The 56,610-nt window shown below is 63.2% G+C and carries 46 protein-coding genes; 28 read left to right on the forward strand and 18 right to left on the reverse strand.

Features of this window, described 5'->3' with window-relative positions:
* Positions 1-948: 948 nt before the first annotated feature.
* From kdpF to QMX88_RS15840, 6 genes are all read left to right on the forward strand, one after another.
* Positions 949-1,044: a K(+)-transporting ATPase subunit F gene (kdpF, locus tag QMX88_RS15815; protein WP_282370920.1), complete on the forward strand. Its 96-nt coding sequence runs from the start codon at positions 949-951 to the stop codon at positions 1,042-1,044.
* Between the two features lie 5 nt (positions 1,045-1,049).
* Positions 1,050-2,744 (forward strand): potassium-transporting ATPase subunit KdpA, encoded by a 1,695-nt coding sequence (gene kdpA, locus QMX88_RS15820; protein WP_282370922.1) that lies wholly within the window; start codon positions 1,050-1,052, stop codon positions 2,742-2,744.
* Positions 2,745-2,754: 10 nt separating this feature from the next.
* Positions 2,755-4,875: a potassium-transporting ATPase subunit KdpB gene (gene kdpB / locus QMX88_RS15825; protein ID WP_442969463.1), complete on the forward strand. Its 2,121-nt coding sequence runs from the start codon at positions 2,755-2,757 to the stop codon at positions 4,873-4,875.
* 64 nt (positions 4,876-4,939) lie between these two features.
* Positions 4,940-5,506, forward strand: coding sequence for a potassium-transporting ATPase subunit KdpC (gene kdpC / locus QMX88_RS15830; RefSeq protein ID WP_282370924.1), 567 nt, complete (start codon positions 4,940-4,942; stop codon positions 5,504-5,506).
* Positions 5,507-5,561: 55 nt separating this feature from the next.
* The gene (locus QMX88_RS15835; protein ID WP_282370926.1) at positions 5,562-8,219 is read left to right on the forward strand and encodes a sensor histidine kinase; all 2,658 of its coding nucleotides are present in this window, start codon (positions 5,562-5,564) and stop codon (positions 8,217-8,219) included.
* A gap of 63 nt (positions 8,220-8,282) precedes the next feature.
* Positions 8,283-8,972 (forward strand): response regulator, encoded by a 690-nt coding sequence (locus QMX88_RS15840; protein WP_282370928.1) that lies wholly within the window; start codon positions 8,283-8,285, stop codon positions 8,970-8,972.
* 322 nt (positions 8,973-9,294) lie between these two features.
* Here QMX88_RS15840 and QMX88_RS15845 read toward each other — a convergent pair whose 3' ends face one another.
* Entirely contained in the window at positions 9,295-10,359 is a 1,065-nt protein-coding gene (locus QMX88_RS15845; RefSeq protein WP_282370930.1) for a patatin-like phospholipase family protein, read from the reverse strand.
* 171 nt (positions 10,360-10,530) lie between these two features.
* Here QMX88_RS15845 and QMX88_RS15850 point away from each other — a divergent pair, with 171 nt between their 5' ends.
* From QMX88_RS15850 to QMX88_RS15875, 6 genes are all read left to right on the forward strand, one after another.
* Positions 10,531-10,809 carry a hypothetical protein gene (locus QMX88_RS15850; RefSeq protein WP_062381160.1) on the forward strand — a complete coding sequence of 93 codons (279 nt, stop codon included), beginning with the start codon at positions 10,531-10,533 and terminating at the stop codon, positions 10,807-10,809.
* 263 nt (positions 10,810-11,072) lie between these two features.
* Positions 11,073-11,990: an AAA family ATPase gene (locus tag QMX88_RS15855; protein WP_282370945.1), complete on the forward strand. Its 918-nt coding sequence runs from the start codon at positions 11,073-11,075 to the stop codon at positions 11,988-11,990.
* The gene (locus tag QMX88_RS15860; RefSeq protein ID WP_282370947.1) at positions 11,960-12,943 is read left to right on the forward strand and encodes a DUF58 domain-containing protein; all 984 of its coding nucleotides are present in this window, start codon (positions 11,960-11,962) and stop codon (positions 12,941-12,943) included. The genes QMX88_RS15855 and QMX88_RS15860 overlap by 31 nt, the downstream gene beginning before the upstream one ends.
* Before the next feature lie 13 nt (positions 12,944-12,956).
* Complete coding sequence (locus QMX88_RS15865; RefSeq protein WP_282370949.1) at positions 12,957-14,957, forward strand: transglutaminase TgpA family protein; 2,001 nt, start codon at positions 12,957-12,959, stop codon at positions 14,955-14,957.
* 48 nt (positions 14,958-15,005) lie between these two features.
* Positions 15,006-15,785: a CHAD domain-containing protein gene (locus tag QMX88_RS15870; RefSeq protein WP_282370951.1), complete on the forward strand. Its 780-nt coding sequence runs from the start codon at positions 15,006-15,008 to the stop codon at positions 15,783-15,785.
* Between the two features lie 97 nt (positions 15,786-15,882).
* Positions 15,883-16,677: an acyl-CoA thioesterase gene (locus QMX88_RS15875; protein WP_282370953.1), complete on the forward strand. Its 795-nt coding sequence runs from the start codon at positions 15,883-15,885 to the stop codon at positions 16,675-16,677.
* A gap of 77 nt (positions 16,678-16,754) precedes the next feature.
* Here QMX88_RS15875 and QMX88_RS15880 read toward each other — a convergent pair whose 3' ends face one another.
* The 3 genes from QMX88_RS15880 to QMX88_RS15890 all read right to left on the reverse strand — a co-directional run bounded on the left by QMX88_RS15880 (position 16,755) and on the right by QMX88_RS15890 (position 19,587).
* The gene (locus QMX88_RS15880; protein ID WP_192172193.1) at positions 16,755-16,976 is read right to left on the reverse strand and encodes a hypothetical protein; all 222 of its coding nucleotides are present in this window, start codon (positions 16,974-16,976) and stop codon (positions 16,755-16,757) included.
* A 142-nt stretch (positions 16,977-17,118) separates the two neighbouring features.
* A complete protein-coding gene (locus QMX88_RS15885; protein ID WP_282370956.1) occupies positions 17,119-18,603 on the reverse strand; it encodes a methyl-accepting chemotaxis protein in 1,485 nt (494 codons plus the stop codon).
* 159 nt (positions 18,604-18,762) lie between these two features.
* Positions 18,763-19,587 carry a TatD family hydrolase gene (locus QMX88_RS15890; protein ID WP_282370958.1) on the reverse strand — a complete coding sequence of 275 codons (825 nt, stop codon included), beginning with the start codon at positions 19,585-19,587 and terminating at the stop codon, positions 18,763-18,765.
* A 197-nt stretch (positions 19,588-19,784) separates the two neighbouring features.
* On the opposite strand from QMX88_RS15890, the gene QMX88_RS15895 reads away from it, so the two are divergent.
* From QMX88_RS15895 to QMX88_RS15905, 3 genes are all read left to right on the forward strand, one after another.
* The gene (locus tag QMX88_RS15895) at positions 19,785-21,188 is read left to right on the forward strand and encodes a transglycosylase SLT domain-containing protein (protein WP_282370960.1); all 1,404 of its coding nucleotides are present in this window, start codon (positions 19,785-19,787) and stop codon (positions 21,186-21,188) included.
* A 102-nt stretch (positions 21,189-21,290) separates the two neighbouring features.
* On the forward strand, positions 21,291-21,728 hold the full coding sequence (locus tag QMX88_RS15900) for a DoxX family protein (protein WP_192172189.1): 438 nt from the start codon (positions 21,291-21,293) through the stop codon (positions 21,726-21,728).
* Between the two features lie 241 nt (positions 21,729-21,969).
* Positions 21,970-22,287, forward strand: a complete 318-nt coding sequence (locus QMX88_RS15905; RefSeq protein WP_282370964.1) for a class I SAM-dependent methyltransferase — start codon at positions 21,970-21,972, stop codon at positions 22,285-22,287.
* On the opposite strand, the gene QMX88_RS15910 is transcribed toward QMX88_RS15905, so the two are convergent.
* From QMX88_RS15910 to QMX88_RS15920, 3 genes are all read right to left on the reverse strand, one after another.
* A complete protein-coding gene (locus QMX88_RS15910; RefSeq protein WP_282370965.1) occupies positions 22,274-23,212 on the reverse strand; it encodes a hypothetical protein in 939 nt (312 codons plus the stop codon). The genes QMX88_RS15905 and QMX88_RS15910 overlap by 14 nt on opposite strands.
* 157 nt (positions 23,213-23,369) lie before the next feature.
* Positions 23,370-24,386 carry a zinc-dependent alcohol dehydrogenase family protein gene (locus QMX88_RS15915; RefSeq protein ID WP_282370967.1) on the reverse strand — a complete coding sequence of 339 codons (1,017 nt, stop codon included), beginning with the start codon at positions 24,384-24,386 and terminating at the stop codon, positions 23,370-23,372.
* Positions 24,387-24,518: 132 nt separating this feature from the next.
* Positions 24,519-25,421, reverse strand: coding sequence for a LysR family transcriptional regulator (locus QMX88_RS15920; RefSeq protein ID WP_282370969.1), 903 nt, complete (start codon positions 25,419-25,421; stop codon positions 24,519-24,521).
* Between the two features lie 99 nt (positions 25,422-25,520).
* Here QMX88_RS15920 and QMX88_RS15925 point away from each other — a divergent pair, with 99 nt between their 5' ends.
* Positions 25,521-26,693, forward strand: coding sequence for an aspartate aminotransferase family protein (locus tag QMX88_RS15925; RefSeq protein WP_282370972.1), 1,173 nt, complete (start codon positions 25,521-25,523; stop codon positions 26,691-26,693).
* A gap of 499 nt (positions 26,694-27,192) precedes the next feature.
* Here the strand turns inward: QMX88_RS15925 and QMX88_RS15930 are convergent, their stop codons facing one another.
* A complete protein-coding gene (locus QMX88_RS15930; protein ID WP_282370973.1) occupies positions 27,193-28,446 on the reverse strand; it encodes a M20/M25/M40 family metallo-hydrolase in 1,254 nt (417 codons plus the stop codon).
* 391 nt (positions 28,447-28,837) lie between these two features.
* On the opposite strand from QMX88_RS15930, the gene QMX88_RS15935 reads away from it, so the two are divergent.
* Positions 28,838-31,207 carry a DNA polymerase II gene (locus QMX88_RS15935; RefSeq protein WP_282370975.1) on the forward strand — a complete coding sequence of 790 codons (2,370 nt, stop codon included), beginning with the start codon at positions 28,838-28,840 and terminating at the stop codon, positions 31,205-31,207.
* A 21-nt stretch (positions 31,208-31,228) separates the two neighbouring features.
* On the opposite strand, the gene QMX88_RS15940 is transcribed toward QMX88_RS15935, so the two are convergent.
* Positions 31,229-32,128, reverse strand: coding sequence for a LysR family transcriptional regulator (locus tag QMX88_RS15940; RefSeq protein WP_282370977.1), 900 nt, complete (start codon positions 32,126-32,128; stop codon positions 31,229-31,231).
* Positions 32,129-32,223: 95 nt separating this feature from the next.
* On the opposite strand from QMX88_RS15940, the gene QMX88_RS15945 reads away from it, so the two are divergent.
* The gene (locus QMX88_RS15945; protein ID WP_282370979.1) at positions 32,224-32,667 is read left to right on the forward strand and encodes a (R)-mandelonitrile lyase; all 444 of its coding nucleotides are present in this window, start codon (positions 32,224-32,226) and stop codon (positions 32,665-32,667) included.
* A gap of 19 nt (positions 32,668-32,686) precedes the next feature.
* On the opposite strand, the gene QMX88_RS15950 is transcribed toward QMX88_RS15945, so the two are convergent.
* Positions 32,687-33,628, reverse strand: a complete 942-nt coding sequence (locus QMX88_RS15950) for an AraC family transcriptional regulator (RefSeq protein ID WP_282370981.1) — start codon at positions 33,626-33,628, stop codon at positions 32,687-32,689.
* A 200-nt stretch (positions 33,629-33,828) separates the two neighbouring features.
* On the opposite strand from QMX88_RS15950, the gene QMX88_RS15955 reads away from it, so the two are divergent.
* Together QMX88_RS15955 and QMX88_RS15960 are read left to right on the forward strand one after the other, a co-directional pair.
* Positions 33,829-34,857, forward strand: coding sequence for an alpha/beta hydrolase (locus QMX88_RS15955; RefSeq protein WP_282370983.1), 1,029 nt, complete (start codon positions 33,829-33,831; stop codon positions 34,855-34,857).
* Between the two features lie 144 nt (positions 34,858-35,001).
* On the forward strand, positions 35,002-36,192 hold the full coding sequence (locus QMX88_RS15960; protein ID WP_282371017.1) for an MFS transporter: 1,191 nt from the start codon (positions 35,002-35,004) through the stop codon (positions 36,190-36,192).
* Between the two features lie 43 nt (positions 36,193-36,235).
* Here the strand turns inward: QMX88_RS15960 and QMX88_RS15965 are convergent, their stop codons facing one another.
* Complete coding sequence (locus QMX88_RS15965) at positions 36,236-37,105, reverse strand: isocitrate lyase/PEP mutase family protein (protein ID WP_065986037.1); 870 nt, start codon at positions 37,103-37,105, stop codon at positions 36,236-36,238.
* 496 nt (positions 37,106-37,601) lie between these two features.
* On the opposite strand from QMX88_RS15965, the gene QMX88_RS15970 reads away from it, so the two are divergent.
* From QMX88_RS15970 to xylB, 7 genes are all read left to right on the forward strand, one after another.
* Positions 37,602-37,967, forward strand: coding sequence for a type II toxin-antitoxin system RelE/ParE family toxin (locus QMX88_RS15970; protein ID WP_282370988.1), 366 nt, complete (start codon positions 37,602-37,604; stop codon positions 37,965-37,967).
* Complete coding sequence (locus tag QMX88_RS15975; RefSeq protein WP_282370990.1) at positions 37,951-38,271, forward strand: helix-turn-helix domain-containing protein; 321 nt, start codon at positions 37,951-37,953, stop codon at positions 38,269-38,271. Before QMX88_RS15970 ends, QMX88_RS15975 begins: the two co-directional genes overlap by 17 nt.
* A 465-nt stretch (positions 38,272-38,736) precedes the next feature.
* Positions 38,737-40,314 (forward strand): sugar ABC transporter ATP-binding protein, encoded by a 1,578-nt coding sequence (locus QMX88_RS15980; RefSeq protein ID WP_282370992.1) that lies wholly within the window; start codon positions 38,737-38,739, stop codon positions 40,312-40,314.
* A gap of 15 nt (positions 40,315-40,329) precedes the next feature.
* Positions 40,330-41,322 carry an ABC transporter permease subunit gene (locus tag QMX88_RS15985; RefSeq protein ID WP_282370994.1) on the forward strand — a complete coding sequence of 331 codons (993 nt, stop codon included), beginning with the start codon at positions 40,330-40,332 and terminating at the stop codon, positions 41,320-41,322.
* A 64-nt stretch (positions 41,323-41,386) separates the two neighbouring features.
* The gene (locus QMX88_RS15990) at positions 41,387-42,328 is read left to right on the forward strand and encodes an ABC transporter substrate-binding protein (protein ID WP_282370996.1); all 942 of its coding nucleotides are present in this window, start codon (positions 41,387-41,389) and stop codon (positions 42,326-42,328) included.
* A gap of 26 nt (positions 42,329-42,354) precedes the next feature.
* Entirely contained in the window at positions 42,355-43,353 is a 999-nt protein-coding gene (locus QMX88_RS15995; protein ID WP_282370998.1) for a LacI family DNA-binding transcriptional regulator, read from the forward strand.
* Between the two features lie 27 nt (positions 43,354-43,380).
* Positions 43,381-44,865 (forward strand): xylulokinase, encoded by a 1,485-nt coding sequence (xylB, locus tag QMX88_RS16000; RefSeq protein ID WP_282371000.1) that lies wholly within the window; start codon positions 43,381-43,383, stop codon positions 44,863-44,865.
* A gap of 200 nt (positions 44,866-45,065) precedes the next feature.
* On the opposite strand, the gene QMX88_RS16005 is transcribed toward xylB, so the two are convergent.
* From QMX88_RS16005 to QMX88_RS16020, 4 genes are all read right to left on the reverse strand, one after another.
* On the reverse strand, positions 45,066-47,297 hold the full coding sequence (locus QMX88_RS16005; RefSeq protein WP_282371002.1) for a xanthine dehydrogenase family protein molybdopterin-binding subunit: 2,232 nt from the start codon (positions 47,295-47,297) through the stop codon (positions 45,066-45,068).
* A gap of 14 nt (positions 47,298-47,311) precedes the next feature.
* On the reverse strand, positions 47,312-48,295 hold the full coding sequence (locus QMX88_RS16010) for an FAD binding domain-containing protein (RefSeq protein ID WP_282371003.1): 984 nt from the start codon (positions 48,293-48,295) through the stop codon (positions 47,312-47,314).
* Positions 48,295-48,966, reverse strand: coding sequence for a (2Fe-2S)-binding protein (locus QMX88_RS16015; protein ID WP_192172169.1), 672 nt, complete (start codon positions 48,964-48,966; stop codon positions 48,295-48,297). Before QMX88_RS16015 ends, QMX88_RS16010 begins: the two co-directional genes overlap by 1 nt.
* 391 nt (positions 48,967-49,357) lie before the next feature.
* Positions 49,358-50,422, reverse strand: coding sequence for an NAD(P)-dependent alcohol dehydrogenase (locus QMX88_RS16020; protein ID WP_282371005.1), 1,065 nt, complete (start codon positions 50,420-50,422; stop codon positions 49,358-49,360).
* A 308-nt stretch (positions 50,423-50,730) separates the two neighbouring features.
* Between QMX88_RS16020 and QMX88_RS16025 the strand changes: the two genes are divergently transcribed.
* Positions 50,731-53,616 carry a sensor domain-containing phosphodiesterase gene (locus QMX88_RS16025; protein ID WP_282371007.1) on the forward strand — a complete coding sequence of 962 codons (2,886 nt, stop codon included), beginning with the start codon at positions 50,731-50,733 and terminating at the stop codon, positions 53,614-53,616.
* A gap of 10 nt (positions 53,617-53,626) precedes the next feature.
* Here the strand turns inward: QMX88_RS16025 and QMX88_RS16030 are convergent, their stop codons facing one another.
* Genes QMX88_RS16030 through QMX88_RS16040 form a run of 3 tightly spaced genes read right to left on the reverse strand, consistent with a single transcriptional unit; the run spans position 53,627 to position 56,481 of the window.
* Positions 53,627-54,571 (reverse strand): alpha/beta hydrolase, encoded by a 945-nt coding sequence (locus tag QMX88_RS16030; RefSeq protein WP_282371009.1) that lies wholly within the window; start codon positions 54,569-54,571, stop codon positions 53,627-53,629.
* Between the two features lie 57 nt (positions 54,572-54,628).
* Positions 54,629-55,636 carry a transketolase family protein gene (locus QMX88_RS16035; RefSeq protein ID WP_192172165.1) on the reverse strand — a complete coding sequence of 336 codons (1,008 nt, stop codon included), beginning with the start codon at positions 55,634-55,636 and terminating at the stop codon, positions 54,629-54,631.
* Positions 55,633-56,481, reverse strand: a complete 849-nt coding sequence (locus tag QMX88_RS16040; RefSeq protein ID WP_282371013.1) for a transketolase — start codon at positions 56,479-56,481, stop codon at positions 55,633-55,635. Before QMX88_RS16040 ends, QMX88_RS16035 begins: the two co-directional genes overlap by 4 nt.
* Positions 56,482-56,610 lie beyond the last annotated feature (129 nt).

The following is a 56,610-nucleotide window of genomic DNA, read 5'->3' on the forward strand; positions in this document are numbered from 1 at the left end:
GCCCAGGCGGCGACAGTTTTGCTGATTGGACACCCCATCTGTGGGAGCGAGCTTGCTCGCGAATGCTTTATCTCAAACACCAGATATCCGGTGGATGTACCGACCCCTTCGTGAGCAAGCTCACTCCCACAAGTCCCTGGCGCTTGACCCACTCCGCGTCGTCTGCGTTCAGCCTGCACCCAAGTCGCGATTGGTGTCGTCTGGACGTCTTGCGTATCAAGATCAAGATCAAGATCAAAAGCAGATCAAGAGTTTCCCGGCTGAAGCCGGTCCTACAAAAGCACCGCGTACGCCCTGTAGGACTGGCTTTAGCCGGGAAGAGGCCAGCCCAGGCGGCGACAGTTTTGCTGATTGGACACCCCATCTGTGGGAGCGAGCTTGCTCGCGAATGCTTTATCTCAAACACCAGATATCCGGTGGATGTACCGACCCCTTCGTGAGCAAGCTCACTCCTACAAGTCCTCAGCGTTTGATCTCCCTTGATCTGCCCATGATCGTGATCTGCTGTTGATCTTGATCTTCATGCACAGAAAGCTCAGACGCCGCTAATCGCGACTTGGGTGCAGGCCGAACGTAGACGACGCGGAGTGGGCCGAGCCGCATGGATGCGGCGAGAGCGCCGTCAGGACATGGATGTCCGTTCGGCGCGGGCCCACGGAGCGTCGTCGGAGTGAGGGAATCCCGACGGAGGAGGGACCTAACCAGGAGCAGGGCCTTTTTGGTTACTTTTTCGGCTCTTGGAAAAAGTGACCCGCCGTAAGGGCGGAACCATAACTACAACCCACATAAATATTGGATATGCCCGCGATCTAAAGCCCGCAAAGCCGCTAAATCAATCACTCTTTACGCTTTCTTTATGCCCCCCGGCCCCCGTCGCTCTCGTTCCTTTACACCCCCGCTGCAGACAATTGCCCCACACGGCAGTCGCCGTATGACGGAGAGTTTTTCATGAGCGTTCTGGATGGGGTGTCAATGCTGCTCGCGGCAGGGTTATTCGTTTACTTGCTGGTTGCGCTCCTGCGCGCCGGCCGGGTCGAGGAGTAACGGCCATGCACGGTTACGACTACCTGCTGATACTGGCGTTTTTCGCCTTGGTGCTGTTGCCCGCGCCGCTGCTGGGACGGTTCTACTACAACGTCATGGAAGGTAAGCGGACCTTTTTGACCCCGGTCATGGGCCCGGTCGAACGGATTTGCTATCGCCTGTCCGGCGTCGACCCCGCGGTCGAACAAAACTGGAAAACCTACACAATCGCCCTGCTGGCCTTCAACCTGGCCGGGTTCGTCGTGCTGTTCGCCATCCTGCTCATGCAAGGCTCGCTGCCGCTTAACCCTCAAGGTCTGCCGGGCATGGAGTGGTCGCTGGCGTTTAACACCGCGATGAGCTTCGTCACCAACACCAACTGGCAGAGCTACAGCGGCGAATCGTCCCTGAGCTACCTCAGCCAGATGGCCGGCCTGACCGTGCAGAACTTCGTCAGCGCCGCCACCGGCATCGCCGTGCTGGTCGCGTTTTGCCGCGGCATCAGCCGTCGCTCGACGCAGCACCTGGGCAACTTCTGGGCCGACATGACCCGCGCGACCCTCTATGGCCTGTTGCCGATGTGCATCATCCTGGCGCTGTTTCTGGTGTGGCAGGGCGTGCCGCAAACCTTCGCCCATTACGTGGACGCCGTGACCCTGCAAGGCACCGACCAGACCATTCCTCTGGGCCCGGCTGCCAGCCAGATTGCGATCAAGCAACTGGGCACCAACGGCGGCGGCTTCTTCGGCGTCAACTCGGCGCATCCGTTCGAGAACCCGACCATCTGGAGCAACCTGTTCGAGCTGGTGTCGATTATCCTGATCCCGGCCGCGCTGGTGTTCACCTTCGGCCACTACGTGAAAGACATGCGCCAGAGCCGCGCGATCATCGCCTGCATGCTGGCGCTGTTCCTGATTGGCGGCGCGACGGCGATGTGGTCCGAGTACCAGCCAAACCCTGCGCTGAACATCGCGTCGGTCGAGCAGACCGCACCGATGGAAGGCAAGGAAACCCGCTTTGGCACAACGGCCACCGTGCTGTGGGCCGCGACCACCACGGCGGCGTCCAACGGTTCGGTCAACGGCATGCACGACAGCCTCAACCCGCTTACCGGGATGATCGCCCTGGCCAACATGATGGTCGGCGAAGTGATCTTCGGCGGCGTCGGCGCGGGCCTCTACGGCATGTTGCTCAACGTGTTGATCGCGGTGTTCCTCGCCGGCCTGATGATTGGCCGCACCCCGGAATACCTCGGCAAGAAACTGCAGGCCCGTGAGGTCAAGTTGCTGGTGGCGACCTTGATCGTGATGCCGGTCGGCGTGCTGGTGTTCGGTGCGCTGGCAGCCTCGTTGCCCGGCCCGGCAGGTGCGATCAGCAACCCCGGCGCCCACGGTTTCAGTCAGCTGCTTTACACCTACACCTCGGCGACCGCCAACAACGGTTCGGCCTTCGGCGGCTTCAGCGCCAACACCCTGTTCCACAACCTGATGCTCAGCCTGTCGATGTTCATTGGTCGCTTCGGCTACATCCTGCCGGTGCTGGCACTGGCTGGGAGTCTGGCCGCGAAGAAGACCTCGCCGCTGGGCCAGAACAGCTTCCCGACCCACGGCCCGCTGTTCGTCACCTTGCTGACCGTGACCATCCTGCTCGTGGGTGGCCTGACGTTCCTGCCGACCCTGGCACTGGGACCGATTGCCGAACACTTGAGCCTGGGCTTCTGAGGACCACACCATGAACATGCAAGCCCCCGTAACAAAAAGCCCGGACAGTAAAAACTCGGACTCTAAAAGCCAGGCCAGCAAGACAGCCGGCCATGGCGCGCAGCCTGCATCGAATGCATCGGCGAAGACCGGGCTCGCCGCGCTGTGGCGCCCGGCGCTGGTCCAGGCGTTCATCAAGCTCGACCCGCGCCAGCTGCACCGTGCGCCGGTGATGCTGGTGGTCGAACTGACCGCGATTCTGACCACCGTTCTGTGCCTGATTCCTGATCCAGCCGTTCCAACGTCCGTCGCCGTGCAGATCGCGATCTGGCTGTGGTTCACCGTCTTGTTCGCCAACTTCGCCGAAGCCTTGGCCGAAGGTCGCGGCAAGGCCCGTGCCGACAGCTTGAAAGCCGGGAGCGAAGGCCTGAAAGCGCGGATCCAGGGCGCCAATGGCAGCTACCAGATGGTCAACGCCGCCACGCTGCGCAAGGGCGATGTGGTCCGCGTCGAAGCCGGCGAGATGATCCCGGGCGACGGCGAGGTGATCGAAGGCATTGCGGCCGTCAACGAAGCGGCGATTACCGGTGAGTCTGCGCCGGTGATCCGCGAGTCCGGCGGTGACCGTTCGGCCGTGACCGGCAACACGCGACTGGTATCCGACTGGCTGCTGGTGCGGATCAGCGCCAACCCCGGCGAATCGACGCTGGACCGCATGATCGCGCTGGTCGAAGGCGCCAAGCGCCAGAAGACCCCCAACGAAGTCGCTCTCGACATTCTGCTGATCGGCCTGACCCTGATCTTCCTGCTGGTGGTCGTGACCCTGCAGCCGTTCGCGCACTTTGCCGGCGGTAACCTGCCGCTGGTGTTCCTCGTGGCGCTGTTGGTGACGCTGATCCCGACCACCATCGGCGGCCTGCTCTCGGCCATCGGCATTGCCGGCATGGACCGTCTGGTACGCCTCAACGTGATCGCCAAATCCGGCCGTGCCGTTGAGGCAGCGGGTGACGTGCATGTGTTGCTGCTGGACAAGACCGGCACCATCACCTTCGGCAACCGTCGTTGCGCGGCGGTGTATGCCGCGCCGGGCGTGTCGGCCAAAGAGCTGAGCGAAGGCACGCTGCTGGCCTCGCTGGCGGATGACACCGCCGAAGGCAAGTCCATCGTCGAGTACCTGCGCGGTCTGCACCCGATGACCGAGCCTGCACCGAGCCAGTTGACGGCGGTGCCGTTCACCGCGGAGACCCGCTTGTCCGGCGTCGACTACGAAGGCCGCGTGTACCGCAAGGGTGCGGTGGATTCGCTGCTGAAATTCCTCGGCCGTGACCGCAGTGATCTGCCGCCGGTACTGGCACGGGAGATCGACAAGATCGCCAAGACCGGTGGTACGCCGTTGCTGGTCTGCGGCGATGGCAAGCTGCTGGGCGCGATTCATCTCAAGGACGTGGTCAAGCCGGGCATTCGCGAGCGCTTCGAGGAACTGCGCAAACTGGGCATTCGCACGGTCATGGTCACGGGCGACAACCCGCTGACGGCGGCAGCGATCGCGGCAGAGGCGGGCGTCGATGACGTGCTGGCCGAAGCCACTCCCGAGAAGAAGCTGGAGCGCATCCGTCAGGAGCAGAACGACGGGCGTCTGGTGGCGATGTGCGGCGACGGTGCCAACGACGCGCCAGCGCTGGCCCAGGCCGACGTCGGCATGGCGATGAACGATGGCACCCAGGCGGCGCGGGAAGCGGCCAACATGGTCGATCTCGACAGCGACCCGACCAAGCTGCTGGACGTGGTGCAGATCGGCAAGGAATTGCTGGTAACCCGCGGCGCCCTGACGACCTTCTCCATCGCCAACGACGTGGCCAAGTATTTCGCCATCCTGCCGGCGCTGTTTGCGGCGATCTATCCGCAACTGGGCGTGCTCAACGTCATGCACCTGGCCAGCCCGCAGAGCGCGATTCTGTCGGCCATCGTGTTCAACGCGCTGATCATCGTCGTGCTGATTCCGCTGGCGCTGCGCGGTGTCCGGGTCCAGGCCGCCAGCGCTGCGCATCTGCTGCGCCGCAACCTGTTGGTCTATGGCCTCGGCGGGCTGGTCGTGCCGTTCGTGGGCATCAAGGTGATCGACCTGCTGTTGACCGCCCTGCACCTGGTTTAACCCGCTGATCGCGCCGCGCGGTGACTGATCCCGCGCGGCGCTTACTTCGAATGAGGAATGAATGATGTCCAGCGTATTGCGTCCGGCCGTGAGCCTGATCGTTTTGATGACCCTGATCACCGGCGTGGCTTACCCGCTGGTGGTTACCGGCGTCGCCCAGGTGGCGTTCCCGGATCAGGCCAATGGCAGCCTGGTCTACGACGACCATGAAAAAGTGCGTGGCTCTGAGCTGATCGCACAGAATTTCACCGGCGAAGAATGGTTTCACCCGCGTCCGTCTGCCGGGGCCTTTGCCACCGTCGCCAGCGGCGCGAGCAACCTGGCGCCGAGCAATCCGGCGCTGGCGACCCGAGTAACCGATGATGCCGCCAAAGAGAAAGTCGACAACCAGGGCCCGGTGCCGCTGAACCTGCTGACCACCTCCGCCAGCGGCCTGGACCCGCACTTGTCACCAGCCGCGGCGCAATACCAGGTGGCCCGCATCGCAGCGGCGCGGAACCTGCCTGCCGAGTCGGTGCAGAAACTGGTGGCGGACAACACCCAGACCTCGCTGATCGGCCCGCCGGTGGTAAACGTGCTGGACTTGAATCTGAGTCTGAATCGGTTACCGTCTGGCAACGTCGTGAACTGACGCCAACGGGCGACGCCACACGTGCACACATCACCCCGCACCAGGACAACTGTTCGTGAATTCAACCACCCGCGCCGACGCTTTGCTGGTCAATCTTCCCCGGGACGATCGCGGGCGGCTAAAGGTGTTTCTCGGTGCCGCGCCGGGCGTGGGCAAGACCTACGCCATGCTTCAGGCCGCGCATACGCAGATGCGCCAGGGCGTTTCGCTGCTGGCCGGGGTCGTCGAGACCCACGGCCGCGCCGAAACCGAAGCGCTACTGGGCGGTTTGCCCCAGCAACCCATGGTCCGTTCCGAATACCGCGGGGTCATGCTCGAAGAGATGGACCTGGACGGTATTCTTGCGGCGAAGCCCAAACTGGTGCTGGTCGATGAACTGGCCCATTCCAATGCACCTGGCAGTCGCCACGCCAAGCGCTGGCAGGACATTCAGGAACTGCTCTCGGCGGGGATCGACGTCTATACCACAGTCAACGTTCAGCACCTGGAAAGCCTCAACGATCAGGTGCGCGGCATCACCGGCGTGCAAGTGCGCGAAACCCTGCCGGACTGGGTGTTGCAGGAAGCCTACGAACTGGTGCTGATCGACCTGCCGCCCCGCGAATTGCTGGAGCGGTTGCGCGACGGCAAGGTCTACGTGCCGGAGCAGGCCCGCGCCGCCATTGATGCGTTTTTCACCCAGACCAACCTCACCGCGCTGCGGGAAATGGCCATGCAGACCGCCGCCGCCCAGGTCGACAACGATCTGGCGCTGGGCTATCGGCAGTTGGGTCAGGCGGCGCCGGCGGTGCGCGGTCGTCTGTTGGTGGGGATCGACGGCGATGCCCAGGCCGAGCGCTTGGTGCGCCACGCCAGCCGCGTCGCGCAACGTCGGCACCTGCCGTGGAGTCTGGTGCATGTCGACAACGGGCGCTTTTTCGATGAGCTGGCCCGCAGCCGTTTGCAGAATGCCCAGCAACTGGCCGAACGCCTCGGCGGGGAAGTGGTGGTGCTGCGCGCGCCGGAAGTGGCGAAGACGCTGATTCAGCACGCCACCGAACGTCGCGCGAGTCTGGTGCTGGTGGGCCAATCGCGGCCTTCGCTGCGGCGTCGGGTGTTGGGCGGCGGTCTGGCGTCGCGTCTGCTGCGCAATGCCCACGGGCTGGAAATCAACGTGCTCGACAGCGAGTCGCGTCCCGATCAGGCGCAGTCCACTTCGCCGCGCAATCTGGTCTGGTTCGATTACGCCCTGGCGCTGTTCGCCACGGTTTGCGCCAGTGCCCTGGCCTGGGGAGTGTCCAGCTGGTTGGCGCTGCCGAATATCTCCCTGGTCTTTCTTGCCGCCGTATTGCTGGTGGCCGTGCGCAGCAGCTTCGGTCCGGCAATGGTCTGTTCGGTGCTGTCGTTTCTTGCGTATGACTTTCTGTTCATCCCGCCGAATTTTTCCCTGAGCATTCAGCGCGAAGAAGACGTGCTGACGCTGCTGTTCTTTCTGTTGATGGCGGCGTTGACCGGCAATCTCGCCGCCCGCCAGCGTCGCCAGTTGCAAGCGCTGCGCGACACCCAGGAGGAGACCAGCGAACTGCTCGACCTGTCCCGTCGGCTGACTGCCGCGACTGATCGCCAGGCGGTGCTCAGCGCCGCCGATCATCACCTGGCCGGCTGGAGCGAGTTGCAGCTGTGCGTGCTGGACAACGATCGCGAGCAGGGCTGGAAGGTTGAAGTGGGCGGGCCGCTGGAGTTTTCCGAATTTGAACGCGCAGCGGCGGACTGGGCCTGGCAGCACGGGCAACCGGCGGGCAAGGGCACTGGCACGCTGCCGTCGGGGAGTTGGTGGTGGTTGCCGCTGTGGGTGGACGACGCGCCGATGGCGTTATTGGGGATTCGTGCGAAGCAGGGCCAGACTTTCAGCCCTCAGCGGCGACGTCTGCTGACTGCGCTGAGTCAGCCATTGGGTCAGGCCCTGGCCCGGGCGCGACTGGCCGAGGATCTCGAGGCCGCGCGTTTGCACGGCGAGACCGAACAGCTGCGCAGCGCGTTGCTGGCGTCGGTCTCTCACGACCTGCGCACGCCGCTGACCGCCATGCGCGGCAGCATTGACAGCCTGCTGGCGCTGGGCGAGGCGATTCCGCTGGAAGACCGTCGCGAATTGCTCGAAGGCACCCGCGACGAGGCCGAGCGTCTGGATCGCTACATTCAGAACCTGCTGGACATGACGCGCCTCGGTCATGGCGCGCTGAAGCTGGCGCGGGACTGGGTCTCACCGGGTGACATCGTCGGCAGCGCGCTCAATCGCCTGCGTGCGGTGCTCGCGCCGCTGCAAGTCATGACCGAATTGCCGGCGGAATTGCCGCTGCTGTATGTCCACGCCGCGCTGATCGAGCAGGCGCTGATCAACGTGATCGAAAACGCCGCGCGCTTCTCGCCGGTCAATGGCCGTCTGCAGATGGCGGTGAGCGTGCAGAACGAGGAGATTATTTTCGCCGTCAGCGATGAAGGGCCGGGGATACCCGAGAACGAACGGGCGAAGATTTTTGATATGTTCTACACCGCCGCGCGGGGAGACCGAGGCGGGCAGGGCACGGGGCTGGGTCTGGCGATCTGTCAGGGCATGGTCGGCGCCCATGGCGGGCGGATCAGCGTGGACGACGGCATCGACGGTCGCGGCACCTGCATCAGCCTGCACTTGCCGTTGCAGGCGCAACCTGAAGCAGAAATAGACCAGGCGGTCTGAACCCGCTTTGCGCTACGCTGACGCCCTCACGCCACCGACCTTTTTATTCATGACAGGACACCCATGAGCCAGACGGCAACCATTCTGGTGATCGATGACGAGCCGCAGATCCGCAAATTCCTGCGCATCAGCCTCGCGTCACAAGGCTACAAAGTGCTGGAAGCCGGCACCGGCACCGACGGCCTGACCCAGGCGGCGCTGAATAAACCTGACCTGCTGGTGCTCGACCTGGGCCTGCCGGACATGGACGGGCAGGACGTGCTCAGCCAGTTTCGCGAGTGGTCGACGGTGCCGGTGCTGGTGCTCTCGGTGCGCGCCAGCGAGGGCGAGAAGGTCCGCGCACTGGACGCCGGCGCCAACGATTACGTGACCAAACCGTTCGGCATTCAGGAGTTTCTGGCGCGCATTCGTTCGCTGTTGCGTCAGGCGCCGGAGACCGGTCAGGCGGAATCGGCGGTGGTCATCGGCCCGCTGAACATTGATCTGGCCTACCGCCGGGTGTCCCTGGGCGATGCCGAAGTCGCCCTGACCCGCAAGGAGTACGCGGTTTTGGCGCAACTGGCGCGGCATCCCGGACGGGTCATTACCCAACAGCAACTGCTCAAGGACATCTGGGGCCCGACCCACGTCGAAGACACCCATTACCTGCGCATCGTGGTGGGCCACCTGCGGCAGAAACTCGGCGACGACCCCGCCGCGCCGCAGTACATCGTGACTGAGGCGGGGGTCGGGTATCGGTTGGTGAATGCGTGAAGGCATTCGCTTGCTTTGGGCCGCATCTGCCCAAGCGCGGTGCGTCAGCCCATGTCTTCATATCAGATCCACCGCAATTCGCGAGCAAGGTGGAGCGCCACCCCGGTCGCTCCCACAGGATCTCGGCAGCGCTGAAAATCTTATGTGAACGCAGCAAGTGTGGGAGTGAGCTTGCTCACGAATGCGGTGTGTCAGCGCACCTCTCCATATCAGACCCACCGCAATTCGCGAGCAAGGTGGAGCGCCACCCCGGTCGCTCCCACAGGATCACCGCAGCGCTGAAAATTTTCGGATAACGCAGCAAGTGTTGGAGTGAGCTTGCTCACGAATGCTCCTGCTCATACCGATCCAGCGTTTCCCTGGCGATCTGCCGCCCGAGCGCGATCAGCTCTGGCGCTTTGTAGAACTCGAAGAACCGGCACACGCGCTTCGGCACGTTGATCAGGATGTCGGGCGGGTAGCCGGCGATTTTGTATTGCGCAAGGGAGGTCTGCATCACCTCGAAACTCTGGTTGATCAGGTCCAGCAGCGACGCGGGGCCGACGTTGTCGATGATGATCGAGCCGCTGGCCGACCTCGGCGCCCCGGCCTGGGTGGGCGCGGCGGAGGGTTGCTGGCCCTGGGGGTCGGCGGATTCGATATCGGCCATCAACCACGGATTGCCCGTCAGCGCGGCGGCGCTGGGCTTGAGCCTTTCCTGCGCCAGACGCAAACCATCCTCGCCGGTCAGGTCCAGCTTGCGGCGGAACGGCAGGTGCGAGCCGATGGAGCTCATCAAACCGTCGATACGCTTCTTCACCGCCGGCGGGCGCTCGATCACCGGCAAGGTGTAATGCTTCTGGGTCGTTGAGTTGAGGTTGACCGCAACGATGAGATCGCAGTGGCTCGACACCACCGGCACGATCGGCAACGGGTTCAGCAGGCCGCCATCCACCAGCGTGCGGTTGCCCTGAACCACCGGGGTAAACAGGCTGGGGATCGCCGCCGAGGCGCGCATCGCCGAATGCAGATTGCCTTCCTGAAACCAGATTTCCTGCTGGTTGGTCAGGTCCGTGGCCACGGCGGTGTAGGGGATCGGCAGGTCCTCGATATTGATCTCGCCGACGATGTCGCGAATCTTGCCAAACACCTTCTCGCCGCGAATCGCCCCCAGCCGGAAACTCACGTCCACCAGCCGCAACACGTCCAGGTAATCCAGGCTTTCGATCCACGCCTTGTACTCGGGCAGCTTGCCTGCCGCGTAGATCCCGCCGATCACCGCGCCCATGGAACACCCGGCGATGCAGGCAATGTCGTAGCCGCGATGTTCGAGCTCTTCGATGACGCCGATGTGCGCGTAACCCCGTGCGCCCCCGGAGCCCAGCACCAGCGCGATGCGTTTATTCATGTGCGTTTCCCACTGTCAGCGTTCAGGCGGCGCGCAAGGCGGCCGATTCATCACACACCAGCGTAACGCCAACGGCCCGAAACGGGTATTGTGCATCGCCCGGGTGTGGCACTTTTACATCGCCGCACCGTCAAAGCCGCATCAATGATTTCCTTAGTTGAGGTAACACCCATGAAAGCCTGGATCTGCCTGCCCCTGTTGGCATTGGTTCTCACCGGTTGCGCCGGTAAAACGGCCTACCGCGACAGCTGTGCCACCAACCTTGACGCAGCCTGGCACGAGCTCGATCTGGCCAAGGCCGAAGGTTTTGCCGGCACGGTCAGCTACTCCAAGGCCCTGTCGCTGCTGACCGGCGCCAAGACCCAGCAGCAGTTCGAAGCGTTCGAGGGCTGCTCCGAGAAAGCCGAGAAAGCCCGTTTCTATATCCGTGAGTCCCGCGCCGGTCGCTGAAATCGTTCCAAAGTCCGCAGCCATCACGCGGTCTCCCTGTAGGAGTGAGCTTGCTCGCGAAGCATGCGGTCAGTCGCCATCAAGCTGACCGGGATAACGCCGATCGCGAGCAAGCTCACTCCTACCGTCCTGTTTCGCTCCACCCTGATGAATCCCTCCATCCCGCTCTGGCGAAAAGGCCTACGCTGACCTTACAGTGGCTGCACGTCTGGCATCGTCTGCAGTCCTATTAGCCATGAGCAGTCGCCTGGGGAGGCCTTCCGATGGGCAGAAAACTGGATGCGTGTCTCAACGCAATCAATGAAGTGGTGCTGGGCAAGGAACCACAGGTGCGCCTGGCGTTGACCTGCCTGCTCGGCGGCGGGCATCTGTTGATTGAAGACTTGCCCGGCATGGGCAAAACCACCCTCAGCCACACCCTCGCGCGGGTGCTCGGCTTAAGCTTTCAGCGCATTCAATTCACCTCCGATCTGCTGCCGGGCGACATCCTCGGCACGTCCGTTTTTGATCGTGACACCGGGCAGTTCACCTTCCACCCCGGACCGATCTTCGCCGAGCTGGTGCTGGCCGACGAAATCAACCGCGCCACGCCCAAGAGCCAGAGCGCGCTGCTCGAAGCCATGGAGGAGGGCCAGGTCACCATCGAGGGCGCCACCCGTTTGCTGCCCGATCCGTTTTTCGTCATCGCCACCCAAAACCCCTTCAGCCAGGGCGGCACCTTCGCCTTGCCGGAATCGCAACTGGACCGCTTCCTGATGCGCCTGTCCCTGGGTTATCCCGCGCGCTCGGCGGAGAAGGCGCTGCTGTTGGGGGAATCCCGTCGCGATCTGCTGCCGCGCATCGAGCCGTTGCTGGATCACGCCGAACTGGCCTTGCTTCAGCAGCAGGCGCGGCAGGTGCGTGCCAGCGATGCCCTGGTCGATTACGTGCTGCGGCTGGTCGATGCCACGCGCAGCCAGCCGCAATTCGCCTACGGCCTGTCGCCCCGTGCGAGCCTGGCGATCCTGTCGGCGGCGCGTGCTTGGGCATTGCTCGCCGGGCGCGATTACGTGATTCCCGAAGACGTGCAGGCTATTCTGCCCGCCGTCATCGGCCACCGCCTGCGCGAGCGCACCGACCCGACCGGGCATGGCGGCGGCGCGCTGGTCCAGTGGCTACTGCGCGAGGTGCCGGTGCTGTGATCGAACGCTTCAAACCGGTCTGGCAGCGCTGGGTGGGACGCCGCATTCCCCCGGCGTCGCGGGTCGAACTGGATCACCGCCGAATCTTCATCCTGCCGACCCGGGTCGGCGGCACCTACGCGCTCATTCTGTTTCTGCTGCTGCTGGTCTCGATCAACTACCAGAACAGCCTCGCCTACGGCCTGACCTTTCTCATGCTGTCGGTGGGCGTGCTGGCCATTCTGCACACCTACCGCAACATCAGCGGGCTGATCCTCAGCGGCGGCCACGCGCGTTCGGTGTTCGTCGGCGAACCGGTGCAACTGCGGCTGCGTCTGGAAAGCACCGGCCATGGCCATCAGGCGATTGCCCTGGGGTGGGACAGCGAACAGCTGGAGCAGACCGACGTTGAAGCCGAGCGTCTGGTCGAAGTCGGCCTGACCCTGCCGGCGCTCAAACGCGGCTGGATGCGGGCCCCGCGTTTGCGCGTGGAGAGCGTGTTCCCGCTGGGGATTTTTCGCGCCTGGAGCTGGCTGGACCTAGAACAGACCGTGCTGATCTACCCGCAACCGCTGGCCGGCACGATGCCGCTGCTGCAAGGCGTGCAACCCCATGCCGAGGACGACGGCCACGCCACGACGGGGCCGGGCGTCGACGATTATCAGGGGCTGCGCCTGTGGCAACCGGGCGACTCGATGCGGCGCATGCACTGGAAGGCCTGGTCGCGGGGACAGGGGCTGATGGTCAAGGAGTTCAGCGACCTGAGCGGTCACGACTTTTGTCTGGACTTCATGGCCCTGGGTGGGGATATCGAAGAGCGGCTGTCGCGCCTGTGCTACTGGGTGCTGGAATTGTCCCAGCGTCAGCAGCCGTTCGCGCTGCGGCTGCCCGGTTTTATCTCGGCGGTGGACAGCGGCGACGCCCACCGTGAAGCCTGCCTGCGCCAATTGGCGCTGTACGGGGTGCGCGCATGAAAGGCGCGGCGCGATGACCTCCTCAAGCCTGGCCAAACCGATCCCCCGAGTCAGCCTCAATTGGTTGCTGATTGCCCAGGCGCTGGTGATCGTGCCCTTCGCCTTGCACGTGCCGGTGGCGCTGATCGTGCTGTGGCTGGTCTGCTCGTTCTGGCGCATCCAGATCTTCCGTATGCGCGTGCGCAGGCCCGGCACCTGGATCAAATCTGGACTGCTGGTCGGCACCGCCGGTGGCATCTACCTGGCGCGGGGCAGTTTGATCGGTCTGGACGCAGGGGCGGCGCTGCTGATCGCGGCGTTCATTCTGAAGATGCTGGAAATGCAGAACCGTCGCGACGCGCTGGTGCTGATCTTTCTTGGCTTCTTCTGCATCGCCGTCGGTTACCTGTTCGAAGACTCGCTGCTGTGGGGCCTGTTTACCCTGCTGCCCATCACCACGCTGCTGGCGGCGTTGATCGGCCTGCAACAGTCCGGCATCTCCAGCAGGCCCGCGGCTACGCTGCGGCTATCGGCCAAACTGCTGATGCAGGCCTTGCCGTTGATGCTTCTGCTGTTTCTGTTTTTCCCGCGCCTTGAGCCGCTGTGGTCGTTGCCGCAACCAAGCAACAAGGCGCTCACCGGGCTGTCCGACAGCATGGCGCCGGGGGACATCGCCGAGCTGAGCAAATCTGCCGAGCTGGTGTTTCGCGCCAGTTTTGACGGCCCGCTGCCGCCGCGCAATCAGCTGTACTGGCGCGCGCTGACCCTGGAGCAATTCGACGGCAGACGCTGGTCGCAATCGTCGCGGGCGCAAGTGCCGGACGCGCCGCTGTGGCGCCGGGAAGGCGAGCGGGTCAGCTACAGCGTGGTGCTGGAACCGACCGGCAAGCCGTGGCTGATGACCCTCGATGTCGGCCAGACCGATCTGGCCGGCGTGCGCCAGATGACTGATTTCCGCTGGCAGCGGCGGCGACCGATCGAGCAATCAATGCTCTACAGCGTCGAATCCTGGCCCGACGCTGTGCGCGAGACCGTGCTCAGCGACGGCGCGCGCTTGCAGGCCCTGCAACTGCCGGCCAAAGGCAATCCTCAGGTGCGCGAATGGGCCGCGGACCTGCATCGCCGCCACCCCGGCACCGACGCGGTGGTGGACGCGCTGCTGTCGTATTTCACCTCGCAGCCGTTCCGCTACACCCTCAAGCCCCCGGCGCTGGGGGCCAACAGCATCGATGACTTCCTGTTCGGCAGCCGTGCCGGTTTCTGTGCCCACTACGCCGGCGCCATGACTTTTGCATTGCGGGCAGCGGGCGTGCCGGCGCGGGTGGTTGCCGGTTATCAGGGCGGCGAGCTCAACCCGGACGGCAACTACCTGACCGTGCGCCAGTTCGACGCCCACGCCTGGGTTGAATACTGGCAACCGAACGTGGGTTGGCGCAGCGTTGATCCCACCGCAGCGGTGGCGCCCGCGCGGGTCGAGCAAGGGCTTGAGCAGGCCCTGGCGGCGGACGAAGAATTTCTCAGCGATTCGCCGATGTCCGCCCTGCGCTATCGGCACCTGGCCTGGGTCAATTCAATCCGCATGAGCTGGGACAACCTCAATTACGGCTGGCAGCGCTGGGTGCTGGGGTATCAGGGTCAGCAGCAACTGCAGGTGCTGGGCCGCTGGTTTTCCGGGTTTCAGGCACCCGTGTTTGCCGGCGGCGCGGCGGTTATTCTCGGGTTGCTGGCGCTGTGGCTGTTCAAGCCGTGGCGCCGTGAGAGCGATTCGCAGCTGCGCTTGTTCAACCAGTTCGAACGTCTGCTCGCCCGGCAGGGTCTTAAACGTCAGCCGGGTGAGGGCGCCCAGGCCTTTGCGCAGCGTGCTGCCGCGCAACTGCCGGCCCACGCCGGGGCGATCAGGGATTTTGTCCACGAGTTCGAGGCCCAGCGCTACGCCGGGGCAGACGGCTCGGTTGGTGCATTGCGTCAGCGCCTGAAATTCCTGCGCCGCAGCCTGCCGTGGCGTTTGTCCGCTCTGAAGGGCAAACAGCCGTAGTACCAGACGTTCATCTTCAGACGTTCATCTTCAGCGAAGGAGTGTTTCATGTCAGCGATGGTCGATCACCTGGTCGCCGAGATTATCGGTCTTAACATCAAACTGCTTGCCTGCCACGCGCGGCTGGAGGTCTCCACCGACAGCGAAGCGCTGCACGACCTGCGCACCAACGTCCGCCGCCTGCGCAGCGTGTTGCGCCCGCTGCGGGGTCTGCCGGGGCTGGATCAGGTGGAAGGGGCGGCGAAGGAGGTTGGCGCGCTGACCACGCCTTTGCGTGACATGCAGGTGCTGGCGGCGTTTCTCGATGAACAGGGTCTGCCCCAGGCGGCGGCCAAGCGCGAGCAATACCTGAAAACCGCGTGCCCGAAAGTGGCCAGCTCTGCGGAGCTCAATCGGTTGTTCGGCGTGCTGGATCAATTGCCGGCCCTGCTGCGCACCCAGGAACGCCATGGCCTGCTCGACAAGCTGGAGCAGCGCATTGAAAAGCGCCTGGACAAACAGTGGAAGCAACTGCGCGAAGCCATGGGCGACCCTGCCCACGATCGCCATCGCCTGCGCCTGTTGATCAAACGCGTGCGCTACGCCGGCGAGGCCTACCCGGAACTCAGTCATCAGCCAAAGAACATGGAGCGCCGGTTGAAAGCCGCTCAAGGCGCCCTGGGCGATTGGCACGATCACCTGCAATGGCTGGAACAGGCGCGGCATCAGGCGGATCTGGCGCCGTGCGTGGCCGGGTGGGAATTGGGCATTCATCGTGCCGAGCAAAAGTCTGACCAGGTTCTGGAGCGTTTGTACAAGGCGTGCTTCGGCAAACATTCTCAACGCTGACGCCGGCTGGTCCGCAGGATTGGCGCTTATCAACCCTGTCCTGCGGCGGCTGCCTCGTTACCATTTGCCCATCCCGCTTGCCACCCTGGAATACCCCATGAAATTCTCCGAGCTGCTTGACGCCGTCCGTGCCCATCCCGAATCCGTCAGCATCCCCGCCTCATGGGCACAGGGGCGAGCCTGCTTCGGCGGGCTCATGGCTGCGCTGATGTATGAAGCGATGCGCGCGAAGGTCTCGACCGAGCGGCCGGTTCGGTCGCTGGCGATCTGTTTCGTTGCGCCACCGGCCATCGACACACCCATTTCGTTTGAGGTGGAAGTCCTGCGCGAAGGCAAAGCGGTCAGTCAGGTCTTGGGCCGGGCGATGCAGAACGGCGAGGTCATGACCCTGATTCAGGGCAGCTTCGGCGCGCCCCGCGAGTCGATTATTGCGGTGCACGCCGAGCCGGCGCCGGTCTTCAAGCCGGTGGACGAGATCCAGCCGTTCCCGTTCGTGTCCGGCGTGATGCCGGAATACCTGCGCTTTATTGATCTGCGTTGGGCGCTGGGCGGCCTGCCGTTTTCCAACACACCGTCACCGGCGATTGGCGGCTATGCACGACTGCGCGATGTGGAAGAGGAGCCCTTGACCGAAGCGCATCTGCTGGCGCTGGTCGACACCTGGCCGCCTGCGGTGCTGCCCCATCTGAACAAGCCGGCGCCGGGGAGCTCGTTAACCTGGACGATCGAATTTGTGCAGCCGTTGCCCGCGATGACCACCCATGACTGGACCCAGTACCGAGCGGTGATCGAGCATGCCCGCGATGGCTACGGTCATACCGCAGCGGCGCTGTGGACGCCAAAAGGGGAATTGGTGGCGATCAGTCGCCAGACGGTGACTGTCTTTGGCTGATCAGATCAGATCAGAGCTGAGGTTGCTGACAACGTCATCAGGTGACGCATCTCTGTATCGGGCAAAAGCCAGGGGCCTTATTGGCCTCTGGCTTTAATGGCTTGCGCGGCGATCAGACCCAGCACACCGATAGCGGCGGACGTCAGGCTGCTGTTGAACGCGCCGTCCAGCAGGAGCAAGCCGGAGACGATGGACAGCGGGAACGCCAGTGAGGACAACACAGCGTTCGACGGCAAACCGTCCTTGCGCGATGGGTTGAAGAATTCGCCGATGTGAAGATCCGTAATGAACTTGGGCATGACGCTTACCTCGGTGAAACGTGAACAAGAAGTGTTTTCGATAGAGATGAGAATAGGCCCGGAGGTTCACTTCGGCGAATCGAGGATTGCTATCAGCCTGATAGGCAGGATGTGCCGGAGCAATCGCAGGGGCGCGAGGCAATCAGCCCTGTAATTTCAGCTGCCCGATGGCCGTGTTCAAGGCGCCGGCCAGTGTCGCCAGCTCATCGCTGGTGCCGGCCGAGTCCACTGTTTGTCGGACGGTGCGCTCGGTCACGTCGCGGATGCTTACCACGGCCCGGTTCATTTCTTCGGCGACCTGGCTCTGTTGTTGCGCGGCTACCGCAATCTGAGTGTTGCTCTCGCGCATCTGCGCCACCGCTTCAGTGATCGCCGTCAGCGCCTGACCCGCTTCCCGCGCGCGCTGCACACAGTCGTCGGCCTTGTGCGAGCTTTCCTGCATGAAATCCACCGCATCGCGGGTACCCGCCTGCAGAGTGCAGACCATGGTGGTGATCTCGTCGGTGGACGTCTGCACCCGGCGCGCCAGATGTCGCACCTCATCGGCCACCACCGCGAAGCCGCGTCCCATCTCCCCAGCGCGGGCCGCTTCGATGGCGGCGTTGAGGGCGAGCAGGTTGGTTTGTTCGGCGATGCTGTGAATCACGCTCACGACGCCGTTGATTTTCTGACTGTCCTCGGCCAGCCGCTGGATCATCCCGGCCGTCTGTTGCACCCCGCTGGACAGCCCGGCGATGGACGTCTCTACCCGATCAACCACGGCTTTGCCGGTGCCCGCGAGCCGGTCAGCGTTCCGGGATTGATCACGGGTGGCACCGGCGTGTTGAGCGATGTGGTGGACGGTGGCGGTCATTTCATTGATGGCCGTTGCCACTTGATCGGTCTCGCTCTGCTGGCCGAGCATGCCTTGGCGCACCTCGCTCATGCCCGACGCCAGTTGGCCCGCGCCTGCATCCAGGCGGGCGGCGGAGTGGGCAACGGTGGTGACGATGCGTTGATAACCGGCTTGCATGGCGTTGAAGGCCTTGGCCATCTGCCCGACTTCATCCTCACCGGCCAGGGGCACGCGCGCCGAGAGGTCGCCGCTGCTTTCTACCTGCAGCATCACGTCTTTGAGGGTGTTGAGGTGGGTCAGCAGAAAGCGGATCAGCAGTTGCGATGCGCCGAGCATGGCGAGCATCAGAATGAACACTGCGACGGCGTACTGGACGAAACGCACCTCCACCCATTGCAGCAGGTGTGGCGCAGCGGCGAGCACGGCGATGCGTTGGTCACCGCGCTGGATGACATAGGCGCCGATCAGTGGCGTACCGTCTGTGTCGGAAACACCCGTCAGGTCAGTCCAGCCGGTAACCGGGCTCAGCGAGGGCAGGGGCTGACCTTTGAACACCGGCACCTGTCCCGCTGGATACGTCAGACGGTGGGCTGCAGCTGGCAGTGATTGCCCGGCGGGCCACGCGCTCAACAACTGTGCCTCGGCCTGCGCGGCGGCTCTGGCATCGTTGGCGCGGGTGTGTTGTTCCAGCTGCAGGGCGTAAAGCACCAGCAACAGCGTGGTGAAAAACGCAACGGCGTTGACCGCCCAGAACTTGTATTTCAGCGAAACATTGCTCAGCCAGCGGGCCATGGTGGAAGTCTTCTGTGGGTGCACGAAATAAGGCAGGGTGCCATCATTTTGTGCGCTTTAAAGACGCGAAGCGTTGATCTGGATCAACGGTGTTTATGTGATGACAGGTCAGACGGCGCTCCTACCGTTTTGACCTGCGGAACAAGGCAGAGCCTGTTGTTACGATGCGTGAACGGCAGCTTCCACCGCCGGCAACGAAAAAAACGCCCGAGCGCAATTGGTGGTGTGGGCCGCAACGTCGTCCGGGCTTTCGCCTCGGTGCAGCGCCACTTCGCGCAGGACCTCGGGCAGATAGGCCGGTTCGTTGCGGCCGTTCTTTGGTTTGGGCCGCAAGGTGCGGGGCAGCAGATAGGGCGCGTCGCTTTCCAGCATCAACCGGCCGCGGGGAATCTCGCGGACCAGCGGGTGCAGGTGCGTGCCCCGGCGCTCGTCGCAGATCCACCCGGTGATGCCGATGTGCAGGTCCAGATCCAGATAGTTGAACAGCGCGCGTTTTTCTCCGGTGAAGCAATGCACCACCGCCGCCGGGAGCTGATCGCGGTAGTCCCGCAAAATGGCGAGCAGGCGCTCGTCGGCATCGCGCTCATGGAGAAACACCGGTAATTGCAGCTCGACGGCCAGTGCCAGATGCGCTTCCAGAACCTTTTCCTGCTGCGGGCGAGGGGAGAAGTCGCGATTGAAATCCAGCCCGCATTCACCCACGGCGCAGACGGTCTTTTCACGCAGCAGCGCCCTGAGCTGGCTCTCGGTTTCGCCCGTCCAGGCGCTTGCCGAGTGCGGATGAATGCCGGCAGTGCTGAACAGACGTTGGGCGCTTTCATCGAGCCGGCGGGATAACGCCAAGGCCTCTTCGCTGCCTTCGACGTCGGTGCCGGTGAGGATCAACTGGCCGACGCCGGCGGCGTACGCGCGTTCCACCACCTCATGTTCGCGGGCGGCGAAGCTGGGGTTGGTCAAGTTGACGCCAATGTCTATTAGTTGCATGGTGCTACCTCAGGCCAGAGGCCGAGAAGAATACCAGAGCGATTGAAGCGATAAAAAACAAGCAGGTTCAACTGCTTGGAATACCCAATCCTGTGATCCCGCTTTTGTTGACGCATGCCGCGATGCACGCGACGAGCCGTTCAGCTGCGCGACACAGACTTCAAGCCCGTTTTTTTCGGCCTTTCATCGGAGCGTCAATGATCCGAGCGTCCCTGCTTTCCCTGATGTGCGTCCTGGCCGTGCCCAGCCACGCGTCGCCGCGCCCCGCCGGTCCGCCGGTGGTGATCAAAAAGAGTCAGGTGCGCGACCTGCCGGCGATCCGCAGTGGCAAAGTCCTGCGGGTGCTGGTCAATCAGAGCCGCAACAGCTCCGCCGAAGTTCAGGGTGAGCCCGTTGGCGTCGAGTGCCGTCGCTTGCAGGCGTTCGAAACCTACCTCAACAGCCACGCCCGCGACGGTCAGAAGATCTCCCTCAAGCTCATTCCCAAAGCCAAGGACCAGCTGCTCGCCGCGCTGCAGCGGGGCGAAGGCGACATGGTTGCGCCGGGCGAACTCCTGGACGCCAGCGCCGCCCGCTACGTCGACGCGTCTGAACCGGTGGTCGCCCAGGTGCCGCTGGTGGTGGTGGGCGTCAAGGGTGAGCGCGGCCTCCGGCGTCCCGAACAGCTCTCGGGCCGCACGCTGATGCTCACCAGCGGCAGCGCCGCCGATGAGGCCATCCTGCAGCTGAATCAGAAGCTGGCCCTGCGCAAGCTGCCGCCGGTGAAGATCGAATGGGTTGACCCGAGTCTGGCCGTGGAAGACGTGCTGGAAATGGTTCAGGCCGGTGTTTACCACCTGACCGTGGTCGAGCAACCCATCGCCGAGCGCTGGGCCAAAGTGATGCCGAAGCTGCGGATCGACCGCGCTGCTGCCTTGAGCGATCCGGGGGACATGAACTGGTTCGTGCGCAAGGACGCCGTGGTGTTGCGCGGCGCCGTCGACCATTTCCTGCAAACCTACGAACCGCCGCGCAATCAGGACGCCGCCTTCCAGACCGCCTACAAGGACCGCTACCAGATCCACAATCCGCTGGCGCGCGAAGACCGTCAGCGCCTGGAGAAACTGCGTCCCACGCTGCAATTGCACGCCGACAAACAGAAGATGGACTGGCTCGACCTCGCCGCCGTGGCCTTCAAGGAGTCGGCGCTCAACCCGGTCGCCAAGGGTGGCAGCGGCGCCACCGGTCTGCTGCAGATCACCCCGTCGGCCGCCCAGCGCGTCGGCGTCGACAACATTCACGACCTCGACGGTAACGTGCAGGCGGCGAGCAAATACATGGCGCTGCTGCGGCGCAAGTTTTTCGCCAGCCCGAAAATCAACGAGCGTGAGCGCATGGCGTTTACCCTGGCTGCCTACAACCTCGGCCCGGAGCGCGTGCAGGCCATGCGTGCGGAGGCGAAGCGCCAGGGGCTCAACCCGAACCAGTGGTTTTTTCAGGTCGAGCGCGTGGCCATGGAGCAGGGCGGCAAGAACGTCGTGAGCTACGTGAACAGCGTCAACAAGTACTACCTGGCGTTCGACCAGGCCCGCAGTTCATTGGAACGTCCTGAGGCACGGTGACAGATCCAAGGATTCGATACGTATAACGCGTATTTTGCGATTTTCATATTTATAAAACCGATTAAGATGGCGCCATTCTCAACTCAAACGGAATTAACCGCCATGAATGCTCAACTTAAATCGATCTTCAACACCCATGCCGGTTTCGGCATCACCGGCCTGCGGATTCTCATCGGCATCATCCTAATGGCCCACGGCAGCCAGAAACTGTTCGGTATGTTCGGCGGCTATGGCCTGGAAGGCACTGGCCAGTACATGGCGAGCCTGGGCCTGAACCCTGGCTACCTGATGGCGTTGATGTCCGGCAGCGCGGAATTCTTCGGCGGTCTGGCGCTGTTCCTTGGCTTGCTGGCACGGCCTGCAGCGCTGGTGGTGATCGTGATGCTGGTGGTGGCGATTCTCTCGGTGCACATCCACAACGGCTTGTTCATGGCCAACAACGGTTATGAGTTCGGACTGGCGCTGATCGCCGCTGCGGTGGCGGTGCTGTTCGAAGGCGCGGGTCGCCTGTCCGTCGACCGATTGATCGCGCGTCGCTGATTCTCCCGGTCACTCAGAGCGTCGGGATTTTTTTGCGTCCGTTTAGACAGGGGCGCGACAGTATCCGTCGATTGACAATGCCTACAGCGCTTCTCTAGGATGCCGTTCATGCGCCGATTTAAACAGCTACTTGCGGGGCGCCGGGTGACGGTCATTCGTCATCGAAATTCCGCTAAAGCGCTGGTTCGGTGTTGCCTCTCACCGCTGCCCAGCGGATCAATGAGGCAGAGAAAACGACACTATGAGCAGTCATTCCCACCCGCGTCCCCTCGTTCGTCTGGCCCCCATCGCCAGCCAGTTCAATCGTCGTAATCCACAAATCCTTCTGGGCGGCGCCCATCAGCCGACGTTGCTGCGTTACCTGGACGGCTGGCCGCGTCGCCAGGGCGGCCCGCACGCTTTCCTCATTCAATTCATCGAAACCGACGATGCCCTTGAGCGCTTCAGCAACGACCAGTTCGACCTGGCCGTGATTCAGGCGCCCGCTGCCGAGCGCGCGGAAGCGGTGATTCACCAACTGATCCGCGTCGCCCGACAGGGTTTGATCACGCGCTGCTGACGGCTCGCCGCCTGGGTTGCAACGGCTGATCGGGATGGCGCAGGTTGAAGCGGGCACGCATACCATTGGCGTGACGGCAATGGGCGACCAGCGTGCTGCGCAGGGTCCAGTCGGTGTTGATGATGTAGAAATTCTGGATGAAGCTGTTCTCGTTCGTCGACTCGAACCACTGATCGATCTTCCCGCTCAAATCACTGGGCGCGTGCAGCGGCAATGAATACTTGGCGCACTGGATGGCGGTCAGGCTGAACTCGGGTTTGTTTTCCACTGCCACTTCGTTGACGAACGCCTTCAAGGTGTTGGTGTTGAACAGGTTTTCTCCCGGCCAGCGCTGCTTGACCCCGTCCCACAGCAGCTCGTCGCCGGAGCGCCTGTTATAGGCAAGCACGACGTTTTTGCCCGGATGATCACGCCAGATGCCTTCCAGCGTCAGCCTGCTCAGCTGCCGTGGCACAGCCCTCGGGCCAAGGGTTTTGGTTAGCAGGTTCTGAAATTCCCTGTGGGTCAGTTCAGTGAAATCCTTGAACTGATGGAAATCCAGAATGACGATTTCACGCGCCGGGGAGCCGTTCTGTTCCAGTTCTTCAAAAAATGCATGGACGCACGCCAGAATGTCTCCGGCGACCGTGCGCCCTGACGAGGTCAGGTGGAACAGCTGAAAACGCCGCGGGTCACCCTTTTCATACTTCGAATAAAACGCCACGCGCAAATCCAGCGCGCGCACCCCCTGGCGCAATTGCTCCAGGGGCGCGACGTCCTGGGCCATCTCCTGGGGGACGGCGAAGTTGGGTGACAGCTTGTCGCTGCCGGCGTTGTGGGCGCCGGGGAGGATGAGTTGGTCAATGCGCAACTGCGCGAGTTCCGGGATGTGCGCCATCCAGTCGAGATGGGGCGGACGGGGTGAAGCCGATGGGTTAAGGGGCATACAGTCATTCCTTGACGTGTGGTGAGGCTCCGAGGGCGGAGCGGGGTGAGCGGTCATTCGCTCGGGAAGTCCTTTTCTGGAGTGTGGCCGCCGCGTCACCGACGTCAACCAAGGCAGTTCTTCAGGTCTGTTACCCCATGTGAATGGCGGCGTGCGCTCATCTGACTTTCAGCACCACGCGACCGCGCACGGGATGCTCGTCGAGGTGGTTGTGGGCCTTGCCGAACTGCTCGAAGGGCCAGGTGCGGTGGATGTCCGGCTTGAGCAGACCCTTGGCCGTCAGATCGTTGATAGCGTCCAGTGCCCGTTGCAGCGCCGGGCCATTCTGCTCGATGCCCAGCTCCGGTTTGCCGGTGAAGTTTTCCAGGCAATGCACGTGGAAGCGCATGTTCTTGCGGAATGCCTGCTGCGCCGGGAAAGGCGTTTTGTTGCCACCGCGCAGGCCGTACAGCACCAGGCTGCCGCGGGGCGCCAGCACGTCACCGAGCATCGACATCTGCATGCCGCCCAGTCCGTCGAACACCGCTTCGATGCCATGGCCGTGGGTCAGCGACTCGATGCGCAGGCCGATGTCGTCCTCGTCGGTGACGATCACCCGATCGGCGCCGTTCGCCAGCAGGTATTCACGGTCTTGCCCATGGGGCGTCGCCGCGATCACCCGCAGGCCCAACGCCTTGCCCAACTGCACGAAGGCAATGCCGGGGCTGTACGTCGCGTCGGTGACGAGCACGGTCTGGCCCGGTTGCACGTTGGCGAGGTCGATGAAGGCAAACCAGGCCAGCAGCATCGGCGTGTAGTGAACGCTGGCTTCCACGGGCGTCAGTGCGTCGGGGTAAAGGGTCAGCGCATTGCGCGGGACCATCACGTGGTCGCCACACACCGGGTACTGGTTGGCGCTCATGGCTTTGAAGCTCGCCACCTTGTCGCCCACCTTCAAGTCGGTCACGCCAGCGCCCACGGCTTCGACGACGCCGGCCATTTCACTGCCCAGACCCGCTGGCAGTTGCACCGGTGCCAGTGACAGGTTCTGCCGCCACAGTACGTCGTCCCAGCTGATGCCGATGGCTTCGGCACGAACCAGCACTTCCTGTGGGCCGGGGGACCGGTCAGGCTGCTCCTCGCAACTGAGCACATCGGCTTTGCCGAAGCGATGAAATTTGATGGCGCGTGACATTGTCGACCTCGATGCCTGTCGTTGAGTGTTGCAACGACTGTATCGATGGGGACCCCGGGGCACTATTTCTGTCGGTCGATACCCGACATGCCTGCTATCAATTCGCGTTGACGACTTCGCTGGCGTGAGCGCTTATTTGCCCCAGGCCCGTAAAGCATGTTCGACGAACTGCCGCACCTTGGGCAGGCGATAGCGGTCCTGGGGGTACATCAGCCACAGCGTGCGGCTGGGCGGTTGATAATCCTGCAGCAGTGGCACGAGCTTTCCGCTGGCGATGTCCTCGCTGATCAGCACGTCGGGCAGCATCGACACGCCCATGCCGGCGAGCACGGCCTGGCGCAGCGCCGGCGTGCTGTTGACGATCATCGAGCCCGACACCGGCACCTCCATCACGCCGTCGGGCCCGGTCAGGCGCCATAATTTGTCGGCGGCACGCCAGTCATCGCCGGCGGGGTAGGCGAACGCCAGGCAGTCGTGGTCGCGCAGGTCATCGGCGGTTTTCGGTGTACCCCGACGCTTCAAATAGACGGGCGCTGCGCAGATGGTCAGGGTGTAGTCCTGCAGGGGCCGGGCAATCAAGGCCGAAGATTCCGGGGTGCCGAGGCGGATGGCGGCGTCGAAACCGTGCTCGATCAGGTCCATCGTCTGATTGCTGAGCACCACCTCCACCTTGATCTCCGGGTAGCGTTGGACGAAATCGCTGAGCAACGGCGCCAGCCGTTCGGCGCCGAAGGCTGGCGGGGCGGTGACGCGCAAGGTGCCGCTGGGCTCGGTCTGGGCCTGTTCGGCCATGCGCTCGGAATCATTCACCAGCCCCAGTACTTCGACGCAACGTCGGTAGTATTCGAGGCCAAACTCGGTCAGGTTCTGCCGGCGCGTGGTGCGCTGCAACAGGCTCACTCCGAGGCGCTGCTCCAGTGCTTTCAGGTGATTGCCGACCATGGTCGTCGACATTTCGCACTGGCGCGCGGCCGCGGTCATGCTGCCGCCTTCGACCACTTTGACGAAGACCGTCATCGCCAGAAATACATCCATTATCAAGTCCTGCTTTAAAGTCACTGAAGGATGGCGGTCTTTATACATCAGAACGGGCTAACGATACTGGCCTCACTTACCCGTGATGGAGCCACCGACATGACCGCCGCCTGCCTGATGAACACCTACAAACCCATGCCGTTGAGCTTCATCCGCGGCGAAGGCGCGCGGCTGTGGGATGACAGCGGCCGTCTGTACCTGGACGCCGTCGCGGGTGTTGCGGTGACCAACGTCGGCCACAGCCATCCAAAGATTGTCGCCGCGATCAGCGAGCAGGCCGGGCTGCTCTTGCACACGTCCAACCATTACCGCATCGACTGGCAGCAGAAGCTGGCGCAACGTCTGACCCGGCTGTCGGGCCTGGAGCAGGTGTTTTTCAACAATTCCGGCGCCGAGGCCAACGAAACCGCGCTCAAGCTGGCGCGTTTGTATGGCTGGGCCAAGGGCATCGAGCATCCGCTGGTGCTGGTGATGGACAACGCCTTTCACGGCCGCACCCTCGGCACGTTGTCGGCCAGCGATAACGGCGCCGCGCGGCTGGGTTATCAGCCGATGTCGGGGGAGTTCGTGAAGGTGGCGTTCGGTGACATCGTTGCGGTTAAACAGGCGACGTTGGCGCATGGCGAGCGCATCGTCGCGGTGCTGGTCGAGCCGATTCAGGGCGAGGGCGGTGTGGCGTTGCCGCCGCCGGGCTATCTGAAGGCACTGCGCGACCATTGCACTCAAAACGGTTGGCTGATGATGCTGGATGAGATCCAGACGGGCATGGGTCGGACGGGGCGCTGGTTTGCGTTCGAGCATGAGGGGATCGTTCCGGATGTGATGACGCTGGCGAAGGCGCTGGGCAATGGCATTCCCATTGGTGCGTGTCTGGCGACGGCGGCGGTGGCGCGGCTGTTCACGCCGGGCAGTCATGGCAGTACGTTTGGCGGTAATCCGCTGGCGTGCCGGGTGGGTTATACGGTGTTGGATATCGTTGAGGATGAGGGGCTTTTGCTCAATGCGGCGGTGCAGGGGGAGCGGTTGCTGGCGGGTCTGCGCGCTGCGCTGGCGGGGCACGCTGATGTGGCGCAGGTGCGGGGGATGGGGTTGATGATCGGGATTGAGTTGAGGCGGCCGATTCGGGATGTGTGTCTGGTGGCGGCGCAGGAGTATGGGGTGTTGATCAATGTGACGCGTGGGCAGACGATTCGGCTGTTGCCGCCGTTGGTGATTGATGCAAACGATGTGGACCGGATCGTGGCAGGCGTCGTAGGGGCGCTTCGCGGTTGAGGTTTTTAAGATCAAGATCAAGATCAACGACCTTAAGATCAAGAGCGTCTGCCTGGGGGCAGACGTTTCGCCTTCGGCGAGTTACTTGGAAAAGCACCCCAAGTAACCAAGGGTGCTTGCTCCTGGTTGGGTTCCTCCTTCGTCGGAATACCCTCACTTCGACGACGCTCCGTGGGCCCGCGCCGAACGGACATCCATGTCCTGACGGCGCTCTCGCCGCATCCATGCGGCTCGGCCCACTCCGCGTCGTCTGCGTTCAGCCTGCACCAAAGTCGCGATTGGCGTCGTCTGGACTTTTTGCGTCGTAATGATGATCAAAGGCGAAAATCAAAGCCCGTCTTATGTAGCCCCGCCCAATTTTCGACGCAACCCAAAAGCTGGCAACTCGGTCTATCAGGCCATGGCACGTTTAAGCAAATGTGGGAGCGAGCTTGCTCGCGAAAGGCCCGAAGGGCAACAAAGTCGCGATCTATCGACAAGCTCTAAAAAGCGCCCCGCATTATTTCTCAGACAGTTGCATGATCATCGCCGCCGTCAGGTAGAGCCTCGGGGCGATGCTGGTGAGGTCCATGTATTCGTCGTCGGCGTGGAGGCCGGCGCCGACGACGCCCATGGTTTCGAGGACGGCGGGTTTTTGGCTGTCGGGGACGTAGGCGTAGCCGGCGTCGGTGCCGAAGCGCATGGCGATGGGTTCGAGGGTGCGGCCGGTTTTGGCGTAGATCGCCTGGGCGGTTTTGGCGAGGGCGTCGGTTGCGGGGTTTTTTGCCAGTGGGGGGCGGCCTTTGTCGAGGCGGAAGGTGACGTCGGTGCCGTCGATCATTTTGCCCTGCACGATGCGCTGACCGTCGGCCAATACGCGATCGGATTCGCTCAGGTCTGAATAGCGCATGTCGCCCTCAGCCGCGGCGCTCGACGGGATGATGTTGCGCTTCTCGCCGCCTTTGATCAGGGTCCAGTTCACCGTAGTGCCCTTGGCCGAATCGCCCAGGTCCTTAAGCTGCACCAGTTGATGGGCCAGTTCCATGGCCGCATTGCGCCCGGCTTCCGGGGCGGAGCCGGCGTGGGAGGATTTGCCTTTGACGTCGACGAACACGCCGTTGATGCCGTTGGTGGCGACGGTCACGGCGTCCTTGTCCGGTGGCTCGAACGAGAACACGTAGTCGTGCTTGCGGGCGAGTTCGGCGATGAGGGCTTTCGAGCCGGCGGACCCCGTTTCCTCGTCAGGGTTGAACAGCACGGTGATCGTGCCGAAGTCCTTGAATTTCTGGTCTTCCAGCAGCTTCAGGGTATGCAGCACCATGGCCACGCCACCTTTGGCATCGGCGACGCCGGGTCCGTAGGCGTGATCGCCGTCGACGCGGAAAGGCCGCTTGGCGGCGGTACCCGGACCGAACACGGTGTCGTAGTGGATCATCAGCAGAAAGGATTTGCTGCCCGTGCCCTTGAGGGTGCCGACGATGTTATCGCCCGTCGAGGGCGTCGCCGGCGTGGTTTCGATTGTTGCGCCTAAAGCCTTCAGCCGTTCGACCAGCACCGCACTGACCATTTTCAGGCCGGGTGCCTGACCCGTTCCGGTGTCGATGTCGACCAGTTGCTTGACGGTGGCCAGATAAGGTTTTTGCTCGGCCTCGGCCTTCTTCAATAACTGCTCGGGGGAGACATCGGCGGCATAGGCGCTGCCGGCAAAAAGGGCGCCGCCGCTCAACAGCGCGGCGAGGATGGAAGTCGTCAGGGCGGTACGTCGAACGTGCATGCTGGATCCCTCAGATGATGGTCGAGTTGTTGTGACATCGTTGCCGTAGGATAGAACAGTCAGAATCGCAACTTTGAAGCCCTTCGGGCCTTTCGCGAGCAAGCTCGCTCCCACATTTTTTGCAACGTGCCGCAGTCTGGAAGACTTTCATTGCCCGTCTTGTTTGGCCCCGCCCAGCCTTCGATGTTGCTCAAAAGCTGGCAACTCGGTCTGTCAGGCCATGGCACGTTTAAGCAAATGTAGGAGCGACCGGGGTGGCGCTCCACCTTGCTCGCGAAAGGCCCGCAGGGCATCAAAGTCGCGATCTTACCTATTCCCGCAGCCGCCGCGCTTTCCTACATCATTCACCGTAGAATCCCCGTCTGAAATAAAACGCGACGAGGTTGCAGCGGTGGATTTACAGCAGGGCTTCGTCCTGACCCGGCATTGGCGCGACACGGACGCCGGCACCGAAGTGGAATTCTGGCTGGCCACCGACGAGGGGCCGCGCCAGGTGCGCCTGCCGTATCAGACGTCCGTCGCGTTTATCCCGGAGCTGCACCGCGAGCGCGCTGAAGCCGTGTTGCGCAACGAGCGCCATGTCGAGCTCAAGCCACTGGAGCTGTGTGATTTCCGCCATCGCCCGGTGATGGGGCTGTATACGCGTCAGCATCGCCAGTTGATGAACCTGGAAAGCGACCTGCGCAAAGCCAGCGTCGACGTCTACGAAGCCGATATCCGCCCGCCCGAGCGCTACCTGATGGAGCGTTTCATCACCGCGCCGGTGCAGTTCGGCGGGCGGCCGGACGCCAATGGCCTGTTGCTGGACGCGCAACTCAGGCCTGATCCACGGTACCGACCGACCCTGAAACTGGTCTCGCTGGACATCGAAACCACCGAGCGCGGCGAGCTGTATTGCATCGGCCTGCACGGCTGCGGCGAGCGTCAGGTGTACATGCTCGGCCCGGCCAATGGCGACGACGCCCAGGTGAATTTCAAGCTCGAATACTGCGACACCCGCGTTGCGCTGCTGGAGAAACTCAACGAATGGATGGCCCGCCATGACCCCGACGGGATCATCGGCTGGAACGTGGTGCAGTTCGATCTGCGCGTGCTGCACGAGCACGCTCGGCGCTTGAATGTGCCGCTGCGTCTGGGGCGCGGCGGGGAGGTGATGACCTGGCGCGAACACGGCGCGCGCAACAATCACTTCTTCGCGGCGGCGGCCGGGCGCTTGATCATCGACGGCATCGAAGCGCTGCGTTCGGCGACCTGGAGCTTTCCGTCGTTCAGTCTGGAAAACGTGTCGCAGACGCTCCTCGGCGAAGGCAAAGCCATCGACAACCCGTACCAGCGCATGGACGAGATCAACCGCATGTTCGCCGAGGACAAGCCGGCGCTGGCGCGTTACAACCTCAAGGACTGCGAGCTGGTCACGCAGATTTTCGCCAAGACCGAGCTGCTCACCTTCCTCCTCGAACGCGCCACGGTGACCGGCCTGCCGGTGGATCGAAGCGGCGGTTCGGTGGCCGCGTTCGAGCATTTGTACATTCCGCTGATGCACCGCCAGGGCTTCGTCGCGCCGAACCTGGGCGAGCGCATGCCGGAAGCCAGCCCCGGCGGTTTCGTCATGGATTCGCGCCCCGGGCTGTACGAATCGGTGTTGGTGCTCGATTACAAGAGCCTGTATCCGTCGATCATCCGCACCTTTCTGATTGACCCCGTAGGCTTGATCGAAGGCCTCAAGCACCCCGACGACAGCGAGTCGGTGGAAGGCTTTCGTGGCGCGCGTTTTTCCCGAACCCGGCATTGTCTGCCGGCCATCGTTTCGCGGGTGGCCGAAGGGCGCGAGGTGGCCAAACGCGAGCGTAATGCGCCGCTGTCCCAGGCGCTGAAAATCATCATGAACGCTTTCTACGGCGTGCTCGGTTCCAGCGGTTGCCGGTTCTTCGACACGCGGCTGGCGTCATCGATCACCCTGCGCGGGCACGAGATCATGCACCAGACCCGGCTGCTGATCGAAGCCCAGGGTTACGAGGTGATCTACGGCGATACCGACTCGACGTTCGTCTGGCTGAAAAAAGCCCATGAGCAGGACGATGCCGCGCAGATCGGCACCGCGCTGGTCAAGCAGGTCAACGACTGGTGGCGCGCTCATGTGAAAGAGGAATACGGGCTGGAGAGTGCGCTCGAGCTGCAATTCGAAACCCACTTCAAGCGCTTCCTGATGCCGACCATTCGCGGCGCGGAGGAGGGCAGCAAGAAGCGTTATGCAGGTTTGGTGACCCGCGCCGATGGCAAAGACGAAATGGTCTACAAGGGGCTGGAGGTCGTGCGCACTGACTGGTCGCCGCTGGCCCGGACTTTTCAGCAGGAGCTGTACCTGCGGATTTTCCAGCGTCAGCCGTTTCAGGAATACATTCGGGAGTACGTGGGCCGAACCCTGGCCGGGGAGCTCGACGGCCAACTTGTCTATCGCAAGCGCCTGCGCCGGGCCCTCGACGATTACGAACGCAACGTGCCGCCCCATGTGCGCGCCGCGCGGCTGGCCGATGAGTACAACCGCCAGCAGGGTCGGCCGTTGCAGTACCAGAATGGCGGCTGGATCAGCTACGTGATCACGGTCGCCGGACCCGAGCCGCTGGAAGTGCGTACGGCGGCCATCGATTACGACCACTACATCAGCAAACAGCTGCAGCCGATTGCCGACGCGATCCTGCCGTTCGTGATCTCGCGGACCATCGATCTCAGTTCCCAGGATCAGTTCAGCTTCGACTTCTGAACCCGTTTCCGGCCCGTATTCTCACGCCAGCGGATTGATCCGCAGCGCGTCCAGCACCACGCGAAACGCTGCCGTGTGCTGGCGCCGGCTGGGGTAGTAAAGGTGATAGCCCTCGAACGGCTCGCACCAATCGGCCAGCACTTCCACCAGTTCCCCCTGCTCGATAGGCCCGGCCACCAGCCCCTCGGGAAGCTGCGCCAGACCGACGCCGTCCAGGCAGCCCTGCAGTATCTGGAACACGCTGTTCATGATCAGCGGCCCGTCGACGCGCACGCGAATCTCGCGGCCTTCTTTCGCGTATTCCCATTGGTACAGCGCGCCATGGGTGGGCAGGCGCAGGTTGATGCAGCGATGGCGGGGCAAGTCCTCCGGCACCTGCGGCGTGGAATGCCGCGCCAGGTACTCGGGGGACGCCACGGTCATCAGCCGCAACGGCGGGGCAATCGGCGCGGCGATCATGTCTGCCGCGAGGGTGTCACCCAGGCGCACACCAGCGTCGATGCGCTGGGCAACGATGTCGGTCAGGCCGTAGTCGGTGACCAGCTCAATGGTCATGTCCGGGTATTGATCGAGCAATGGTTTGAGGCGAGGCCAGAGCACGTAACGCGCGGCGAATTCGTCGGCGGTGATGCGCACCGTGCCGGACGGGCGGCCGCTGTGCTCGATGGCGGCGTTGACCTGCTCTTCAATGCTGTCGAGCAGCGGCGCCAGTCCCTTGAATAACTGCTCGCCGACCTCGGTGCGGGTCACGCTGCGGGTGGTGCGGGTGAGCAGGCGAACGCCGAGACGCTCTTCCAGCAGGCGCATGGTCTGGCCGACGGCGGAGGGGGAGATGCCCAGCGCGGCGGCGGCGCGGGTGAAATTGCCTTCTCGACCCACTGCAACGAACACCGCCAGATCATCGAGTTTGTAATCCGCCATTGCGAAGCGCTCCTTCATTTTGATCGAAGCATTCTACGGATACTGTCGCCAATGTGCCCTTGTTACGCTGGCTGCACACTTTCTGGAGATCTGACATGACCGCCACTGACAGCGCTGCTGAAGACATGCAAATCCACCGCGCCGGCTCGGCCAAAGCCATCAAGGGCCCCGCAGACTGGTTCACCGGCGACGTGCGCATTGACCGGATTTTCAGCGCCCCGGCACCGGCGCGGGTCGGTCTGGCCATCGTGAATTTCCAGCCGGGCGCCCGCACTAACTGGCACACCCACCCGCTGGGCCAGATCCTGCTGGTCACCGATGGCGTCGGCTGGACCCAGTGTGAAGGCGGGCCGAAAACCGAAATCCGTCCGGGCGATCTGATCTGGTGTAACTGCGGCCGTCGTCACTGGCACGGCGCGACCGACACCACTGCCATGCAACACGTCGCGGTCAATGAAGCGCTGGACGGCAAGCCGGTCGACTGGCTGGAGCCGGTGACCGAGCAGACCTACCTGGCAGGGCCGGTCAAAAAAGACTGAGGGGCTGGTGCGGAGACGATCATGACGCCGCCACGGCCTGGCTGCGCAGCCGCGTAATGTCCTTTTTCGGCGGTGCGCCAAACAGCCGACCGTACTCGCGACTGAACTGCGACGGGCTTTCGTAGCCGACCTTGAACGCTGCACTGGCGGCGTCTTGATGGTCGTTGAGCATCAGCCGCCGGGCTTCGTTCAGGCGCAGCCATTTCTGGTACTGCAGCGGGCTCATGGACGTCAGGTTGCGAAAGTGCAGGTGAAAGTTCGGCGCGCTCATCTGCACCCGCGCGGCCAGGTCTTCGACGCGCAGGGCTGTCGCGTAATTGAGCTTCAGCCAGTCGATGGCCTTGGCGATGCGGTAACCCTGACTGTCGACCGACGCAATGTGTCGCAGCAGCGGCGCTTGATCGCATGTGAGCAGGCGGAAATGAATCTCGCGCTGCAACAGGGGCCAGAGCACCGGAATGGCGTCGGGCTCCTGCAACAGGTCGACCAGTCGGGCCAAGGGATCGAGCAGCGCGGACGTGAGGCTGGCGATGCCCGCGCTTTTGCCCACGGTGCGCGCCTTCGGTGTTGGCGCATCCCCTTGGGCGATCAGCTCGGTCAAGGTGCGCAGGTCCAGCTTGAACACCAGTCCCAGGCACGGCACGTCCGCGCTGGCGAGGGTCACGGCGGAGTTGGCCGGCACGTCCAGCGAGGTGATCAGAAAGCGCGTCGTGTCGTAGGGGTAGACGTCGCTGCCGATGACCATTTCCTTGGCGCCCTGGACCACCAGCACGATGCTCGGCGCGAGGATGCACATGACCGGCGGCGAGGGCGCTTCGCGACGAAACAGGCCGAGGTCGGCGATGGCGGTGGGAAAGTCACCGGAGGCCGGCGTGAGGTGCCCGATGGCGTTCGTCAGGGTTTGCAACCGGGCGCGGGTGGCACTGCCTTTCGCCAGCGTTGAAAGCGCGGTATCACCCATGTTTTTCCCCTTGGTTTTGCTGTTGTGCCATTGAGCCGGAACTGTACGTGCCCGGCAAAACAGCCGTCCAGCCTCGCGCCTCGGGATTGATCGGATCAGGCAAGAAAACCACCGGATCGCTCTACGGGTTGCCCGGCCCGCGCCATGAAGATGTGCATCGCACACTTCATTTGCGCCATGCCCTGGCGCCGGAGACATTCATGAAACAGCTGATGATGGGGCTGGCCTTGCTGGTCAGCTCATTCGCGACAATGGGAGCCGATATGTCCAGCGGAGCTGACAACTTCTACACCAGTGAACAGGTCACCCGGCAGAAGGTGACGTTCAACAACCAGTACGAGATGAAAACAGTGGGCAACCTGTTCGTGCCGAAGGACATGATCACTGGCCGCAAGTACCCCGCGATCATCGTCGGTCACCCCATGGGCGCCGTGAAGGAACAGAGCTCGAACCTGTACGCGCAGAAACTGGCCGAGCAGGGTTTCATTACGCTGGCCATCGACCTGTCCTTCTGGGGCGAAAGCGAAGGCCGGCCGCGCAATCTGGTGTCCCCCGAGATCTACGCCGAAGACTTCAGCGCCGCTGTCGACTACCTCGGCAGCCAGGGCTTCGTCGATCGCGACCGCATCGGCGTGCTGGGTATCTGCGGCAGCGGCAGTTTCGCCATCAGCGCTGCGAAGATCGACCCACGCATGAAGGCTGTCGCGACCGTGAGCATGTATGACATGGGCGGCGTCAATCGCAACGGCCTGCAGCACTCGGTCAGTGTCGAGCAACGCAAAGAGGCCATCGCGGCCGCCGCTGCACAACGTGATGTCGAGTTTGCCGGCGGCAAAACCCAGTACACCAGCGGCACCGTGGACACACTCACCGAACACTCCAACCCGATCGAGCGTGAGTTTTACGATTTCTACCGGACCCCACGTGGCGAGTTCACCCCGAAGGGCCAGTCGCCTGAGCTGACCACGCATCCCACGCTGACCAGCAACGTGAAGTTCATGAACTTCTACCCGTTCGCTGACATCGAGACGATTTCACCGCGGCCAATGCTGTTCATCGCCGGCGAGAACGCCCATTCCCGTGAGTTCAGCGAGGAGGCTTATCGCCTGGCCGGTCAGCCCAAAGAGCTGGTGATCATTCCGGGTGCCGGGCACGTGGACTTATATGACCGGGTGGATCTGATTCCTTTCGACAGGCTCACGTCTTTCTTTCAGACCCATCTGAAGTAACCCCCAGGCTGTTCAAGACGGCTCGATCCGGTCACGTGCCGGATCCTGCCGGAAGGGTCCTTTTTGTTGCACGCGCGGTTTGCGCGCCGTTTGTTGATCACTGGCCCCGCTGCATGGCGGGGCTGAATGAGCTGGAGCATGTTCATGGGCACCCCCGCTGTATCGATGACCGAAACAACCCACCGTGTGTGGGGCGCCGTGCTGGCGATGTCGCTGTGTGCGTTCGCGCTGGTCGCGTCCGAGTTTTTACCGGTCAGTCTGCTGACGCCCATTGCTGCCGACTTGAGCCTGACCGAAGGCCAGGCAGGTCAGGCGATCTCAATCTCGGGATTTTTTGCGGTGGTCACCAGTCTGTTTCTGTCTGCGCTGACCCGTGGGCTTGATCGCAAGCCGGTGCTGCTGACCCTGACTGCCTTGCTGATCGTTTCGGGGGCAATGGTTGCCTTCGCGCCGAATTACCCGGTGCTGATGTTCGGTCGGGCGGTGCTGGGTGTTGCGATCGGCGGTTCATGGTCGATGAGCACGGCGGTGATGATGCGCATTGCCCCCGAGTCGATGGTGCCCAGGGCCATCGCCATGGTGCAGAGCGGTACGGCGCTGGCCACCGCCGTTGCGGCGCCTCTGGGCAGTTTTCTGGGCGGGCTGATTGGTTGGCGCGGCGCGTTTTTCTGCGTGGTCCCGCTCGCTGCATTGGCGCTGTGCTGGCAGGCCTTCACGCTGCCGCGCATGCCCAGTGAGCGCTCGTCCGGATCGGCGATGGACGTGTTTCGATTGCTAGGCCGCGCGAAGGTGGTCTACGGGATGGCGGCGGTAGCCTTCCTGTTCATGGGCCAGTTTGCGCTGTTCACCTACCTGCGGCCGTTTCTGGAATCAGTGACCAGGGTCGATGTGCCGAAGCTGTCGATCCTGCTGCTGATCATCGGCGTCTCAGGGCTGGCCGGGACGCTGATGATTGGCGCCGTATTGGCAAAAAGTCTGTACCGGGTACTGATCGCCATTCCGGTGCTGATGGCGGGCATTGCCATCGTGCTGCTGGCGTGCGGTCAGTCGTTTGCCATGACCGCGGTGATGCTCGGCGCCTGGGGTCTGATCTCAACCTGTGCGCCAGTGGGATGGTTCACCTGGCTGACCCGCACGCTGCCCAAAGACGCCGAGGCGGGAGGAGGGCTGATGGTTGCGGTGATCCAGCTGGCGATCACGCTGGGCGCAACGGCGGGTGGCTTGCTGTATGACGGGGTGGGCTACAGCGCGACATTTATCACGAGCGGCGTGTTTTTGCTCGTCGCCGCGCTGTTGGCGTGGAAGGTGTCGCGGACCGCAGCGGTAACTGCATGAAGCGTGCAGGCGGCGTGACGCAATCATGCGCCACGTCGCAGCCTCACTCCTTCACGTCCATGAAATCCTTGGCCCAGGCCACGTAATTTTCCGGGAAGGTGTAGGTGTGGGTCAGCTCGGTGGCGCTGTGATTCGAGGTGCTGTGGGTGACCTGGCGCTGGGCGCGGAGGCTGTCGTAGGTAGCCTTGATCGCAGCGAAATACGCCGCGTGCCCGGCGACCACCACCCGCACGCCCAGATCGGCGAGGCGCTGGCGGTCATTGAGCTCGGGGTTGCCGTAGGTCACCAGCATCAGCGGCACGGTGAGCTTTTCCGAAATCTGCTCCAGGTGCTCGAAGTCCTTGATGCCAACGATGCAGATGCCGTCGGCGCCGGCCTTTTCGTAGGCCAGGGTACGTTCGATGATGTCCTGGACCGGCAGCACGCCGGCGTTGGTCCGGGCGACGATCGTCAGTTCCGGATCGACGCGGGCTTCAAGGGCGGCCTTGACCTTGCCGATGCCTTCTTCGATGGACACCAGGTCCGTGGATTTGCGGCCGAATTGCGCCGGCAGCAAGGTGTCTTCGATGGTCAGCGCCGCCACACCGGCGCGCTCCAGTTCTTCCACCGTGCGCATGACGTTCAGGGCGTTGCCGTAGCCATGGTCGGCGTCGGCAATAAAAGGCAGTTGCGCGACGCGGCCGATGCGGGTGGCCTGCTCGACGAACTCGCTCAAGGTGATCAACGCGAAATCAGGGGCTGCCAGCACCTGCAGCGACGCCACCGAGCCGCCCAGAATACCGACCTCAAAGCCCAGATCCGCCGCAATGCGCGCCGACATGGGATCGAACACTGAAGCCGTCTCGACGCAGTGCTGCGAAGCCAGCTGCTCACGGAATTTGCGACGCAAAGCGGAGTGGGAAATTCTGGACATAAGGCTTCCTGATTCTGGCCGTCATCTAAATGCCAGCAATGCTACCGCAAATTCAGGCTGAAACGTCTCACCTCGACGAGCGACGTGCATAGATTTGCGTAGGTGGCCGCGCGGCCCCGACCTCCGCAGCGCCTGGTAGGACCGGCTTCAGCATCGCACCGCAGAATTGAAGGTGATCACCCCGGCCTCTTCCCGGCTGAAGCCGGTCCCACTGAAACACCACTCGCGCCGAGTGCCGATCGTTCCCACGCTCTGCGTGGTAACGCCGCCCCGGACGCTCCGCGTCCGGCAGAAGACGCGCATTCGAGAACGGGAGGTGACGCGGAGCGTCACAGGCTGCATCCCCACGCGGAGCGCGGGGACGATCTCCACATTTATTTCCCACAGCGTTTTCAGAAATGACCCCAACTGCGCGTAGCCGATCGTGAAGCGACGAACCCAATTTTGAGATGTATACCACTGGGTGGTAGATTTTACTCCACGGGTAGGTAGCCAAATGCAGGACAGGGTTTTCAAAACAAAGGGTTTTTGCTTCGCAGCCAAGAAGGCAGCTATTGAGGACAGCGAGCTTTGCAGTGCAATAAGGGAGGTTTTCAACGGCCAAGCCGATGATCTGGGCGGTGGCGTCTGGAAGAAGCGACTCAACGCTAACCGCCATCGCTCGATCATTTTGGCGAGGGGCAAGTTTTACTGGGTCTATCAGTTTCTGTTCTCGAAACAGACTCAGAGCAACATCAACAGGCAGGAGCTTATAGCTTTCAGAAAGCTCGCCAAGGTGTACGAAAAATTAAGCCGTCAACAAATACAACTGCTCCTGGATCGACAGGATTTCACGGAGATCTGTCATGAAAAAAAGAATTAAGAGCGACGCGCTGGCCTCGGTGCATGAGTCCGCCACTGCTCTGCTGGGTATCGGTGCCATCGACAAGGCCACAATGCGCGAGTTTGATCAGCACTGCATCGCCGAGGTCCTGGCTGCGATAGACCCGGCACAGATCAAAGCCATTCGCGAGGGAAGTCATGTCAGCCAGCCGGTGTTTGCCCGCTATCTGAACACCAGCACCTCCACGATCAAACAGTGGGAAGCGGGGTCGAAGCGTCCAGGTGGCATGGGGTTGAAGCTGCTGAGCATCGTTCAAAAGCATGGACTCGAGGTTCTCGCCTGAGCGCTGGTATCGTCGACCGATTGTTCCCACGCTCTGCGTGGTAATGCCGCCCCGGACGCTCTGCGTCCAGCAGACGACGCGCATTCTGCCCCTTGAGGTGACGCGGAGCGTCACAGGCTGCATCCCCACGCGGAGCGCGGGGACGATCAAGGGCAGGGCTGACCTCTGCCGCGCTGGGTAGGACCGGCTTCAGCCGGGAAGGGGCCAGACCTTGCGCCGCAATCCCCGAACTGAAAATACCGAAGCAAGCGCTTGCGTGAATCGATTCAGCTGTTCTAGGATTCAGCTGTTCCGAAATATTACAAAGCAATACCCGAGTGCCACCCGCAAAGAGGTGGCCCAGGCATAAAAACAAGAAACCTCGGAGATCCACATGATCAGCTCGTCTGCTCGATTGCCGCGTGTGCTGCCCGCGCTCGTCATTGCTGCTTCATCGGCCGCCCGGCCATGAGTGCCGTCTTCGCTATGTCCCCTCAACCCGTACTGGAAATGACCGCCATTTCCAAGACCTTCAACGGCCTGCGCGTGCTGAAAAATGTCGCCCTCAAGGTCTACGCCGGTGAAGTACATGCCCTGATGGGCGAGAACGGCGCGGGCAAGTCGACGCTGATGAAGATTTTGTCCGGCGCCTATCAGGCCGATGCCGGTGGCGAAATCCGCATCGACGGCCAGGCCCTGAGCGCGTTTGACCCGTTGTCCGCCAAAGCGCGCGGCATCGCGGTGATCTATCAGGAACTGAGCCTGTGCCCGAACCTCAGCGTCGCCGAAAACATTTACCTGGGCCGCGAACTGCGCCGTGGCTGGAGCATCGACCGCAAGGCGATGGAAGCCGGCTGCGTTGATGTGCTGGTGCGACTGGGTGCTGATTTCAAGCCGTCCACCAAGGTCAGCGTGCTGTCGATTGCCGAGCGGCAACTGGTCGAGATTGCCCGGGCCCTGCACGCCAACGCGAAAATTTTGGTGATGGACGAGCCGACCACGCCGCTGTCGTCCCGGGAAACCGACCGCCTGTTCGCGCTGATCAAACAGCTGCGTGACCAGGGCCTGGCGATCATTTACATCAGCCATCGCATGGCTGAAATCTATGAGCTGTCCGACCGGGTCTCGGTGCTGCGCGACGGCGAGTACGTCGGCATGCTGGAGCGCGACGCGCTATCGGCCGAGGCGCTGGTGAAGATGATGGTCGGCCGCGACCTGTCAGGTTTCTACAAGAAAGAACACGCCGCCTACGACCCTGGCGCGGTGGTCATGCGCGTGCGCGACATGGCCGACGGCAAGCGCGTCAAGCCGTGCAGTTTTGATCTGCACGCCGGCGAAGTGCTGGGCATCGCCGGGCTGGTCGGGGCAGGGCGCACGGAACTGGCGCGTCTGATTTTTGCCGCTGATTCGCGCACCTCCGGCACCCTTGAAGTGGCCGGCAAGGCGATCACCGATCTGCGCAACCCCACCGACGCCATCCGTGCAGGGGTGGTTTACCTGACCGAAGATCGCAAGGCCCAAGGCCTGTTTCTGGACATGAGCGTGCGCGACAACATCAACGTTTGCGCCTGCGTGCACGATGCCCATGCCGGCGGCGTGCTCGATCGGGGACGTGGGGCGAAGCGGGCAATCGAGGCGATTCGTTCGCTGTCGATCCGCGTGGCGTCGGGCAAGGTCAATGTCGGCGCGCTGTCCGGCGGCAATCAGCAGAAGGTGCTGCTGGCGCGGCTGCTGGAGGTCAAACCCCACGTGCTGATTCTTGACGAGCCAACGCGCGGCGTGGACATCGGCTCCAAGTCCGAGATCTACCGAATCATCAACGAACTGGCCAAGGCCGGCGTCGGCATTGTGGTGATCTCCAGCGAGCTGCCGGAAATCATAGGCACCTGCGACCGCGTGCTGATCATGCGCGAAGGGGAACTGGTGGCCGAAGTCGGCGGCGCGTCCGGGCAGGAGATCTCTCAGGAACGGATCATCGATCTGGCGACAGGCAGCGAGAACGCCGCAGCCGCCGCGGCCCACGGCGCCCGCGATACTTTCGACCACCCCATTCAACAACAATAAAAAGGAAACCAGGCCATGAGTCTGCCCCTGGAAAACTCGCCCACCGTTGCCGCCATCAGCAAGCGTGAACGTGCGCGCGAATTGATGCGCACCGTTGGCATGCTGCCGGTGCTGATTCTGTTGCTGATCGGCTTTTCGCTGATGACCGACACCTTCATGAGCTGGCAAAACCTGTCGATCATCACCCAGCAGGCCTCGGTCAACGTGGTGTTGGCGGCCGGCATGACCTTCGTGATTCTGACGGCGGGGATCGACCTCTCGGTGGGCGCGATTCTCGCGGCCTCCGCAGTGGTCGCCCTGCAAGCGTCGATGTCGCCGCAGTTCGGCATGCTCGGCATTGCCGCCGGCGTCGGTTTCGGCCTGCTGCTGGGGCTGGTCAATGGTGGCCTGATTGCCTTCATGCGCCTGCCGCCGTTCATTGTCACCCTCGGTGCGCTCACCGCCATGCGCGGCCTGGCGCGTCTGCTGGCCGACGACAAAACCGTGTTCAACCCCGACCTGCCGTTCGCCTTCATCGGTAACGATTCGGTGTTCGGCGTGCCGTGGCTGGTGATCATCGCCGTGGCGGTCATCGTGGTCTCGTGGTTCATCCTGCGCCGCACGGTGATGGGCGTGCAGATCTACTCGGTGGGCGGCAACCCCGAAGCGGCGCGCCTGTCCGGGATCAAGGTGTGGAAGGTGTTGCTGTTCGTCTACGCGGTGTCCGGTGCGCTGGCCGGGCTCGGCGCAGTGATGAGCGCTTCGCGCCTGTTCGCTGCCAACGGCCTGCAGCTGGGCCAGTCCTATGAGCTGGACGCCATCGCGGCGGTGATCCTCGGCGGCACCAGTTTCACCGGCGGCGTCGGCACCATCGGCGGCACCCTGATCGGCGCGCTGATCATCGCGGTGCTGACCAACGGCCTGGTGCTGCTGGGCGTGTCCGATATCTGGCAATACATCATCAAGGGCATCGTGATCATCGGCGCGGTGGCGCTGGATCGCTATCGCCAGTCCGGTGCGCGAACCTGATTCAACGCTGTTTGGCTGCACGCGTTTCAACGAAGACTCCGACAATAATCACAAGAGAGAACCCATGAACTTCAAACGCAAATTCCCTGCTGTCGTGTCCCTGTGCCTGGCCGCGTTGCTGTCCCAGGGCGTTCAAGCCCGCGAGCTGAAAGCCGTCGGCATCACCCTGGGTTCCCTGGGCAACCCGTATTTCGTCACCCTGGCCGACGGCGCCAAGGCGAAGGCCATGGAGCTCAACCCTAACGTCAAAGTGACTTCCGTCTCCGCCGATTACGACCTGAGCAAGCAGTTCTCCCAGATCGACAACTTCATTGCGTCGGGCGTTGACCTGATCCTGATCAACGCCGTGGACCCGAAGGCCATTGCTTCGGCGATCAAGAAGGCCCAGGCCGCCGGCATCAAGGTCGTGGCCGTGGACGTCAGCGCCGCCGGTGTCGACGCCACCGTGCAGACCGACAACGTCGAAGCGGGCAAGCTGGCCTGTCAGTTCATCGTCGACAAGCTGTCGGGCAAGGGCAACGTGATCATCGAGAATGGCCCGCAAGTCACCGCCGTGACTGACCGCGTCACCGGCTGCAAATCGGCCTTCGCCGCCGCGCCGGAGATCAAGATTCTTTCCGACGATCAGGACGCCAAAGGCTCCCGCGAAGGCGGCCTGAACGCGATGCAGGGTTACCTGACGCGCTTCCCGAAAATCGACGGTCTGTTCGCGATCAACGACCCCCAGGCCATTGGCAGTGACCTGGCCGCCAAGCAGCTGAAACGCAGCGGCATCGTCATCACGTCGGTGGACGGCGCGCCGGACATCGAGCAGGCCCTCAAGTCCGATACCTCGATTCAGGCGTCCGCCAGCCAGGACCCGTGGGCCATGGCGCAGCAGGCGGTGGTCATCGGCAACGATTTGCTCAATGACAAGAAACCGGCCGAAGCGGTCACCCAGCTGACGCCAAAACTAATCACCCGCGACAACATCGGTTCCTACAGCGGCTGGTCCAGCAAGCACTGAGACGCAGGCCTGAAGGAGTCGGCGCAGTGATCAAAATGGAAGACGTGGCGAAGCGGGCGCGGGTATCGACGTCGACCGTTTCCCACGTGCTCAACGGCACGCGCAAGGTCAGCGCCAAGACGGTGGAAGCGGTGCAGCGGGCGGTTCAGGACTTGGGCTACATCCCCAACACCCTGGCGCGCTCGCTGGCCCGTTCGCGCACCAACACCATCGGCGTGGCGATTTCGGCGCTGTCCAACCACTATTTCAGCGAGACCGTGCACGCCATCGAAACCGAATGCGCGCGCCACGGCATCATGATGTTGTTCGTCGACACCCACGACGATCCCGCCCAGGAACTGCGGGTGGTGCAGGCGCTGCACCATCGGCGTGTGGACGGCATTCTGCTTGCGCCGTCCAGCGATCCGCAGCAGGCAGCGTTGGCGTACTTGCGCAGCAACGCCATTCCCAGCGTGTTGGTGGACCGGATGGCGGTGGAGGGTTTTGATCAGGTGGGCGTCGAGAATCGCCAGTCCACCGCTGAGTTGGTGACCCACCTCATCGGCCACGGTCATCGGCGCATCGGCATGATTGCCGGGCATCGCGGGCTGAGCACGACGGAGGAGCGTATTGAGGGCTACCGGCAGGCGCTGGTCGAGGCTGATCTGCCGTGGGATCCGCAGTTGCTGATCGACGGCGAGTCGAACAGCGAATCGGCACGTGTCGCCACGTCCGCGCTGTTGCGCCTGAAGCCCCCGCCCACGGCGATTCTGGCGGCGAATAACCTGATGACCATCGGCGCCATGCACGCGCTGCGCGACGCCAGCATTGAGGTGCCGCAGCAGATGGCGCTGGTGGGTTTCGATGATTTCGACTGGGCGGACTTTTTCCTGCCGCGCTTGAGTGTGATCGCTCAGCCGGTGCAGGCCCTGGGCGCGCGGGCGGTGCAGTTGCTGTTGCAGCGCATCGATAAACCCGAGGGCAAACGACTGTCGGAGCGACTGGCGCCGACGTTACGCATTCGCAATTCGTGCGGATGCCTTTAGGCGTCCGCTGACAGGAATGACACCTTCATGAAGCAGCTTGTTTCCCTGGGCATCGACCTCGGCACGTCCGAGCTGAAGGCCATTTTGCTGAGCGCCGAGGGCGAAGTGCTGGCTCAGGCCGGTGCCCGGGTGGAAGTCAGCCGCCGGCAGTCGGGTTGGTCGGAGCAGACTCCGGCTGACTGGTGGCAGGCCTGTCTGTCAGCGCTGGGCCAGTTGCGGGCGACTAACCCCCAGGCATGGGCGCGGGTCGGTTGCATCGGTTTCTCGGGGCAGATGCACGGCGCGGTTTTGCTGGATGCGGCGGAGCAGGTGCTGTATCCGGCGATTCTCTGGGACGACTCTCGCGCGGTGCTTCAGGCGTCGCAGTTGAACGAAGATTTCCCGGATTACGCCGAGGTCACCGGCAGCCTGGCCATGGCCGGGCTCACTGCGCCGAAACTTCTGTGGATGCAGCAGCACGAACCGCAGGTGTTCGCGCGCATCGCCAGCGTGTTGTCGCCGAAGGATTACCTGCGTTTGCTGCTGACCGGCGAGCAGGTCAGTGACATGTCTGACGCCGCTGGCACCTTATGGCTGGATGTGGCAAAGCGCGAGTGGTACGCGCCGATGCTCCACGCCACCGGGCTGACGGTCGAGCACATGCCTCGGTTGCTGGAAGCCGATCAACTGTCTGCCCGGCTGAGTGCCGAGGCGGCGGATGCGCTGGGTTTGCCGTTGGGTCTGCCCGTGGCCGCAGGCGGGGGTGACAACCCGGTTTCGGCGGTGGGCATCGGCGCGATCAACGCCGGCGATGCCTTCGTCACCCTTGGCACCAGCGCGGCGATCGTCGCGATCACCGATCATCCGGCGGGCAACCCGGCCAGCGCCGTGCACAGCTTTTGCCACGCGTTGCCGCAGCGCTGGTACACCATGGGCGCGATGCTGGCCGGGGCGAGCTGTCTGCGCTGGGTCAGCCGATTGTTGGGTCAGCCCAGTGAGCAGGCGTTGCTCGATCTGGTTCACGCGCAGTTGCCGGTCGATCAGCCGGTGGCGGTGTCCAGTCCGCTGTTTCTGCCTTACCTGGCGGGCGAGCGCACGCCCCACAACGACCCGCTGTTGCGCGGCGGATTCATGAACCTGGGGCACGACAGCACGCCGGCGATGTTGGGTTATGCGGTGCTTGAAGGCGTGGGTTTCGGGCTGCTGGATGCGATGAACGCTACGTTGTCCGCAGGAGCCACGGTCAACGCCTGCGCGCTGGTGGGCGGCGGGGCACGCAGCGAATACTGGGCGCAATTGCTGGCCAACATCCTGGATCGCGAGGTGTACACCCTGCACGGCAGCGAACTGAGCGCGTGCATCGGTGCGGCGAAGCTGGGGTTTCTGTCGATCGGTGAGGGGGCTGAGCTGTTGGGGCAGGGGATGGCAGTCAAGGTGCGGTATCAGCCGATGCCGGCGGTGCAGGATGTATTGAGCGCGCGTTACGGGAAATTCAAAGGGCTGCTGGGTGCCGCGCAAGGATTGCGTGCCTGAGTAATGATCGTCCCCCAAGCGACGCGATGATCGTTCCCACGGTCCGCGTGGGAATTCATACCATGACGCTCCGCGTCAGCTTTGGGACGCGGAGCGTCCAGTGCGGCATTCCCACGCGGAGCGTGGGAACGATCAATCAAAATCAAAGGCTTCCCGGCTTTAGCCGGGAAGAGGGCGCTCAGCCCGCTGGAATTTCCGGCTCAGACCCTCATCGTCGGCGGCAACTCCATCAGCTTGTCCAGCGTGATCGGCAGGTCCCGAATCCGCTTACCCGTGGCATGTGAGACAGCATTCGCCACCGCTGCAGCCAGCCCGGTAATCCCGATCTCGCCGATCCCGCGTGCGCCGAATTCGTTGAGCTCGAAGTCCGGGTAGTCCAGCAGGATCACATCGATCTCCGGCTGGTCAGCGTGCACCGGCACCACGTATTCGGCGTAGTTGTTGTTCACCGGCATGCCGTTGCGCTCGTCGAAGTCGGTCGCCTCAAACAGCGCCATCCCGACGCCCATGACGATCGCCCCTTCAACCTGATTGAGCGCGGTTTTCTGGTTGATCACCTTGCCCACGTCGATGGCACTGACCACCCGCGAGACGCGCAGCCGCGAGATGCCGGGGTCCCAGCGCACTTCGACAAAATGCACGCCGAAGGAGCGGAACGAGTGCTTGCTGGTGTCGTTCATGCCGGTCTTCGCTTCACCGAAGGCGCTGCCCTGCTTCTGCGCCTTGAGCACATCAGCGATGGCGAAGGTCTTGTCGCCGCTTTTCAACTGCCCCTGCTCGAAGCTCACTTGCTCGGCCTTGGCCCCGGCAAACACGCCCTTGGGCGCAGTCGCGAACGCCTTCAGCTGTTCGACGGCCTGGCGAGTGGCCTCAGCGATGGCCGGCAGCACGCTCGCGGTCGCCCATGATCCGCCCGACACCGGCGCGGGCGGGAATGATGAATTGCCCAGCTCGACTTCGATCTTGTCCAGCGGGATGCCGGTGATGCTGCTGACCACTTGAGCAACGATGGTGTAGGTGCCGGTGCCGATGTCCTGCACACCGCAAATGGCCCAGGCCGTGCCGTCGGCGCGCAGCACGACTTGCGCTTCCGCCGGGGTGCGATAGGCGTCCCAGTTACAGGCGGCCATGCCATAACCGATGATCTCGGTGCCGTCCTTCATTGAGCCCGGCGTCGGGTTGCGTTTGCTCCAGCCAAAGCGCTCGGCGGCCTTGTCGATGCATTCCTGCAGGTGGTTGCTGGACCACGGCAGGTTCTGGCTTTCGTCGCGCTCGGAAACGTTGAGCTTGCGAAACTCAAGGGGGTCCATGCCCACTTTATCGGCCATTTCGTCCATGGCCGACTCGAGCGCGAACAGCCCCGGCGCTGCACCCGGCGCGCGCATGGAGGTCGGCGTGCCGCGATTGACCTCGATGATCTTGTGGGTGACCAGCACATTGGCGCAGCTATAAAGGCTCTTGGTCGAAGTGCCGCAGTTTTCCTTGTACGGGTCGGTGAAGGAGGTGGTGTTGATCGACTCGTGGCGCACCGACACCAGCTTGCCTTTGTCATCGGTCGCCAGGCGCAGGCGCTGACGGGTTTCCGGGCGGTGGCCGGTGGTGGTGAACATCTGCTGACGCGGCACCACCAGTTGCACGGGGCGCTTGAGCACCTTGGCCGCGCCGCAGGCGGCGACCGAATGGGGCCAGATCCACAGCTTGCTGCCGAAGCCGGAGCCAATGAACGGCGCCCGCACCTCGACCTTCTCCGGGATCAGGCCGAAGATTTTCGCCAGGGAATTGCGGTGAGCGACCACGCCCTGGGTGGCTTCATAAACGATCAGGCGCCCGTCTTCCCAACTGGCGACGGTGGCGTGCATTTCCATCGGGTTATGGGTTTCGACCGGCGTCGAGTAGGTGGCGTCGATGCTGTGGGCGGCGCTGTCGAACGCAGCGGCGGCATCACCCCGGGTGTGGTTCGGGCTGCCGTCCTGCAAGGCGCCGGCTTTTAGGCCCTGGTCGAGATTGGCCACGGCGTCGGTCTTGCTGTAGCTGACTTTGATCTTGTAGGCCGCGGCCCGCGCGTGCTCAAAGGTATCGGCCACCACCAGGGCAACGAACTGCCCGGCGTAATGCACCGTGTCGTCTTCAAACGGCAGACGGCTTTCGTCGGACTTGGCCGCTTTGAGGATTTGCGCGAAGGACATCGGCAGCGTCGAGTTGTGGTAGAGCGAGGGGAAGTTGCCGTGGTGCAGAATCTCCAGCACGCCGGGGGATTTGCGCGCGTCGTCCAGCTTCAGTTCGGTGATCTTGCCGCTGGCGACGGTGCTGAACACGCCGTAGCCGTAAGCCATATTTTTCAGGTGATGGTCGGACGCGTACATCGCGCTGCCGGTGACCTTACGCTGGCCATCAATGCGGCGGGGTGCCGAGCCAATCATTGCATCAGTCATGGTGAATCCTCCGGTCAGGCGTTCAAGGTGCCGAGGTTGCGCATGATGGCCTGCTGCCCCAATGCGATCTTGTAGGCGTTGTGGCGATAGGCTTTGGCGCCCTTGAGGGCGATGGCGGCGACTTGCTCGAGGGTCTGCGGCGTCAACGTCTGGCCTTTGAGCGCCTGCTCGGCTTCAAGCGAGCGCCAGGGTTTGGTGCCGACACCGCCCAGCGCCACCCGCGCGTCACGTACGGTGTTGCCGTCCATGACGACGATCACCGCGCTGGACGCCAGGGCGAACTGGTACGAGGCGCGATCTCGCAGCTTCAGGTACGCAGACTTGTTGCCGGCCAGCGGCGCGGCGAGCACCACGTGGGTGATCAACTCATCGTCCAGCAGTGCGTGCTCTTTCCACGGCGTCGCACCGGGCAGCAGGTGGAAGTCAGCGAAGTCTACGCTGCGCTTGCCCTTCGGCCCTTGCACCTCGACGGTCGCGCCAATGGCGACCATCGCCACGCACATGTCCGAAGGATGGGTCGCGATGCACTGGTCGCTGGTGCCGAGCACCGCGTGAACACTGCGGTTGTGGCCGTCAATGGCCGCACAGCCCGAGCCCGGCTCGCGCTTGTTGCACGGTGAATAACCGTCGCGGAAATAGTTGCAGCGCACCCGTTGCATCACGTTGCCGGCGGTCGTGGCCTTGTTGCGCAGCTGAGTGGTGGCGCCGGACAGCAACGCCTGGGACAGCACGGCGTAGTGCTCGACGATGTGCGGGTGATGGGCCAGTTCGGTATTGCTGACCAGCGCACCGATGCGCACGCTGCCGTCCTTCTGCACCTCGATCTGCTTGAGGGACAGGTGGTTGACGTCGATCACTTGATCCGCCGGCATGATGTCCAGCTTTACCAAGTCTAGCAATGTCGTGCCGCCGGCGAGGAAGAAGGTCGTCGGGCTTTGCGCGTGGGTCGTCACGGCCTGTTCGACCGTGTTGGCGCGCACGTAATCAAAGGCTCTCATCAGCTCACCTCCTGGACGTTGATGCGCGCCGACTGGATCGCCGCGAGGATGTTCTTGTAGGCGCCGCAACGGCAGATGTTGCCGCTCATGGCTTCGCGCACGCTGTGATCGTCGGTGCCGATGTTTTTGTCTTTCAACAACGCAGCCGCGCTCATGATCTGCCCCGAGGTGCAATAGCCGCACTGGTAGGCATCGTGTTCCCAGAAGGCTTCCTGCACCGGGTGCAGCTTGCCGTTCTGGGCCAGGCCTTCGATGGTGGTGATGTCGTCGCCTTCGTGCATCGCCGCGAGGGACAGGCACGAATTGATCGCCACGCCGTTGACGTGGACGGTGCAGGCGCCGCACTGGCCGTGGTCGCAGCCTTTCTTGGTGCCAGTGAGCTGCAGGCGATCACGCAGCACATCAAGCAGCGCCGCGTTGGCCGGCAGGTTCAGGGTGTGGGCCTGGCCGTTGACCTTCAGGGTCATGCGCCGCTCGTCTGGCGCGGGCGGGTCAATGTCATCGGCGACGGCCGCCTGGGCTGCCAGCGCCTGGGTCCAGATCGGCGCCGTCGCGGCAGCGAGGCTGGACACGCCGATGGACTTCAGGAAGTTGCGGCGGGACGGGACGGTGAAGGCCTTGAGGTCACAAGACAGTTCTTCTTTGTTGGGGCGATCAGGCTGATCGGTCATGAGCGGGTTCCTCGTCAGCGTTGGGTCAGACCTGGCGGCCGACGGTGGGCGGACGCGCGGGCAGGGACGGCAGGTGGAACGGTATCCGGTATGGCTGGGGCCAAGGGCAGTCTTCAAAAGACGGCAGTCTTCAACGATAACCAATGCGCAGGCACTGCATTCGGTTGAATCCGTGCATGCACTTGTGAGTCGTGCTCTATAATCCGTGGCGCTTGTGTCAGCAGCGAGGGCTGGCGCCTTGTCGGGATCAGGAAAGCAGGCGGTGCTGGCCATGGCTCAAGGGTTGTGACCGAAGCACCGGGGGATGGTTGCGGATATTTCACGAGCGGAAAAATCACAGCATGTTACGAGTGCCCGGGGGCGGCGAAACCGCACCCGGGTACCCCAGGCATCAGGCGGCCGACGCTTCTTCTTTCAGGGTCGCCATGTCGATGACAAAGCGGTACTTCACGTCGCCCTTGATCATGCGTTCGTAGGCTTCGTTGATGTCCTTCATGTGGATCATCTCGATGTCCGAGACGATGCCGTGCCTGGCACAGAAATCCAGCATGTCCTGGGTTTCCTGAATCCCGCCGATCAGCGAGCCGGCAATGCTGCGGCGCTTGAAGATCAGGTTGAACACGCCTGGCGACGGGTGCGGCTGATCCGGCGCGCCGACCAGGGTCATGGTGCCGTCGCGCTTGAGCAGGTTCAGGAACGGGTCAAGGTTGTGCGGTGCCGCCACGGTGTTGAGGATGAAGTCGAGCTGATTGGTCTGGGTCGCCATTTCATCGGCGTTTTTCGACACGATGACTTCATCGGCGCCCAGGCGCAGGCCGTCTTCGCGCTTGTTCGGCGAGGTGGTGAACAGCACCACGTGGGCGCCCATGGCGTGGGCGATCTTCACCGCCATGTGACCGAGACCGCCCAGCCCGACCACGCCCACCTTCTTGCCCGGGCCGACTTTCCAGTGGTGCAGCGGCGAGTAAGTGGTGATCCCGGCGCAGAGCAACGGCGCGACGGCGGCCAGGTTGTCGCTGTGGGAAATCTTCAGGACGAACTTCTCTTTCACCACGATCTTGTCGGAGTAGCCACCGAAGGTGTTCTCGCCGCCAAACACGGGGCCGTTGTAAGTGCCGGTGAAGCCGTTTTCGCAGTATTGCTCTTCGCCTTCCGCGCAGGACGCGCAGTGCTGGCAGCTGTCGACCATGCAGCCGACGCCAGCGAGATCGCCGACCTTGAAGCGGGTGACGTTGGCGCCGACCGCGGTGACCTTGCCGACGATCTCGTGGCCCGGCACCGATGGATACAGCGTGTTGTTCCACTCGTTGCGCGCGGTGTGCAGGTCCGAGTGGCAGACGCCGCAGAACAGGATGTCGATCTGCACGTCATCGGCGCCCGGCTCGCGGCGTTCGATCTGCAACGGAGCCAGCTTGTCAGTGGGTTTTTGCGCGGCGTAGCTGTAAGTCTTGATCATGGGGTGATCATCTCCAGTGGGGCAAAAGACGGGTAACAGCAATCAGTGACAGGCGAGGGCGCGCAAAGGTCAATGCCGAAACATGAAACCGTCACTGCCGGGCTGTTTGACGAGCCGTGTGAATAGAGTGCCGGGTTAAATCTTTCCGTTTGCGGGCCGCTATAGGGCTGTGCAGCGTGTGATTTCAATAAATGTCGTGGAATACGGTTTTTTCGTCGCGAATAGACCGCAAATCCGAATATGGCGCTTGCAACCTTCTGTCACACCCCATGAAGATAGCTCAGTCCGACGCTGGCAATGGAGCGCCTATGAATTCCCCACTTTCCACCCTCTCCGGGTACACGCCGATTGCCGACGAGCGGATCTCCGCACCCGGCGATAACGGCCTGTCGGCCGTGGGGGGATTGACCGAGGAGAGTTCGCTGGACGCCCTACTGCGCGCCGCGCGTGAGGCTGCACCGGAGTTGAGCTGGGCCGCTTACCGTGCAGGCCAGCAAATGCACCTGTTGGGGCAGGGCAGTTCCGCCACGGACTGGCCGACGTTGATACCCCGTGAAGAATTCGACGGCTACTGCCGCAAGCACCATTTGCAGCGTTGGGTGACCGGCCATGGCGAGTCCGCGCTGGGCTGGCTGTTGATGCCGGACGCGTACGCCGGCGATCCATTTTTCGCCGAGCTGGCCGGGCGTCTGGGCCTGCGCCTGCAGACCGATGCGCTGGCCCGGGCCCAGGCCACCCAGCGGGTCCTCTATGAAATCACCTACCTGGCCAGCTCGACCCGTGACCGTTCGGCGTTTCTGCAAGGCGTGCACAAGCAGCTCTCGACCCTGATCGACGCGGAAAACTTCTACCTGGCCCTGTACGAAAGCCACAGCGGCAAAATCACTTACCCCTATTACATCGACATCACCGACCTCGACGCTCTCGAGGCGGAAACCTACGAGTTTCTCGATCCCGAGCGGCTGTCCATGACCGGTTATGTGCTGACCACCGAGCAGGCGCTGTTCGTCGATGCCGCCGCCATCGAGCGGGCGCGGGTGCTGGATCGCTTCCACTGCGTGGGCCATCGCCCGGAATTCTGGATGGGCGCGCCGCTGAAAAACGCCTCCGACGACGTGTTCGGCATGCTGGCGATGCAGGTCTATGACGTCGCCCGGGTCTACAGCGTCGAGGATCAGGAGCTGTTTCTGGTGGTGGCCCGCCACGTGGCCATGGCCCTGGACCGCATTCTGCACCGCGCGCAACTGGAAGAGACCGTCGCCCGCCGCACCCTTGAGCTGTCCCGCCTGAACGACGCCCTGCGCAACGAGGTGGCCGATCGCGAACGCGCCGAGCACTTGCAGAGCGCGCTGTTCCAGATCACTGAGCTGTCCAGCCAACCCGGCGACATGACCGACCTGTTCAAAAGCCTGCACGGCATCGTCGGCGAACTGCTGTTTGCCCTGAACTTCTATATCGCGCTGTTCGACGACGCCACCGGCGAGGTGACCTTCCCGTACTACGTGGACGAGCGCCTGACCCGCCGCCCAGATCCGCGCCGTGGCGAGCGTGGTTTTACCGAATACGTCATCCGCCAGCGCCGGCCGTGCCTGATCGACGGCCCTGAGGCGCGCTGGCTGGAAAGCATCGGCGAGATCACCCTGCAGAACGAGGTCAACCGTTCCAGTTCATGGCTGGGCATTCCGCTGTTCGACGGCGACGTGGTTCGGGGCGTGCTGGCAGTGCAGAGCTACACCTCCCATGTCAGCTACTCGTTGCGCGATCAGGAGCTGCTGACCTTCGTCTCCCGCCACATCGACACGGCACTGTCCCGGCGCAGCGCCGCCGAGGCCATTCACACCGCCAACCTGCGCCTGGAAGCGCGGGTTCAGGACCGCACCCGGGAGCTGGACTACGCCAACGCCAAGCTGCAACACGAAAACGCCCACGACGCGCTGACCGGACTGCCCAACCGCAGCCATTTGCAGCAGCGCCTGAGAGACGCGTGGGAGAAATTCTCCCAGAAGGGCGAAGAACTGGCGGTGATGTTCATCGACCTCGACCGCTTCAAGATGGTCAATGACAGCCTCGGCCATCACTCGGGCGATCTGCTGCTGATTCAGGCCGCCGACCGCTTGCGCCACTGCATGCGAGACAGCGACTTGCTCGCCCGGCTGGGCGGCGATGAATTCGCGGTGCTGGCTTACGCCGCGCCGCCTGACGTCACCGTGGCGATTGCCGAGCGCATTCTGCTGGCCTTCGACGTTCCGTTCTACATCGACGGCCACGCGGTGTTTTCATCCTGCAGCATCGGCGTGGTCGGCGCCGACCTGCAGTTTCACAGCGAGCCGGCGGATTTGCTTCGCGACGCCGATACGGCCATGTACCGGGTCAAGAACGCCGGGCGCGACAGCTACGCGGTGTTCAACCAGGAAGTGCGCCGCGAGGTGTCCGACCAGATGGAGCAGGAGACCGCGCTGCGCAACGCCCTCAAGCGCACCGACGAACTGCTGCCGTATTTTCAGCCCATCATCGACGTGGCCAGCGGCCGGATTCTCGCCCTCGAAGCCCTTATTCGCTGGCGTCAGGCCGATGGCCGTATCGTAGCGCCGGGTCAGTTTCTGCCGGCGCTGGAAGGTCTGCGCCTGATCGGCCGTCTGGACCTCTACATGCTGCAGCAGGTGGTGGCGATTCTTGCCCATCCCGACCATGCCCATTGGCCGACGGTGCACGTCAACTGTTCCAGCTACAGCATCACCCGCCCGGAGTTTTCCAGCGAAGTCCTCGGTTTGCTGAGCCAGCACGGGGTGGCGCCGTCGCGCATCTGCCTGGAACTCACCGAAGGCGCGCTGGTGGCCGAGCCTGAACTGGCGCGTCAAGCCATGAAGCACTTGGCGGACAACGGCGTCTCGGTGGTGCTCGATGACTTCGGCGCCGGGTTCTCGTCCCTCAGTTATGTGCACCAGTACCACTTCAGCGGGCTGAAAATCGACAAGTCCTTCACCCTGGAACTGACCACCAGCTCCCGCAGCCGGGCCATCGTTCGCGCCATTGTGCGCATGGCCGAATCCCTGGGGCTGACGGTGGTGGCGGAGGGCGTGGAAGACGCCGCGACCCTGGACCTTCTGCGGGACATGGGCGCGGGTCAGGCTCAGGGTTACTACTTCTCGATGCCGGTGCCCCAGGACAGGCTGGATTTGAGCGCGTTGCGGTAAACGGCGCGAGTTAACGTCTCAGCATTTTCCTCAGTGCGCTCACGACATCCCTTTTGCACTGCTCCGTCAGGGCGCCGGGGTGGAAGTCGAACATGTGTGGCACGCCGGGGTAAACGTGCAGCTCGACTGGAACTCCGCTGCGAGAGAGCTTGCCGGCCCACGCCATGTCCTCATCCAGGAACAGGTCCAGCGCACCGACGGCGATAAAGCTCGGCGGCAGGTGACTCAGGTCATCAGCCAGCGAGGGGGAAAACAGCAGCGCGCGGTCATCGTCGCAGAGGTACTCGCCCCGGTAGCACTGCCAGCAGAATTGATTGGCCTCCCGGGACCAGCTGAACCTGCCCGCGCCAGGGTTTTGCACGGGAGCCCCAGGGGTGCCAGTGCGGTGGTCGAGCATCGGATACATGAGCACCGAGCCGGCGATGGAAATGTCACCACGGTCACGGGCGAGCAGGGTCAGCGCCGCTGCCAGTCCGCCGCCCGCGCTGTGGCCCATGATCACGATGCGTTTGGGATTCACGCCCAGCGCAGCCTGCTGGTGGAGCAGCCACTGGAGGCTGCGATAGCAGTCTTCCAGCGGGGCAGGAAAGGGATGCTCGGGGGCGAGCCGGTAATCGACGGCGACGATCAGCGCGCCTGACTCACTGGCCAGATCCGCCAGGTAGTCGTCGGCCATTTCCGGGCACCCCAACACGAATCCCCCGCCGTGCACGTACAGAATCGCAGGGAGGTCATGGGCGTCGGCGCTGTGGTCAGGGCGGTAAAGGCACAGTCGCAGGTCGTTGCCGTTTGCAGGTTCACGGACCCAGCGCTGTTCGCCGCGAGCGAGGTCCGCGGGTTTGAACGCAGCGTGGATGCGTGTGCGAATGGCGGCGAGGTTGTCCCGGCTCCATTCGCTGGACACCTCGTCGCGGAAGAAACGGTACTCGGTATCCAGCAACTGATCGGGGTCCACACAAACCTCCTGGGCGAAGACGGGGGACTGGAAAGCCCCCCCCCCGTTGTTCTGCGCTTACAGCCACGCCTTGATACGCGAGCACACCGCCGGGGTGGAAATTCCATAGCGGTCATGCAGCGTCGGCAGGGCGCCGGCGTCGAGGAAGGCGTCGGGCAGGGCGATCTGCCGGAACGTCGGGGTGACTCCGTTACGCAACAGCACCGTCGCCACCGCTTCACCCAGCCCGCCGATGATCGAATGGTTTTCCGCCGTCACCACCAACCGCCCGGGTTTTCGCGCTTCGGCGAGAAGGGTCTGCTCGTCCAGCGGCTTGACGGTAGGCACGTGCAGCACTGCTACGTCGATGCCATCGGCCTGCAACGCCTTCGCCGCTTCCAGCGCGCGCATGGTCATCAGCCCCGTGGAGATGATCAGCACATCGTTGCCGGTGCGCAGGGTCTTGGCCTTGCCGATCTCGAAGGTGTAGCCGTATTCGTCGAGCACCAGCGGCACGTTGCCGCGCAACAGGCGCATGTACACCGGGCCCTGATGCGCTGCGATGGCTGGCACCGCTTGTTCGATTTCCAGCGCGTCGCAGGGGTCGACGATCATCAGATTGGGCATGGCCCGGAAGATTGCCAGATCGTCGGTTGCCTGATGGCTCGGGCCGTACCCAGTGGTGAGGCCGGGCAATCCGCAGACGATTTTGACGTTGAGGTTTTCTTCGGCGATGGCCATGCAGATGAAGTCGTAGGCCCGCCTCGACGCGAATACCGCGTACGTGGTGGCGAAGGGCACGAAGCCTTCGCGGGCCATGCCGGCTGCAGCACTCATCAGCAACTGCTCGGCCATGCCCATCTGGTAGAAGCGCTCCGGGTGGGCCTTGGCGAAAATGTGCAGATCGGTGTATTTCGACAGGTCGGCGGAGAGCCCGACGATGTCTGCGCGTTGCTCGGCGAGGGCGGCCAATGCGTGGCCGAAGGGTGCCGGGCGCGTGGCCTGGCCTTCGGAGGCGATCGAGGCAATCATCGCCGACGTGGTCAGGCGTTTCTTGCCGGGCTCGTTGTGGGTCAGTGCGCTCATGCCGTTCTCCCGATTTGCAGGTTTTCCAGTGCCAGGTCCCACTCGTTTTCATCGACGCGAATAAAGTGGGTTTTCTCGCGCGTCTCCAGAAACTCCACGCCTTTGCCCATTTTGGTGTCGCAGATGATTACCCGCGGTTGCGCGCCGACATGGTTGCGTGCGGCATCGAAGGCGGTGACCAATGCCTCGATGTCATTGCCGTCCACGCGCTGGGTGAACCAGCCGAAGGCCTGCCAGCGGTCAACGATAGGTTCGAACGCCAGCACCTCGCTGGAATGGCCGTCGGCTTGCTGATTGTTGACGTCGATGATCGCGATGAGGTTGTCCAGCTTCCAGTGCGATGCGGACATCGCCGCTTCCCAGGTCGAGCCTTCGTTCAGTTCGCCGTCGGAAAGCAGGTTGTAGACGAAGGAGGCGGCCTGCTTGCGCTTGAGCCCCAGACACGCGCCGACGGCGATGCCCAGTCCGTGGCCCAGCGAGCCTCCGGTGATTTCCATGCCCGGCGTGTACGCCGCCATTCCCGACATGGGCAGGCGGCTATCGTCGGCGCCGTAGGTTTCCAGCTCGTCCACGGGGATGATCTCGGCCTCGATCAACGCGGCGTACAGCGCGATGGCGTAGTGACCGATGGACAGGTAAAAGCGGTCGCGGCCTTCCCATTCCGGGTCCCGGGGCTGGTAGCGCAAGGCGTGGAAGTAAGACACGGCGAGCAGATCGGCCGCGCCCAATGCCTGCCCGACATAACCCTGGCCCTGAACCTGGCCCATGCGCAGGGCGTGGCGTCTGATATTGAAGGCGCGCTGGGCCAGCGACAGCACCGGTTGATGTGATGGACTGATGTTCATGTGAGTGGCTTCTCTTTGTTAGCGATTGACGGACGCGGCGGGGATGCGCAACACCAGTAGGGCGCCGATGCACAACACGCCGGTAATCAGGTACATGCCGATGGCGCTTGAGCCGGTGGAGGTGGTGAT

It is taken from the genome of Pseudomonas sp. PS02290 (assembly GCF_029960075.1).
In the GTDB taxonomy this organism is placed as follows: domain Bacteria; phylum Pseudomonadota; class Gammaproteobacteria; order Pseudomonadales; family Pseudomonadaceae; genus Aquipseudomonas.

Excerpts from the sequence above, each read along its gene's own strand:
- kdpF (WP_282370920.1), top strand. The coding sequence starts at position 949 with ATGAGCGTTCTGGATGGGGTGTCAATGCTGCTCGCGGCAGGGTTATTC.
- kdpA (WP_282370922.1), top strand. The coding sequence starts at position 1,050 with ATGCACGGTTACGACTACCTGCTGATACTGGCGTTTTTCGCCTTGGTG.
- kdpB (WP_442969463.1), top strand. The coding sequence starts at position 2,755 with ATGAACATGCAAGCCCCCGTAACAAAAAGCCCGGACAGTAAAAACTCG.
- kdpC (WP_282370924.1), top strand. The coding sequence starts at position 4,940 with ATGTCCAGCGTATTGCGTCCGGCCGTGAGCCTGATCGTTTTGATGACC.
- QMX88_RS15840 (WP_282370928.1), top strand. The coding sequence starts at position 8,283 with ATGAGCCAGACGGCAACCATTCTGGTGATCGATGACGAGCCGCAGATC.
- QMX88_RS15845 (WP_282370930.1), bottom strand. The coding sequence starts at position 10,359 with ATGAATAAACGCATCGCGCTGGTGCTGGGCTCCGGGGGCGCACGGGGT.
- QMX88_RS15850 (WP_062381160.1), top strand. The coding sequence starts at position 10,531 with ATGAAAGCCTGGATCTGCCTGCCCCTGTTGGCATTGGTTCTCACCGGT.
- QMX88_RS15855 (WP_282370945.1), top strand. The coding sequence starts at position 11,073 with ATGGGCAGAAAACTGGATGCGTGTCTCAACGCAATCAATGAAGTGGTG.
- QMX88_RS15865 (WP_282370949.1), top strand. The coding sequence starts at position 12,957 with ATGACCTCCTCAAGCCTGGCCAAACCGATCCCCCGAGTCAGCCTCAAT.
- QMX88_RS15870 (WP_282370951.1), top strand. The coding sequence starts at position 15,006 with ATGTCAGCGATGGTCGATCACCTGGTCGCCGAGATTATCGGTCTTAAC.
- QMX88_RS15875 (WP_282370953.1), top strand. The coding sequence starts at position 15,883 with ATGAAATTCTCCGAGCTGCTTGACGCCGTCCGTGCCCATCCCGAATCC.
- QMX88_RS15880 (WP_192172193.1), bottom strand. The coding sequence starts at position 16,976 with ATGCCCAAGTTCATTACGGATCTTCACATCGGCGAATTCTTCAACCCA.
- QMX88_RS15885 (WP_282370956.1), bottom strand. The coding sequence starts at position 18,603 with ATGGCCCGCTGGCTGAGCAATGTTTCGCTGAAATACAAGTTCTGGGCG.
- QMX88_RS15890 (WP_282370958.1), bottom strand. The coding sequence starts at position 19,587 with ATGCAACTAATAGACATTGGCGTCAACTTGACCAACCCCAGCTTCGCC.
- QMX88_RS15895 (WP_282370960.1), top strand. The coding sequence starts at position 19,785 with ATGATCCGAGCGTCCCTGCTTTCCCTGATGTGCGTCCTGGCCGTGCCC.
- QMX88_RS15900 (WP_192172189.1), top strand. The coding sequence starts at position 21,291 with ATGAATGCTCAACTTAAATCGATCTTCAACACCCATGCCGGTTTCGGC.
- QMX88_RS15905 (WP_282370964.1), top strand. The coding sequence starts at position 21,970 with ATGAGCAGTCATTCCCACCCGCGTCCCCTCGTTCGTCTGGCCCCCATC.
- QMX88_RS15910 (WP_282370965.1), bottom strand. The coding sequence starts at position 23,212 with ATGCCCCTTAACCCATCGGCTTCACCCCGTCCGCCCCATCTCGACTGG.
- QMX88_RS15915 (WP_282370967.1), bottom strand. The coding sequence starts at position 24,386 with ATGTCACGCGCCATCAAATTTCATCGCTTCGGCAAAGCCGATGTGCTC.
- QMX88_RS15920 (WP_282370969.1), bottom strand. The coding sequence starts at position 25,421 with ATGGATGTATTTCTGGCGATGACGGTCTTCGTCAAAGTGGTCGAAGGC.
- QMX88_RS15925 (WP_282370972.1), top strand. The coding sequence starts at position 25,521 with ATGACCGCCGCCTGCCTGATGAACACCTACAAACCCATGCCGTTGAGC.
- QMX88_RS15930 (WP_282370973.1), bottom strand. The coding sequence starts at position 28,446 with ATGCACGTTCGACGTACCGCCCTGACGACTTCCATCCTCGCCGCGCTG.
- QMX88_RS15940 (WP_282370977.1), bottom strand. The coding sequence starts at position 32,128 with ATGGCGGATTACAAACTCGATGATCTGGCGGTGTTCGTTGCAGTGGGT.
- QMX88_RS15945 (WP_282370979.1), top strand. The coding sequence starts at position 32,224 with ATGACCGCCACTGACAGCGCTGCTGAAGACATGCAAATCCACCGCGCC.
- QMX88_RS15950 (WP_282370981.1), bottom strand. The coding sequence starts at position 33,628 with ATGGGTGATACCGCGCTTTCAACGCTGGCGAAAGGCAGTGCCACCCGC.
- QMX88_RS15955 (WP_282370983.1), top strand. The coding sequence starts at position 33,829 with ATGAAACAGCTGATGATGGGGCTGGCCTTGCTGGTCAGCTCATTCGCG.
- QMX88_RS15960 (WP_282371017.1), top strand. The coding sequence starts at position 35,002 with ATGGGCACCCCCGCTGTATCGATGACCGAAACAACCCACCGTGTGTGG.
- QMX88_RS15965 (WP_065986037.1), bottom strand. The coding sequence starts at position 37,105 with ATGTCCAGAATTTCCCACTCCGCTTTGCGTCGCAAATTCCGTGAGCAG.
- QMX88_RS15970 (WP_282370988.1), top strand. The coding sequence starts at position 37,602 with ATGCAGGACAGGGTTTTCAAAACAAAGGGTTTTTGCTTCGCAGCCAAG.
- QMX88_RS15975 (WP_282370990.1), top strand. The coding sequence starts at position 37,951 with ATGAAAAAAAGAATTAAGAGCGACGCGCTGGCCTCGGTGCATGAGTCC.
- QMX88_RS15980 (WP_282370992.1), top strand. The coding sequence starts at position 38,737 with ATGTCCCCTCAACCCGTACTGGAAATGACCGCCATTTCCAAGACCTTC.
- QMX88_RS15985 (WP_282370994.1), top strand. The coding sequence starts at position 40,330 with ATGAGTCTGCCCCTGGAAAACTCGCCCACCGTTGCCGCCATCAGCAAG.
- QMX88_RS15990 (WP_282370996.1), top strand. The coding sequence starts at position 41,387 with ATGAACTTCAAACGCAAATTCCCTGCTGTCGTGTCCCTGTGCCTGGCC.
- xylB (WP_282371000.1), top strand. The coding sequence starts at position 43,381 with ATGAAGCAGCTTGTTTCCCTGGGCATCGACCTCGGCACGTCCGAGCTG.
- QMX88_RS16005 (WP_282371002.1), bottom strand. The coding sequence starts at position 47,297 with ATGACTGATGCAATGATTGGCTCGGCACCCCGCCGCATTGATGGCCAG.
- QMX88_RS16010 (WP_282371003.1), bottom strand. The coding sequence starts at position 48,295 with ATGAGAGCCTTTGATTACGTGCGCGCCAACACGGTCGAACAGGCCGTG.
- QMX88_RS16015 (WP_192172169.1), bottom strand. The coding sequence starts at position 48,966 with ATGACCGATCAGCCTGATCGCCCCAACAAAGAAGAACTGTCTTGTGAC.
- QMX88_RS16020 (WP_282371005.1), bottom strand. The coding sequence starts at position 50,422 with ATGATCAAGACTTACAGCTACGCCGCGCAAAAACCCACTGACAAGCTG.
- QMX88_RS16025 (WP_282371007.1), top strand. The coding sequence starts at position 50,731 with ATGAATTCCCCACTTTCCACCCTCTCCGGGTACACGCCGATTGCCGAC.
- QMX88_RS16035 (WP_192172165.1), bottom strand. The coding sequence starts at position 55,636 with ATGAGCGCACTGACCCACAACGAGCCCGGCAAGAAACGCCTGACCACG.
- QMX88_RS16040 (WP_282371013.1), bottom strand. The coding sequence starts at position 56,481 with ATGAACATCAGTCCATCACATCAACCGGTGCTGTCGCTGGCCCAGCGC.